This is a genomic window from Pelomonas aquatica (assembly GCF_026712205.1).
Classification (GTDB): Bacteria; Pseudomonadota; Gammaproteobacteria; order Burkholderiales; family Burkholderiaceae_C; genus Pelomonas; species Pelomonas aquatica.
Genome location: NZ_JAPPUW010000030.1, coordinates 1 through 52,749, shown reverse-complemented (window position 1 = coordinate 52,749; position 52,749 = coordinate 1). Strand labels below are relative to the sequence as shown.

Here is a 52,749-nt window from a genome sequence, read left to right as displayed (position 1 = left end):
GCCATGCTGGAACTGGATGAAGTTGAACGCCATGGTCTGCACTCCGGGGTGATTCGGAGGTCAGATTACGGGTCGGGTAGCTCATGGCGTGAGCCTGCTGAGGCAGCTTACCAATCAGGTCCGGACAAACGCGCGCGAGGGTTAACGATCTTGCACGGCTCTCGGAAATGTAAGTTGATTGACCCAAATCAACGATTGGACATTTTGTCCTACATGCAGACGGAGGCAAGCCACCATGGCACTCGCTAGCAGTACCCTTTCCGCCCCCCAGTCCGGCCCCGGCGCCGCCCGCTCCGACGAAGACCTGGCCCCCGGCGACATCGCCGTCGGCGTGGTCATCGGCCGGGCGTCGGAATACTTCGACTTCTTCGTCTTCGGCATCGCCTCGGTGCTGGTCTTCCCGCAGGTCTTCTTCCCCTTCGTCGACCGCCTGAGCGGCACGCTCTACGCCTTCCTGATCTTTGCGCTGGCCTTCGTCGTGCGCCCCGTCGGCACCTTGATCGGCATGTCCATCCAGCGCCACTTCGGCCGCTCGACCAAGCTGACCGCCGCCCTCTTCCTGCTCGGCTGCTCCACGGTCGGCATGGGCCTGCTGCCCGGCCATGCCGAGGCCGGCAGCACGGCCATCGTGCTGCTGGCGCTGTGCCGCGTCGGCCAGGGCCTGGCGCTGGGCGGCTCCTGGGACGGCCTGCCCTCGCTGCTGGCCCTGAACGCGCCGCCGCACCGCCGCGGCTGGTACGCGATGCTGGGCCAGCTCGGCGCGCCGCTGGGCTTCAGCGTCGCGTCGGGCGTGTTCCTCTACGTGTTCAGCAGCCTCGAAGCCAAGGACTTCCTGTCCTGGGGCTGGCGCTTCCCGTTCTACACGGCCTTCGCGATCAACGTCGTCGCGCTGTTCGCGCGGCTGCGCCTGGTCGTCACGCACGAGTACGAGAAGCGCATGGAGGAGCATGAGCTTGACCCGGCCTATCTGCGCGAGCTGCTGCCGGCCCAGGGCCAGCACATCGTCATCGGTGCCTTCGCGGCGCTGGCCAGCTACGCCCTCTTCCACCTCGTGACGGTGTTCCCGCTGTCGTGGATCGCACTCTACGGCGACCAGGGCATCGAGGACTTCATGAAGATGGAGCTGCTGGGCGCCTTCTTCGGCGCGGCCGCCATGCCCATGTCGGGCCTGATCGCCGACCAGATCGGCCGGCGCAGCTACCTCGGTGCGCTGGCCGTGGCCATCGGCGTGTTCGCGCTGTTCGCGCCGCTGATGCTGGGCGGCGGCAAGCCCGGCCAGGCGGCCTTCATCCTGGTCGGCTTCGTGCTGCTGGGCCTGTCCTATGGCCAGGCGGCGGGCTCGGTGACGTCCAACTTCCTGCCGCACTTCCGCTACACGGGCGCGGCGCTGACGGCCGACATGGCCTGGCTGCTGGGCGCGGCCTTCGCCCCCGTCGTCGCCCTCTTCCTGTCCTCGCGCTTCGGCCTCGTGTCGCTCAGCCTCTACCTGCTGTCCGGCGTGGTCGGCACGCTGGTGGCGCTGCGGGTCAACAAGAAGCTGCAGGCGGCAGCGGTCGTGCAAGACTGAGCTGACGCCCGCAAACAACAAGGCGGGCCGATGGCCCGTCTTTTCCATGGGCTGAACGACCTCCTCAGCCCAGCGCCTTGCGCGCGTTCTGGAACATCCGCAGCCAGGGGCTGTGCGCGCTCCTGTCGCCCGAGGTCCAGCTCATCAGCACGTTGCGGAACACGCGCTCCGGATGCGGCATCAGCGCGGTGAAGCGGCCGTCGGCCGTTGTCACCGAGGTCAGGCCGCCCGGGCTGCCGTTCGGGTTGAAGGGGTAGGCCTCGGTCGCCTGGCCGTGGTTGTCGACGTAGCGCATGGCCCGGATGACTTGGGCCGCATCGCCCTGGTGTGCGAAGTTCGCAAAACCCTCGCCGTGAGCGACAGCGATGGGCAGGCGGCTGCCGGCCATGCCCTGGAAGAACACGCTGGGCGAATCCAGCACCTCGACCAGCGCGAGGCGGGCCTCGTACTGCTCGCTCTGGTTGCGCGTGAAGCGCGGCCAGGCGTCGGCGCCGGGGATGATCGGCGCCAGCGCGGCCAGCATCTGGCAGCCGTTGCAGACGCCCAGGGCCAGCGTGTCGGGGCGCGAGAAGAAGGCGCGGAACTGTTCGGTCAGCACCGGGTTGAACATGATGCTGCGCGCCCAGCCCTCGCCGGCGCCCAGCGTGTCGCCATAGCTGAAGCCGCCGCAGGCGACGAAGGCCGCGAAGCCGTCCAGCTTGACCGCGCCGGACTGCAGGTCGCTCATGTGAACGTCGAAGCTGTCGAAGCCGCCCAGCGACATCGCATAGGCCATCTCGACATGCGAGTTGACGCCCTGCTCGCGCAGGATGGCGACCTTGGGCCGGGCGCCCGTCACGATCATCGGCGCCTGGGCGGGGTCGAACGTCAGGTGCACATGCAGGCCCGGGTCGTCGGCCTGGCCGGCGGCGGCATGCTCGGCATCGGCACCGGCCGGGTTGTCGCGCAGCCGGGCGATGCGCCAGCTGACCTCGTCCCAGGTCTGCTGCAGCGCCGTCAGGTCGGCGGCTAAGACCTTCTTCGCATCGCGCCAGACCTCCATCTGCCGCGCCGCGTTCGGCTTGCCGACGACATGCGAATGCCGGGACAGGCCGTGTGCGCGCAGCACCTGCATCACCGCATCCCGGTCGGCCGCGCGCACCTGGATCAGCGCGCCCAGCTCTTCGGCGAACAGCGCGCGCAGCGTCAACTCCTCGCGGCGGGCGCCGACCTGGGCGGCCCAGTTCTTGGAGTCGCCCATCTCGGCGCGGCTGTCGCTGATGCCGTCGCCTTCGGTGACCAGCATGTCCACGTTCAGGCTCAGGCCGGTCTGGCCGGCAAAGGCCATCTCGCAGGCCGCCGCCCACAGGCCGCCGTCGGACCGGTCGTGGTAGGCCAGCAGCTTGCCGGTGGTGCGCAGCTCGTTGATGGCATTGACCAGCGAGACCAGCAGTTGCGGGTCGTCCAGGTCCGGCACGTCGGCGCCGAACTGGTTCAGCGTCTGCGCCAGGATGGAGCCGCCCATGCGGTGCCGGCCCTGACCCAGGTCGACGAGGATGGCGCAGGAATCCTCGCGCTGCCATTCCGGCGTCAGCGTGCCGCGCACATCGGCGATGCTGGCGAAGGCGCTGACGATCAGCGACACCGGCGCGGTGACCTGCTTGTCATCCCACTTCGTGCGCATCGACAGGGAGTCCTTGCCCACCGGAATGGAGATGCCCAACGCCGGGCACAGCTCCATGCCGACGGCCTTGACGGTGTCGAACAGGGCTGCGTCCTCACCGGCCTCGCCGCAAGCCGCCATCCAGTTGGCGCTGAGCTTCACGCGCGGCAGCTCGATGGGCGCGGCGAGCAGGTTGGTGATGGCCTCGGCCACGGCCATGCGGCCCGAGGCCGGCGCGTTGACCGATGCCAGCGGCGTGCGCTCGCCCATGCTCATGGCCTCGCCGGCAAAGCCCTTGAAGTCGGCCAGCGTGACGGCACAGTCCGCCACCGGCACCTGCCAGGGGCCGACCATCTGGTCGCGATGGTTGAGGCCGCCCACGGTGCGGTCGCCGATGGTGACGAGGAAGCGCTTGCTGGCCACGGTCGGGTGGCGCAGCACGTCGAAGGCGGCCTGCTCCAGGCGCGCGCCGGTCAGCTCCAGCGTGCCGCCACTGCGGGCCACGCGCTTCACGTCGCGCGTCATCTTGGGCGGCTTGCCCAGCAGCACGTCCATCGGCATGTCGATGGGGTGGCCGGTCACTTCCGCGTCGCCGTCGACGAGCTTCAGCTCGCGCTCCGCGGTCGTCACGCCGACGACGGCGAAGGGGCAGCGCTCGCGCTCGCAGAAGGACTTGAAAAGCTCCAGGCTCTCGGGCGCGATGGCCAGCACATAGCGCTCCTGGCTCTCGTTGCACCAGATTTCCTTGGGCGCCAGGCCGGACTCCTCCAGCGGCACCTTGCGCAGGTCGAAGCGCGCGCCGCGGCCGGCGTCGTTGACCAGTTCGGGGAAGGCATTCGAGATGCCGCCGGCGCCGACGTCATGGATGGCCAGCACCGGGTTCTCGGTGCCGAGGCCCCAGCAGTGGTTGATGACCTCCTGCGCGCGGCGCTCGATCTCGGGGTTGCCGCGCTGCACCGAGTCGAAGTCCAGGTCGGCCGTGTTGGTGCCCGCCGCCATCGACGAGGCCGCGCCGCCGCCCATGCCGATGCGCATGCCGGGGCCGCCGAGCTGGATCAGCAGCGTGCCGGCCGGGAAGGCTATCTTCTCCGTCAGGTCCGAGCGGATGGTGCCCAGGCCGCCGGCGATCATGATGGGCTTGTGATAGCCGCGGCGCACGCCGTCCACGGTCTGCTCGAAGACGCGGAAATAGCCCGCCAGGTTGGGCCGGCCGAACTCGTTGTTGAAGGCCGCGCCGCCGAGCGGCCCGTCGATCATGATCTGCAGCGCACTGGCGATGTGGGCCGGCTTGCCGACCGGGTTGCGCTCCCAGGGCTCGGCGAGGCCCGGCAGATGCAGGTTGGACACCGAGAAGCCCGTCAGGCCCGCCTTGGGCTTGGAGCCGCGGCCGGTCGCGCCTTCGTCGCGGATCTCGCCGCCCGCGCCCGTGGAGGCGCCGGGATGCGGCGAGATGGCCGTCGGGTGGTTGTGGGTCTCCACCTTCATCAGCACCTGGGCCTGCTCGGCGCGCGCCGCATAGGCCGCGCCGGGCTGAGGTGCCGGCATCCAGCGCTCGATGGCATGGCCGTCCATCACGGCGGCGTTGTCCGAGTAGGCGATGACCGTGTGCTGCGGGTGCAGCTTCTCGGTGTTGCGGATCATGCCGAACAGCGAGAGCGGCTGGGCCTCGCCGTCGACGACGAAGCTCGCGTTGAAGATCTTGTGCCGGCAGTGCTCGCTGTTGGCCTGGGCGAACATCATCAGCTCGACGTCGCTGGGGTTGCGGCCGAGCTTCCTGAAATTGGTCTCGAGGTAGTCGATCTCGTCGGCCGACAGGGCCAGGCCGAACTCGACATTGGCCTTTTCCAGCGCGGCGCGGCCAGAGCCCAGCACGTCCACATGGGCCAGCGGCTCGGCCGTGCGCTCGTCGAAGAGATGGGCCGTGTCCTCGCGCCTGAAGCAGACCGACTCGGTCATGCGGTCGTGCAGCAGCACGGCGCAGGCGTTCAACTCGTCGGCGCTCAGCGGCTTGGCGCCGCCGAGCAGGCCGCTCCTGGTCGCGACGCGGTACTCGACGACGCGCTCGACGCGCTTCAGCACCAGGCCGCAGTTGCGCGCGATGTCGGTCGCCTTGGAGGCCCAGGGGCTGACCGTACCGAAGCGTGGCGTCACGATGACGAGGTCGCCCTCGGCGCCGGCGGCGGCCGGCTCGCCATAGGTCAGCAGCGCAGCGAAGCGCCCGCGTGCCTCGGCATCCAGTTCGCCTTCCGTCCACACCCAGTGCACCGCGCGGGCGCTGACGCCGGCGATACGGGCACTGACCTCTTGCAGCCTGGCCAGCAAGGCCTGGGCGCGGAAATCGGAAAGGGCGTTGCCGCCCTCGAAATGGGTCAGATGCGGGGTCGGGGCCATGGAATCCGAAAGAGGGCTGGGCGCGGCGCGAGGCACGCGGATCGCGAAGAAGAACCGCCCCGGCTGACGGGGCGGCGCGGACCGGCGGGATTCTACTGAGGCCCTCGCCGACGGGCCGTCCAGCACGGTCCGCGGGACGAATCCCCGGGTCGCAAAGCACGCGCCGTTCAAGACGGCAGTCCGGCCGCTTATCGGCCGGCTGGCGATGTCCGTGACTTTGCTCACGGCCCGAAGGGGGGTATTGATACAACTCGAAACGGCTCTTCATACGGCCGACCGAGTGGCTCGGCACACTGATTGCGCGACCCTTCCAGGGCCTGCGCAGTCGCCAGCCACGTGCCCCTTGGGCCACCAACATCAAAGGCAGTTCCGGATGAAACAACTCAAGCAACATTTGCAGTCGGGGCTGAGCGCCCTCGCCTGCGTGCTCAGCGCCGCCGTGCTCGTCGCCTGCGGTGGCGGCGGGAGCGGAGGGAACAATGCGTCCGCCACGCCGGCCACGCCGCCCGCGTCGGCGCCCGACGCCAGCATCGCCGCCGTCGTGGACGGCACCATCACCGGCTTCGGCAGCGTCGTCATCGACGGCCAGCGCTTCGACGACAGCGTCGCCAAGGTCGCGTTCGCGCACCACCCCGACGTGCAGACGCCGGGCACGCTCGGCGACCTGCACACCGGCATGCACGTGCAGGCCGAAGTCAAGAACGGCGTGCTGCAAAACGTCGTCGTGCACTTCGCGCTGGTCGGCAGCGTCGGCGCGGTGGACGCGACGGCCGGCACGCTGACCGTGTTCGGCCAGACCATCAAGACCAGCACGACGGCCCAGGTGCCGACCGTGTTCGAGGGCTTCACCAGCCTGTCGCAACTGGTCGCGGGCGACCTCGTCAGGGTCAGCGGCACGGTGGCCAGCGACGGCAGCATCACGGCCACGCGCATCGAGCGCAAGGCCGTGGACGGCACCGAGGTGTTCCGCCTCAGCGGCGCGGTGCAGAGCGTGGACGCGACGGCCAAGACCTTCACGCTGGCCGGCAACACGGCGGTCACCGTCGACTACGGCCAGGCCAAGCTGCTGCCGACCGGCGCGGTCATCGAGAAGGACAAGCTCGTCAGCATCGTCGCGACCAAGGCGCCGACCGCGAGCGGCGGCAAGACGGTGATGAACGCCAGCGTCGTCGAGGTCAAGGCGCGCAAGCTGCCGGACACGGTCAACGTCACGGTCGGCGGCCCGATCAGCCAGTTCAAGAGCCTGGCCTCGCTGCGCGTCGGCGACCTGCAGGTGGACGCGAGCGGCGCCACGCTGAAGGACGGCACGACGGTGGCCGACGTCGTCAACGGCGCCCATGCGCTGGTCCAGGGCAGCCTGAGCAACGGCGTGCTGAAGGCCGCCTCGCTGAAGGTCTTCAAGAACGACACCGCCGTCAAGGCGCTGCTGGTCGGCCAGATCACCGACTACGTGTCGCTCGCCAACTTCACGCTGCGGGGCACCATCGTCGACGGCAGCCAGGCCAAGTTCACGAAGGGCAGCGCGGCCGACCTCGCGACCGGCGCCTGGGTGCAGGTCACGGGCCAGCTGACGCCGACCGGCGTGCGCGCCGCCGAGATCGCCGTGCAGCCGCCGCCGGCCGACAAGCCGCAGCGCCTGGCCGGCGAGATCAGCGCCGTGGACGCCGCCGCCAAGACCTTCACGCTGCTCGGCACCAAGGTGCAGTGGAGCGCGACGACCAAGGTCAGCCCGGACGGCAAGTCGCTGGCCAGCCTGACGGCCGGCACCGCGGTCAGCGTCGAGGGCAGCTTCTCGACGGCGACCGGCGTCTTCACCGCCACGAAGGTGATGCTGAACTCCACCACGCCGGGTGCGACCAAGGTCATCGGCTTCTCCGGCATCGTGCATGACGTGACGACGCAGAGCCTGAAGATCGGCAGCTACGTCGTCCAGATCGGCCCCAACACGCAACTGCTGCCGGCCGGCACGAAGCTGACCGACGTGACGAACGGCTCGCGCGTGAGCATCAAGGCCTATGTGATGACGAACAGCGGCAGCACGACGCTGACCGCGGTCGCGATCGAGCTGCAGAGGCCTGAGAAGGATCCCAGCGGTGCCAACTACGTCTACCTGAGCGGCCTGATCGGCGACTTCGTCAGCAGCGCGGACTTCAAGGTCGGCAGCCAGAAGATCGACGCCTCCGGCACCGACGTGAAGTTCATCGACGGCGATGCGAGCAAGCTCGCCAGCGGCGCCAAGGTCGAGATCAAGGGCATCGTGAAGGACGGCGTGCTGATCGCCAAGGTCATCCACTTCATGCCCGGTTGACGGACATGCGGGACCGGCGTCGCCGGCCCGGGCGCTCCCGGCTGGCCGGCAAGGCCGGACCGGCGGGAGTCGCCGGACGACAGGCCCGCCTCTGCTTGCAGAGGCGGGCCTTTTTCCTAGGCGGACTGCATGCGGCCGACGACGTCGCGCACTTCCGCCAGCAGGGCCGGCACGTCGAGGGTCGTCGGCTGGCGCTCGCGCAGCACCTGGCGGCCGCCGATCCAGACGTTGCTGACATGCTCGCGGCCCGCCACGTAGACGAGCTGGGCGGCGGCGTTGTAGACCGGCTGGCATTCGAGGCTGTCCAGCGACACGGCCACGCAGTCGGCCAGCTTGCCAACCTCCAGCGAGCCGAGGTCATCGGCGCGGCCCATGGCCTTGGCGGCGCGGAGTGTGGCCATCTCCAGCGCGGTGCGCGCCGAGGCCACCGTCGGGTCGCCGCTGATGCCCTTGGCCAGCAGCGCGGCCGAGCGGATCTCGCCGAACATGTCCAGGCGGTTGTTGGACGCAGCGCCGTCCGTGCCGAGGAGGGTGTTGACGCCCGCGGCCGCCAGCGCCTTCAACGGCATCACGCCCGAGGCCAGCTTGAGGTTGGAGTTGGGGTTGTGCACCAGGTGCACGCCCTTGCTGGCCATCAGCTCGATCTCGGCCTCGTTCAGGTGGACCATGTGCACGGCGATCATGCGTTCGTTGAACAGGCCCAGCCGGTCCAGGCGCTCGATGGGGCGCACGCCATGGGCCTTGAGGCCGTCGCTGACCTCGCCCGCCGTCTCGTGGATGTGGCAGTGCATCTGGATGTCCAGCTTCTCGGCCAGATCGCGCAGCTTGACGAAGGTCTCGTCCGACACCGTGTAGGGCGCGTGCGGCGCGCTGGTCCAGTCCAGCAGCTTCTCGCCCTTGTACTGCTCGTATGCGGCCACGCCCTTGGCGATGTAGTCGTCCGGGCCCGAGGCATAGCCGGTGGGGAAGTCGATGACGTTCATCGACACGGCGGCACGCACGCCCGAGTCCACGGCGGCGCGGGCCATCGCGGTCGGGAAGAAGTACATGTCGTTGATATAGGTCGTGCCGCTGCGCAGGCCTTCGGCCGCCGCGAGCCTGGAGCCGAGATAGGTCCAGTCCTCGCTGACCCAGCGCTTCTCCAGCGGCCAGATGTGGTTCTGCAGCCAGTCCATCAGCGGCACGTCGTCGGCGACGCCGCGCAGCAGGGTCATGGCCGAGTGGGCATGGCCGTTGATGAGGCCGGGGATGAGGATCTGCTCGGGCAGCTCGACGCGCGCGGCTTGCGGGTGCTGAGCGATCAGCTCGTCGCGCGGGCCGATGGCGGCGATGCGCTCGCCGTCGATCAGCAGGGCGTGGTGCTCCAGCGTGTCTTCGCCGGGCTTCATCGTCAGCAGCCAGCGGGGCAGCAGCAGGGTCTGGGACATCTTGTCTTCTCCTTGTGGGATTCAGTTCTTGAGCAGTGACTCGACTTCTTCGCGGCGCGGCATCGCGTCCTGCACGCCGGGGCGCGACACCGCGAGGCTCGCGGCCGCCTGGGCAAAGGCGAGCGCGCCGGCGATGGGCCGGCCTTCCGCCAACGCCGTGACGAGGGCGCCGACCAGGGTGTCGCCGGCACCGACGGTGTCGACGGCCTTGACCATGCGGGCGGGCACGCGGCGGCTGCCCTCGGCGTCGACCCAGCACAGGCCCTCAGAACCCAGGGACACGAGGACGGCCGCCGGGCCTTGGGCGCGCAGCGCCCGGGCCAGGGATTCGGCATCGGCCGCGCCGCCGCCCAAGGTCGTCACCAGGGCCTGGGCCTCCAGCGCGTTGACGACGAGCAGGTCGACGTGGGGCAGCAGGGCCTCGCAGCCGGGCCGGAAGGGGGCGGCGTTCAGCAGCGTCTTCACGCCGGCCGCGTGGGCGCGCTCGAAGGCACGGGCGACGCTTTGCAGCGGCAGCTCCTGCTGGGCCACCAGCCAGCGCAGGCCGTCGAGTTGCAAGGCCTCGACCTGCTCCAGCGGCAGCGTGCCATTGGAGCCGGCCACGGTGACGATCTGGTTCTCGGCGTCCTCGGCGCCGACGACGATCAGCGCGACGCCCGGCACCTCGTCGGCCGGCTGGGCGATGGCGCGGGTGTCGACGCCCTCGCCTTTCAGCTGTTCCACCATCGTCGCGCCGTTCTCCAGCAGGCCCACGCGAGCCGCGAGCGCTACGCGCGCGCCGAGGCGCGCCGCCGCCACCGCCTGGTTGGCGCCCTTGCCGCCCAGGCAGGAGCCGAAGCGCTGGCCGCGCAGCGTCTCGCCCGGCAGGGGCAGGCGCGGCGCATGCACGATGAGGTCGCGGTTGACGCTGCCGAGGACGAGGATCTCTGGTGCAGGCATCGGGTCTCCAAATAAAAAACCCCTCGGCGTCGACCGAGGGGTTCGCGGTAAGGCGGTGAGCCGATCAGCCGTGCGTCAACGCTGGGCGATGGGCTTGACGTCGCGCGCGGTGGCGCCGACGAAGAGCTGGCGCGGGCGGCCGATCTTGTACTCGGGGTCGCCGATCATCTCATTGAGCTGGGCGATCCAGCCGACCGTGCGGGCCAGCGCGAAGATGGCGGTGAACAGCGGCACCGGGATGCCGATGGCGCGCTGCACGATGCCCGAGTAGAAGTCGACGTTCGGGTAGAGCTTGCGGGCGACGAAGTATTCGTCTTCCAGCGCGATCTTCTCGAGCTCCATGGCCAGCTTGAACAGCGGGTCGTCGTGCAGGCCGAGCTCGTTGAGCACCTCGTGGCAGGTCTCGCGCATCAGCTTGGCGCGCGGGTCGTAGTTCTTGTAGACGCGGTGGCCGAAGCCCATCAGCTTGACGCCGGAGTTCTTGTCCTTGACCTTGCCGATGAAGTCGCCGATGCGCGCCACGCCACCCTGCTTCTGGATGTCGTAGAGCATGTTCAGGCAGGCCTCGTTGGCGCCGCCGTGGGCGGGGCCCCACAGGCAGGCCACGCCGGCCGCGATGGCCGCGAACGGGTTGGTGCCCGACGAACCGCACAGGCGCACGGTCGAGGTCGACGCGTTCTGCTCGTGGTCGGCGTGCAGCGTGAAGATGCGGTCCATCGCGCGCACCAGCACGTCGTTGGGCTTGTAGTCCTCGCAGGGCGTGGCAAACATCATGCGCATGAAGTTGCCGGCGTAGCTGAGGTCGTTCTTCGGGTAGATGTAGGGCTGGCCGATCGTGTACTTGTAGGCCATGGCCACCAGCGTGGGCATCTTGGCGATCAGGCGGATCGCCGCGATCTCGCGGTGCTCGGGGTTATTGATGTCCGTGCTGTCGTGATAGAAGGCCGACATCGCACCCACCAGGCCCGTCATGACGGCCATCGGGTGGGCGTCGCGGCGGAAGCCGCGCAGGAAGAACTGCATCTGCTCGTTGACCATGGTGTGGTGCATCACACGGTCTTCGAAGCTGGCCTTCTGGGCCTCGTTGGGCAGCTCTCCGTACAGCAGCAGATAGCAGGTCTCGAGGTAGTCGCAGTTCACCGCGAGCTGCTCGATGGGGTAGCCGCGGTACAGCAGCTCGCCCTTGTCGCCATCGATGTAGGTGATGGTCGAGTTGCACGACGCCGTGCTCAGGAAGCCGGGGTCGTACGTGAACTTGCCGGTCTGGCCGTAGAGCTTGCGGATGTCGATGACATCGGGACCGATCGTGCCCTTGTACAGGGGCAGGTCCATCGAGGGGCTGCCGTCGGAGAACGACAGGGTGGCTTTCACGTCGGACGGGGTCATGGTGCGGTCCTTTGGGTTTTGAAAAGCTTTTCGGTCAGGTGCGCAGCTCGGCAAGAACCTCGCGCACCGCAGCGGTGTCGATTTCACCACTGGGCTCCTTGCGGCGCAGCAGGAGCTCGAGAAGGTCGTTGTCGGCCAGGTCCATCAGCGCGGTCAGGCCCTCGGCCTGCGTCACGCTGACATGCTCGCCCTTGCGATTGAAGTAGCGCTCGATGAACAGGTCGTTCTCGAGCAGGCCCCGACGGCAGCGCCAGCGCAGCTTGGACAGCGCGCGTTCGTCGATCATCGGGGCTGCCACTTCCGTCATCGCATCAGACCGCGCGGCGGACCATCAGTTCCTTGATCTTGCCGATCGCTTTGGTCGGATTGAGCCCCTTCGGGCAGACATCGACGCAGTTCATGATGGTGTGGCAGCGGAACAGGCGGTACGGGTCTTCGAGGTTGTCCAGGCGTTCGGCTGTCGCTTCGTCGCGGCTGTCGGCGATGAATCGATAAGCCTGCAGCAGGCCGGCCGGGCCGACGAACTTGTCGGGGTTCCACCAGAAGCTCGGGCAGCTCGTCGAGCAGCTCGCGCAGAGGATGCACTCGTACAGACCGTCCAGCTCCTCGCGCTCGACGGGCGACTGCAGGCGCTCCTTCTCGGGCGGCGGGTTGTCGTTGACGAGATAGGGCTTGATCGAGTGGTACTGCTTGAAGAACTGCGTCATGTCGACGATGAGGTCGCGCACGACGGGCAGGCCCGGCAGCGGCTTGAGCACGATGGTGCCCGGCAGGGTCCGCATGTTGGTCAGGCAGGCCAGGCCGTTCTTGCCGTTGATGTTCATCGCATCCGAGCCGCAGACGCCCTCGCGGCAGGAGCGGCGGAAGGACAGCGTCGGGTCGACCGCCTTCAGCTTGACCAGGGCGTCGAGCAGCATGCGCTCATGGCCGTCCAGCTCGACCTCGAGGGTCTGCATGTAGGGCTTGGCGTCCTTGTCGGGGTCGTAGCGGTAGATCTGGAAGGTGCGCTTCATGAATCAGTTCCTAGTCAGTTGGGGACAGAGCTACTCGCTTCGCTCGGGCGGTCTGTCCCGCAAATTCATCAGAATGTCCGGACCTTCGGCGGAACAGACTCAACCGTCAGCGGCTGGAGATTCACGGGCTTGTAGTCCAGGCGGTTGCCTTCGGAGTACCACAGCGTGTGCTTCATCCAGTTCGCGTCGTCGCGGTTGGGGTAGTCGTTGTGCGCATGGGCACCACGGCTCTCGGGGCGGGCGGCGGCCGAGATCATCGTGGCCTTGGCGGCCTCGATGAGGTTCTCGACTTCCAGCGCTTCGACACGCTCGGTGTTGAAGACCTTGGACTTGTCCTTCAGGCCGATGCCACCGACGCGTGCGGCGACTTCCTTGATCTTGGCAACGCCTTCGTCCAGCGACGCCTGCGTGCGGAACACGCCGGCATGCTTCTGCATCGTCGAGCGGATGTCGTTGGCGACGTTCTGCGCGTATTCGCCGTTGGTGGCCGACTCCAGGCGCGCGAGGCGGGCCAGGGTCTTGTCGGCGGCGTCCTTGGGTAGGTCCTTGTGGGACTTGTTCTTCAGGTTGAAGTCGACGATGTGGTTGCCCGCGGCGCGGCCGAAGACGACCAGGTCGAGCAGCGAGTTGGTGCCCAGGCGGTTGGCGCCGTGCACCGACACGCAGGAGCACTCGCCGACGGCGTAGAGGCCGTTGATGATGTCGTTGGGCTTGCCGTTCTTCGGCACGACCACCTGGCCGTGGACGTTCGTCGGGATGCCACCCATCTGGTAGTGGATGGTCGGCACAACGGGGATGGGTTCCTTCGTGATGTCGACGTTGGCAAAGTTGTGGCCGATCTCCAGCACCGACGGCAGGCGCTTGGCAATCGTCTCGGCGCCCAGGTGGGTCATGTCGAGCAGCACATAGTCCTTGTTGGGACCGCAGCCGCGACCTTCCTTGATCTCCTGGTCCATCGAGCGCGAGACGAAGTCGCGCGGCGCCAGGTCCTTCAGCGTCGGCGCATAGCGCTCCATGAAGCGCTCGCCGTTGCTGTTGCGCAGGATGGCGCCTTCGCCGCGGCAGCCTTCGGTCAGCAGCACGCCCGCGCCGGCCACGCCGGTGGGGTGGAACTGCCAGAACTCCATGTCTTCCAGCGGGATGCCGGCGCGCGCCGCCATGCCCAGGCCGTCGCCGGTGTTGATGAAGGCATTGGTGCTGGCCGCGAAGATGCGGCCGGCGCCGCCGGTGGCCAGCAGCACGGTCTTGGCGTGCAGGATGTGGACCTCGCCGGTCTCCATCTCCAGCGCGGTCACGCCGACGGCATCGCCCTCGGCGTCGCGGATGATGTCCAGCGCCATCCACTCGACGAAGAAGTTCGTGCGCGCCTTGACGTTCTGCTGGTAGAGCGTGTGCAGCAGTGCGTGGCCGGTGCGGTCGGCCGCGGCGCAGGCGCGCTGCACGGGCTTCTCGCCGTAGTTGGCCGTGTGGCCGCCGAAGGGGCGCTGGTAGATGGTGCCGTCGGCATTGCGGTCGAAGGGCATGCCGAAATGCTCAAGCTCGTAGACGACCTTGGGCGCCTCGCGGCACATGAACTCGATGGCATCCTGGTCGCCCAGCCAGTCCGAGCCCTTGACGGTGTCGAAGAAGTGGTAGTGCCAGTTGTCCTCGCTCATATTGCCGAGCGAGGCGCCGATGCCGCCCTGGGCGGCCACGGTGTGCGAGCGGGTCGGGAAGACCTTGGACAGCACGGCCACGTTCAGGCCGGCCAGGGCCAGCTGCAGCGAGGCGCGCATGCCGGAGCCGCCGGCCCCGACGATGACCACGTCGAACTTGCGGGTCGAAATCTTTGCCGTCATCACAGTCTCCACAGCACCTGGATTGCCCAGCCGGCACAGCCAAGCAGCCACACGATCGAAAACACTTGCAGGGCCAGCCGCAGGCCGACGGGCTTGACGTAGTCCATCCAGATGTCGCGCACGCCGACCCAGGCGTGGTAGGCCAGCGACAGGATGGCCACGAAGGTCAGGAGCTTCATCCACTGCGGCGCGAACACGCCGGCCCAGTGGTCGTAGCCCAGCTCGCCGGGCATCAGGAAGCGGGCCAGCACGGCGATGGTGAACAGGGCCATCAGCACGGCGGTGACGCGCTGGGCGAGCCAGTCACGCAGGCCATAGTGCGCGCCGACGACGAGGCGCTTGGAGCCGAATGTGCTCATTGTTGTTGTCCTTGCAGGTTTGCTCAGTACAGGCCGAACAGCTTGGCGCCCAGCACCACGGTCAGAGCAAGGCTCAGGCCCAGCGTCAGCAGCGCCGAGCTGTGGCCCTGGGCCTTGCTGACGCTGTGCGTCGCGTCCATCCACAGATGGCGCAGGCCGGCGATGAAGTGGTGCAGATAGGCCCACAGCAGGCCCAGCACGACGAGCTTCACAAGCCAGGCCGGCAGCCCGGCCACGCCGGCCACGAAGACATTGGTGAAGCCGTCGTAGGAGATCTCGGAGCTGAGGCCGGCATCCAGCATCCAGACCACGAAGGGCAGCAGCACGAACATCAGCAGGCCGCTGATGCGATGCAGGATGGAGACGATGCCGGCGGGGGGCAGACGGTAGCTGACGATCTGCGTGACGTGAATATTTCGGTATACGGGTCTTGTCTTGGCGCTGTCCGTCATGGTCGAGCCTGCGTAATCGGGGTGAAACCAAACGATTCTAGGGCCAAGTGTTAACCCCATCGGTCACCATGCTGCACTGCGCCATCGTCAGCTTCAGTTCAACTCGTTGCGGTAGTGATCGGCGCTGGTGTGGTAGAGGCCCCGCCGCAGCTCGACCGGGCGGTCGCCATAGGTGTAGGCCAGGCGCTCCACGCTGAGCAGCGGCTCGCCCTCGGGCACCTGCAGCAGCCGCGCGGCCTCCGGCGCGGCCGCCAGGGCACGCAGTTTTTCCTCCGCCCTGACCATGTGCACGCCGAAGCGCGCCTCGAAGAGCGCATAGAGCGCGCCGGGGTGGTTGCGGATCACGTCCGCCGTCAGGCCTTCGAAATGCCGTTCGGGAAGCCAGAGTTCATCAAGCACGACGGGTCGGTCCCGCCGATGCAACAACCGGCGCACCTCGATGACAGGCTCGGCCGTGCGCAGGCCCAGCGCCCTCGCGACCTCGGCCGTGGCGCGCATGCGCCGGCAGCCCAGCAGTTCGCGCGTGAAGCTGCCGGCCGCGTCGTCCGCCACGAGGCGCAGGAAGCGGAACTGCTGGCGCGGCGCGGCATGCGTGGACACGAAGGTGCCGCTGCCCTGGCGGCGCTCGACGAGATGCTCGGCGGTCAGCTCGTCCAGCGCCCGGCGCACCGTGCCGGGGCTGGCGCCAAAGCGCTCGGCCAGGGCCGCTTCGCTGGGCAGCGCATCGCCGGGACGCCACTCGCCGGCCGCCAGTGCGGCGACGATGAGCTGGCGGATCTGCTCGTAGAGCGGTGCGAGAGGCCTGGGCTTGGTTGAAGGCATGGGCGCATTGCAGCACAGGGTATGCCCGTACACTCGACGGGATACGCCCGACTTTTTAACTGCCCCTCGGAGACTTCCATGAGCAAGAAACCCGTTCGCGTCGCCGTCACCGGCGCAGCCGGCCAGATCGGCTACGCCCTGCTGTTCCGCATTGCCTCCGGCGAGATGCTGGGCAAGGACCAGCCCGTCATCCTGCAGCTGCTGGAGATCCCCGACGAGAAGGCCCAGAACGCGCTGAAGGGCGTGATCATGGAACTGGAAGACTGCGCCTTCCCGCTGCTGGCCGGCGTCGAAGCCCACAGCGACCCGATGACCGCCTTCAAGGACACCGACTACGCACTGCTGGTCGGCTCGCGTCCGCGCGGCCCCGGCATGGAGCGGGCCGAACTGCTGGCCGTCAACGGCGCCATCTTCACGACGCAAGGCAAGGCGCTCAACGCCGTCGCCTCGCGCAACGTCAAGGTGCTGGTGGTCGGCAACCCGGCCAACACCAATGCCTACATCGCGATGAAATCGGCCCCGGACCTGCCGGCCAAGAACTTCACCGCCATGCTGCGCCTGGACCACAACCGCGCCGCCAGCCAACTGGCCGCCAAGACCGGCAAGGCCGTCGCCTCCATCGAGAAGCTGGCCGTGTGGGGCAACCACTCGCCGACCATGTACGCCGACTACCGCAACGCCACCATCGACGGCCAGTCGGTCAAGGGCATGATCAACGATGAGCAGTGGAACCGCGAGGTCTTCCTGCCCACCGTCGGCAAGCGCGGCGCGGCCATCATCGCGGCCCGCGGCCTGTCGTCGGCCGCCTCGGCCGCCAACGCCGCCATCGACCACATGCGCGACTGGGCCCTGGGCACCCATGGCAAGTGGGTCACGATGGGCATCCCGTCCAACGGCGAATACGGCATCCCCAAGGAAGTCATGTTCGGCTACCCGGTCACCTGCGAAGGCGGCGAGTACAAGATCGTGCAAGGCATCGAGATCGACGCCTTCTCGCAGGAGTGCATCAACAAGACGCTGAAGGAACTGACGGACGAGCAGGAGGGCGTCAAGCACCTGCTGTAAATACCGCCTCGGCGAAACGAAGGCCTCCCTCGGGAGGTCTTTTTGCTGGCCTTTCGCCGCTCAGCCGCGTGTCGTCGGCAGCCTGAAGGTCGCGACCGTCTGCACCAGTTGCTGAGCCTGAGAGCGCAGGCCGTCCGCCGCGGCAGCCATCTGCTCGACCATGGCGGCGTTCTGCTGCGTGGCCTGGTCCATCTGCGTGACGGCTGCGCCGACCTGGCTGACGCCCGAGCTCTGCTCGGCGCTGGACGAGCTGATCTCGCCCATGATGTCGGCCACGCGCCGGATGCTGGTGACGACCTTGTCCATCGTGTCGCCGGCCTGGTCGACCAGCGTGTTGCCGCGGTCGACGCGCTCCATGCTCTGCGTGATGAGCTGCTTGATCTCGCGTGCAGCCTCGGCGCTGCGGCCGGCCAGCGAGCGCACCTCGCCGGCCACGACGGCAAAGCCCCTGCCCTGCTCGCCCGCCCGCGCCGCCTCGACTGCGGCGTTCAACGCGAGGATGTTGGTCTGGAAGGCGATGCCGTCGATGACCGCAATGATGTCGCCGATGCGGCGCGAGCTGTCGTTGATGCCCTTCATCGTGTCGACGACCTGCTTGACGACCTGCCCGCCCTCGGCCGCCACATGCGAGGCGCTCTGCGCGAGCTGGTTGGCCTGCTGGGCGTTGTCGACGTTGTTGCGCACCGTCGCACCCAGCTCGTCCATGGAGGCCGCGGTCTGCTGCAGCGCACTGGCCTGGCTCTCGGTGCGCGCGCTGAGATCCTGGTTGCCCGCGGCGATCTCGGAACTGGCGTTGGCCACCGACTCCGAGCCGTCGCGCACCTGCCGGACGATGCCGGCCATGCTGTCGCGCATGGCCTTCACGCCCTGCATGACGCTGGCATGGTCGCCGGCGCGCAGGTCGATGTCGACGGTCAGGTCGCCCTGGGCGATCTTCCGCATGATCGCGTTGACCTGGGCCGGCTCGCCGCCGAGCTGGCGCGTGATGCTGCGCGTGATCGCCAGGCCCAGCGCCAGCAGCACCCCGGCGAGCACGAGCACGCCCAGCCCCGCCTGCCAGACGCGCTGCCAGATGGCCTGGTTCACCGTGTCGACATAGACGCCCGAGCCGATGATCCATCCCCAGGGCGCAAAGCCCTTCACATAGGACACCTTGGGCACCGGACGGTCGCTGCCGGGCTTGGGCCAGAGATAGGGCACGAAGCCCGCGCCGCTGGCCTTCACGATATCCACCATCTCGACGAAGAGCGGCTTGCCGGTCGGATCCTTGCTGCCCGTCAGCGTCTTGCCCTCCAATTCCGGCTTCATGGGGTGCATGACCATGACCGGCGTGCTGTCGTTGATCCAGAAATACTCGTTGCCGCTGTAGCGCAGCGTGCGCACGGCGGCGAGGGCCGCCTTCTTCGCGTCCTCCTCCGGCATGCCCTGCGCGACCCGGGCATGGAAATGCGCGACGATGCCGTATGCCACCTCGACCGCCTGGCGCACGGCCTGCTGGCGCTCATCCAGGATCAGCGTCCGCTCGGAAAACAGCAGGAAGGCGGCGACGAACAGCACGCCGAGGACGGCACCCAGCGTCTGCAGACCCAGGCGGCGGGAACAACTGAGAGACTCGAGTCGAATCATGAATGTCTCCGGGTGTTGTCTTGTGGGGCCATACTGGCACGCCTGACCGCGATGCGACAGTGCGGATTGCCAACAACCGGGCATCGAGCGACGCCAATTCGCGACCCGCTCACCGCCACCGGCCTGGGTACAGTGGCGCCATGAGCGCCCCCCTCCATCCCCGCCGGGCCCTGTTCGGCCACGAAGCCGCACGGCCCTCGCTGCCCGTCGTCGACCACTACTGCGGCGTCGAGGCCCGCATGCGCAAGAGCCTGGCGCTGCAGGCCGAGCTCGGCCCTGTCTTCGACATCACGCTGGACGCCGAGGACGGCGCCCCGGTTGGCGGCGAGGCCGAGCACGCGCTGCTGATCGCCGAGCTGGCCACGAGCCCGGCCAACCGCTTCGGCCGCGTCGGCGCGCGCGTCCATCCCTGGGGCCACGCGGCCTTCGAGGCCGATGTCGACACCCTCGTCGCCAGGGCCGGCCGGCGCCTGGCCTATCTGATGATCCCCAAGCCCGACAGCGCCGAAGACGTGGACCGCGCCGCCGCCGCCATCGACGCGGCCTGCGAGCGCCACGGCGCACCCAGGCTGCCTCTGCAGGTTCTCATCGAGACCCACGGCGCGCTGCGCGAGGTCTTCCGCATCGCGGCCCACCCGCGCATCGAGTCCCTGTCCTTCGGGCTGATGGACTTCGTCTCCGCCCACGGCGGCGCGATCCCGAAGACCGCGATGGAACTGCCCGGCCAGTTCGAGCACCCCCTGGTCTTGCGCGCCAAGCTCGAGATCGCCGCGGCGGCCCACGCCTTCGGCAAGACGCCTTCGCACTGCGTCGTCACCGAGTTCCGCGATGGCGCCGCCGTCGCCGCCGCCGCGCAGCGGGCTGCCCGCGAGCTCGGCTACACGCGCATGTGGAGCATCCACCCGGACCAGATCCGCCCCATCGTCGAGGCCTTCGCGCCGGCCGCCGACGAGGTGGCCGAGGCCGCCGAGCTGCTGCTCGCGGCCCAGGCCGCGCAGTGGGCGCCCATCTCCTTCCACGACCGCCTGCACGACCGCGCCAGCTACCGCTACTTCTGGACCGTGCTGGAACGCGCCGAGCGCACCGGCCGCACGCTGCCGGCCGAGGCCCGCCAGGCCTTCTTTGCCGCGGCCATCGGGTAAAGCACGGCCTGGATGCAGCGCCGCGCGCAGGACAATCCCTCACATCTGCTCACCGACCCGCGGCCGCATTGCGGCCATGATGCGGCCCCTTCCCCTCCCTTCACGCCCCCTCCAAATGCAGTCCCTCTCGCTCCGCGGCAGCGCCGCCGCCCTGATCCTTTGCGCCGCCCTGCCCGTGCTGGCCCAGACCGGACCTGCCAAGCCCGCCGTCGCCAAGCCCGCCGCCAAGGCGGCCAAGGCCGCGCCGGCCAAGAAGGCGCCGCCGGCCGAGCCCGTGCTGGCCGAGGCCGGCGAAGAGCAACTGGCCGCCGCCGACCGGGCCTATCTGGGCGAATACCACTGCGAGTTCAAGCAGGTCGTCGACATCGAAAAGCACACCAAGGTGCCCGGCTACATCACCGTGGCCTGGCAGAAGCAGCACATCACGATGAAGCCCGTGCTGTCCTCCACCGGCGCGCTGCGCCTGGAAGACGTGACCGGCCGCACGCTGATGATCCAGATCGCCAACAAGTCCATGCTGCTGGACACCAAGCTCGGCCAGCGCCTGCTGGACGACTGCGTCCACCCCGAGCAGGCCCGGCTGATGGCCGAGGCCAGGGCCGCCGCGGCCGCCCACCCCGAAACGGCCGCCGCCGATTCCATCGGCATCACGCCCATGAAGTGAGGCCGCCGGCCGGCTTGAAACCGGCCGCCTCAGGTATGTAGAATGAATGCATACTTTTTGATGCATACCTGAGCCTCCCCGCCTCCAACGCGGCGGCTCAGCCGCTGGAGGCGCCATGGAAGCCACCGTTGCCGAACGCGGGCAGATCACGCTGCCCAAAGCCGTCCGAGACGCCCTCGGCCTGACCAAGGGCACGACGCTCAAGGTCGAGCTGGACGGTGGCCGCATCATCCTGCGCAAGAACGTCGACGACGCGATCTCGCGCCTGCGCGGCAAATTCAAGCTCGACGGCTTCGCCAGCACCGACGAGGCCATGCGCGCCATCCGCGGCCATGCGCCCGGAGACCCCTACCTGCCCCCTGAGCCCGATCCGGAGTCCCAGGGCGGAGAACCCAAGCCTTGATCGCCGCCGATTCGTCCGTGCTGATTGACCTGATCGCCGGCGACGATGACGCCTGCGCCAGCGCCGCCGAAGCGATCCGCCAGGCGCTGCACGTCGGCCCCGTCGTGCTGTGCGAGGTGGCACTGGCCGAGGTGTGCACCGCCTTCAAGGGCGGCGCCGAAATGCTGCAGTTCCTCGAGGAACTGGGCATCCGCTTCGACGCGATGGAGGCCAAGTCGGCCCTTCGCGCGGGCGAGATGCAGCGGCGCTACCGCCAGCGCGGTGGCAACCGCACCCGCACCGTGGCGGACTTCCTGATCGGCTCCCACGCCATGATGCAGTGCGATGGCCTCATCACGCGCGACGCCGGCTTCTACAGAGACTATTTCAAAGGGCTAAGGATCGTCGTCCCGACCTCGGCCTGACCTGCTGCTTCAACGGAGAAACACCATGCTTATTGCCTACCGCCAACATGCCGCCGAGCGCGCCGCCCTGGGCATCCCGCCCCTGCCGCTGGATGCCAAGCAGGTCGCCGAGCTGATCGAGCTGATCAAGAACCCGCAAGGATCTGAAGCTCAGGGTGAAGACGCCTTCCTGCTGGACCTGCTGACCCACCGCGTGCCCCCGGGCGTGGACGACGCCGCCAAGGTCAAGGCTTCGTTCCTGGCCGCCGTCGCCCATGGCGACATCAAGGTCGGCCTGATCTCCAAGGCCAAGGCCACCGAGCTGCTGGGCACCATGGTGGGCGGCTACAACGTGCATCCGCTGATCGAGCTGCTGGACGACGCCGAAGTCGCCGGCGTCGCCGCCGAGGGCCTGAAAAAGACCCTGCTGATGTTCGACTACTTCAACGACGTCGCCGCCAAGGCCAAGGCCGGCAACGCCAAGGCCAAGGAAGTGATGCAGTCCTGGGCCGACGCCGAGTGGTTCACTTCGCGCCCCGAAGTCGAGAAGAAGATCACCGTCACCGTCTTCAAGGTGCCCGGCGAGACCAACACCGACGACCTGTCGCCCGCCCCCGACGCCTGGAGCCGCCCGGACATCCCGCTGCACTACCTGGCCATGCTGAAGAACACCCGCTCCGACGCGGCCTTCAAGCCCGAGGAAGACGGCAAGCGCGGCCCCATGCAGTTCATCGAGGACCTGAAGAAGAAGGGCCACGTCGTGGCCTATGTCGGCGACGTCGTCGGCACGGGTTCGTCGCGCAAGTCCGCCACCAACTCCGTCATCTGGGCCACCGGCGAAGACATCCCCTTCGTGCCCAACAAGCGCTTCGGCGGCGTCACGCTGGGCGGCAAGATCGCGCCGATCTTCTTCAACACGCAGGAAGACTCTGGCTCGCTGCCCATCGAAGTCGACGTCAGCAAGCTGGAGATGGGCGACGTCATCGACGTGCTGCCCTATGACGGCAAGCTGGTGAAGAACGGCGAGACCGTCGCCGAGTTCAAGCTCAAGAGCGATGTGCTGTTCGACGAAGTGCGCGCCGGCGGCCGCATCAACCTCATCATCGGCCGCTCGCTGACCGCCAAGGCGCGCGAATTCCTGGGTCTGGCCGCCTCGACGCAGTTCCGCCTGCCGCAGGCGCCGGCCGCTTCGACCGCCGGCTTCACGCTGGCCCAGAAGATGGTCGGCCGCGCCGTCGGCCTGCCGGAAGGCCAGGGCGTTCGCCCCGGCACCTATTGCGAGCCCAAGATGACGACGGTCGGTTCGCAGGACACCACCGGCCCGATGACCCGCGACGAGCTGAAGGACCTGGCCTGCCTGGGCTTCTCGGCCGACCTCGTCATGCAGTCCTTCTGCCACACGGCCGCCTACCCCAAGCCCGTGGATGTGAAGACCCACCGCGAGCTGCCCGCCTTCATCAGCAACCGCGGCGGCGTGGCCCTGCGCCCGGGCGACGGCGTCATCCACAGCTGGCTGAACCGCCTGCTGCTGCCCGACACGGTGGGCACCGGCGGCGACTCGCACACCCGCTTCCCGATCGGCATCAGCTTCCCCGCCGGCTCCGGCCTGGTCGCCTTCGGCGCCGCCACCGGCGTGATGCCGCTGGACATGCCCGAGTCGGTGCTCGTGCGCTTCAAGGGCGAGATGCAGCCCGGCGTGACGCTGCGCGACCTCGTGCACGCCATCCCGCTGTACGCGATCAAGGCCGGTCTGCTGACCGTCGCGAAGGCCGGCAAGAAGAACGTGTTCTCGGGCCGCATCCTCGAGATCGAAGGCCTGCCGGACCTGAAGGTCGAGCAAGCCTTCGAGCTGTCCGACGCCTCCGCCGAGCGCTCGGCCGCCGGCTGCACGATCAAGCTCAACCCCGCGCCGATCAAGGAATACCTCACCAGCAACATCGTGCTGATGAAGAACATGATCGCCGACGGCTATGCCGACGCGAAGACGCTGCAGCGCCGCATCGAGAAGGTCGAAGCCTGGCTGGCCAAGCCCGACCTGCTCGAAGCCGACCGGGACGCCGAATACGCCGCCGTCATCGAGATCGACCTGGCCGACATCAAGGAGCCCATCCTCTGCTGCCCCAACGACCCGGACGACGCCAAGACCCTGTCCGACGTGGCCGGCACCCAGATCGACGAGGCCTTCATCGGCTCGTGCATGACCAACATCGGCCACTTCCGCGCCGCGGCCAAGTTGCTGGGCGGCCAGCGCGACATCCCGGTCAAGCTGTGGGTCGCCCCGCCGACCAAGATGGACCAGAGCGAGCTGATCAAGGAAGGCCACTACGCCGCCTTCGGCACCGCCGGCGCGCGCACCGAAATGCCGGGCTGCAGCCTGTGCATGGGCAACCAGGCCCAGGTGCGCGAAGGCGCGACCGTCGTGTCCACGTCCACGCGCAACTTCCCCAACCGCCTGGGCAAGAACACCAATGTGTTCCTAGCCTCCGCCGAGCTGGCCGCCATCGCGTCCAAGCTGGGCAAGATCCCGACGGTGGGCGAGTACCACGAGGCGATGGGCATCATCAACAAGGACACCGCCAGCGTCTACAAGTACCTGAACTTCGACCAGATCGAGGAATACGCGGAGACCGCCAGGTCCGCTGCCGCGACCTGCTGAGCCTGACAGCTCTGCCCAAGCCCGCCGCGCGCAAGTCCGGTGGGCTTTTCATAGTGCGCCCTGCCACGGGGCGCACCATGAAAAAAGCGGCCCATGGGCCGCTTGCGCGTTGGTGGCGGCTGCTCAGGCCTTGATGTCCAGCAGCGCGCCGGTCGTGTTCAGCTGCGTCTGCAGCACCTTCAGGTTCGCGACGAAGGCATAGGCCGCGGACTGCTGCTCGACGACCTCGTTGGCCGGGTTGATCTCGCGCCCGGGCACCTTGTCGACCTGGTTCGGCTCGACGCTCGGCCGGTCCAGGTTGCCGGCCGCCAGATTGGCGATGTTGGCCGCAGACGCGCGCAGGCGCTCGTTCGCGGCGGAGATGCCGGACAGGGCGGAGGACAGCGGGACGTTCATCGGGGTTCAGCCTCGGGCGTGATGGCCGCTACATCGACCAAGCCAGACTGAACTTTAGAACATCCGGCGGAAAACCGCGCATTTCCGGGGATCGCCGCGCCGGCAAACGTGAAATCAGCCCGCCAGTTCCTCGTAGCCGCCCGCGGACACGAAGATGCGCACGCTGTCGCCGCCGGCCGCCTTGGCCTCGGTGCAGGCCAGCGCGGCGCCGCCCAGCACGGCGTCCACCGTCGTCAGCGAGGGCTGCAGCTGCACGACGCCCAGCGAGGCCTTGACCCGCGTGCGGTGCAGGCCCCAGCGCAGCCGGTAGCCGGCCACGGCGGAGCGCACCTTCTCGGCAATGATCTGCGCGTAGTGCTGGTCGCAGTCGGGCAGCAGGATGGCGAAATGGTCTTCCTCCAGCCGCGCGACGAGGTCGGAGGCGCGCACCTTGCCGATCAGCATCTGGCCCAGGCCGTACAGGAAATGGTCGCCCACCTCGGCGCCCATGTCCTTGATGACCTCGGCGAACTTGTCCACGTCCAGCCACAGCACCGAGACCGGCTCGCCGCGGCGGCTGCCCACATGCTCGGCCAGGCGGCGCTCGAACTCGCGGCGGTTGGCCAGTTCGGTGACGCTGTCGTGCTTGGCCGTCCAGGTGGGCTGCAGGCGCTGGGCGCGCGCGGCAGTCACGTCCTCGACGATCCACAGCGCCTCGCCGGCCGGGGCGTCCCAGTGCACCGGCGTGGCCTGCAGACGGCCCCAGAAGCGGTGGCCGTCGCGCTTGACGTATTCGATCTCCTCGTCCAGCGGCCGGCCGGCGGCGAAGGCCGCGGCGGTGCGCTCCAGCAGCGCCGTGTGAGCGAGGTCGGTGGTGTGCACGACGCGCGTGCCCTGGCCGCTGAGGTCGCTGTCGTCGCCGAAGCCGAACAGGTGGTTGAACTCCTCGCTGACCACCTCGAAGCGCTGGCCGGAGACGAAGGCGACCGCCGTCGGCGCCCTGACCAGCAGCGCGCGCAGGCGGGCGGCGGTGGGGTCTTCGGCGTGGGCGGGGGCGGCGCTGCTCATGGGGTCTCCTGGGGGCTTCTTGCAGTCCCGACTATCGCAGGACTCATGGGTTTCGACCATGCTGCCCGTCACGGGAAAACCGCCTACGGCGCGATCTGCTCCGCGTAGTCGTACAGCGCCGACAGGATGGCCTCGCCGCGCTCGTCGGCCGCCTCGCCGAGCCGGTCGATGCGTTCCATGAAGGCGGCCAGCGTCTGCGCCCCGCCCTCGCCTTCGTGCAGGCGCGCGCCGCAGTGGGCCTGCCAGCGTCCGGCCTCGTCGGGCGACAGGCTGGCGGGGAAGTTGCGCGCGCGCCAGCGGAAGACGAGCTCCTCCAGCCGCCCGTCCTGGAAGACCAGCTTGCCCTGCGCCGCACGCTCGGCGAGCTGCTCGGGCGCCGTCGTGCGCACGCGGTTCAGCGCGCGGCGGTCCTCGTTGGCTATGAAGCCACCGTAAAGGTCCTCGTCCACGTCCGCCGGCGCGAAGGGCTCGCGCTGGAAGACATCGCCCCACAGGCCGTCAAGCAGGCGCCCCTTGTCGGCCAGCAGCCTGGCGTTGGCGAGCTGGGCCTCGAGGTCCAGGCCCCAGCGCTCGGCCATCACCGGGCTGAGCGTCTTCAGGTTCGCGATGACGACCGGCGACTTGTTGACGTGGATGGTCTTGAGCGGCAGCCGCGTGACGCCCTCGGGCAGCGCCTCCTGCTTCGTGAACATGCGCGTGCGGATGGCCTCGGCGTTCAGCGTCAGCAGCTCGTCGGGCGACACCGAGCAGTCCCACACGATGAGCTCGTTCTTGTTCGTCGGGTGCGGCGCCAGCGGCCAGACCAGCGCGATGCAGCCGCGCTCGGGGCCGTACATGCCCGACACATGCAGAAAGGGCTTGCCGACGCCAATCTCGTCCCATACGGCCTGCTTGCTGCGCAGCTTCAGGCAGAAGTCCCACAGCTTGGGCTGGGCCTGGCGCAGCTTGCGGGCCAGCGCCACGGTGGCACGCACATCGGACAGCGCGTCGTGGGCCGCCTCGTGGGCCAGGCCGTTGGCGGCGGTCAGGTGTTCGAGCTTGAAGCTGGGGCGACCGTCCTCGTGACTGGGCCATTCGAGCCCGTCGGGCCGTAGCGCGTAGGCGCAGCGCACGACGTCCAGCAGGTCCCAGCGGCCGCAGCCGTTCTGCCATTCGCGGGCATAGGGTTCGATGAGATTGCGCCAGAACAGGTGGCGCGTCACCTCGTCGTCGAAGCGGATGCTGTTGTAGCCCACGCCCACGGTGCCCGGCAGGGCCAGCACGGTCTCGATGGCGGCGGCGAACTCGTGCTCGGGCACGCCGCGCTGCAGGCAGTGCTGGGGCAGGATGCCGGTCAGCAGGCAGGACTCGGGGTCGGGCAGGTAGTCGGGCGCCGGCTGGCAGTACAGCATCAGCGGCTCGCCGATCTCGTTCAGTTCGGCGTCGGTGCGCAGGCCGGCGAACTGGGCGGGGCGGTCGCGCTTGGGCACGCGGCCGAAGGTCTCGTAGTCGTGCCAGAAGAAGCTCAGGTCGGTCATGCCGGCACCATACCCCATGCCCTGACCGGAACCTGACCTCGCCGACACCGCATCGACAGCCTCATGAGTTAACTTCTCCCGATGCGCATCCTCCTCGTCGAAGACGACGCCACGCTCAATCAGGTCGTCAGCCGCAGCCTCGCCGACCAGGGCCACCATGTGGACCTCGCCGCCACGGCCGAGCAGGCGCGCTGGCTGTGGCGGGTGCAGGGCTTCGACGCCGTGCTGCTGGACCTGACCCTGCCCGACGGCAGCGGCCTGCAGCTGCTGCTCGACGCACGCGGCCGCGGCGACCGCACGCCGGTGCTGATCCTGACGGCGCGCAACCGCACCGAGGAACGCATCGCCGGCCTGGACGCCGGCGCCGACGACTACCTCGGCAAGCCTTTCGACCTGGCCGAGGTCGAGGCGCGGCTGCGCGCGCTGGTGCGCCGCCGGCTGGACCTGGACGACCGCGTCCGCATCGGCCGCCTCAGCCTGGACCGCCGCAGCCAGCGCCTCTTCATCGGGCCTGAGCCGCTGCAGCTGCCGGCGCGCGAGTTCGCCGTGCTCTGCGAGCTGCTGACGCCGCCCGGGCGGGTCGTCAGCAAGGCGGCGCTGGCCGACAAGCTGTCGGGCTTCGACGACCTGCTGGCCGCGAATGCGCTGGAGGCCTTCATCTCGCGGCTGCGCAAGAAGCTGCAGGGCAGCGGCGCGGAGATCCGCACGCTGCGCGGCCTGGGCTATCTGATCGAGGCGGCGACTTGACCACGACGCGCGCCTCGCTGCGGCGCCGGCTGGTCCGCCACGTCACGCTGCCGCTGCTGCTGACCTGGGGCCTGGGCTCGGCGCTGGCGCTGGGCATCGCGTCCTACTTCACGCAGCGCGCCTTCGACCGCACGATGCAGGACGACGCCTATCTGCTGTCCGCCCACCTCGCCGGGCAGGACGGCCGCTGGGTGCTGAACATGAGCGCCGACGACATCCGCACGGTGCTCTTCGACCAGAGCGAGAGGGTCTATTTCGCCGTGCAGGGCCGGGACGGCCGGCTCATTGCGGGCCATGCCGGGCTGCACGCACCGCCGGCGGACGACGACGGCGCCGAGGTGCGCTACACCGACCTGGTCTTCCAGGGGCAGAAGCTGCGCGCCGTCGTGCTGGAGCGCCGCGAGCCGGCGGTGCAGATCATCGTCGCGCTGACCACCACCAGCCGCAGCGCGCTACTGCGCCAGCTGGTGACCTACTCGATCGCGCCGCAGGTGCTGCTGCTGCTGGGCCTGCTCGCCTGGCTGCGCCGCGCCGTCAACCGCGACCTGCGGCCGCTGTCGCAGCTGCAGGAGCTGGTGGAGACTCGCGATGCCGCCGACCTATCGCCGCTGCCGCGCGAGCTGCTGGACGGCAGCGCCTCGCGCGACGTGCACGGCCTGGCCAGCGCCATCGACGCGCTGCTGGGCCGCGTGGCCCAGGGCGTGGGCGCGCAGCGCGAGTTCGCCGGCAACGTGGCCCACGAGCTGCGCACGCCGCTGGCCGGCATCCGCGCGCTGGCCGAGTACGGCCTCGCGCAGCGCGACCCCGCGCGCTGGCGCGAGCAGCTGCAGGCGGTGCTGGAGAGCCAGCAGCGTGCCAGCCGCCTCGTCGACCAGCTGCTGGCGGTGGCCCTGGCCAGCGAGGCGGAAGCCGTCGTCCAGCTGCGCCGCCTGGACCTGGCCGCCGGCGCGCGCGACCGCCTGCTGCAACTGCTGCCGCTGGCCGACAAGGCCGGCGTCGAGCTGGAGGCCGGCGGCCTGGACGAGCCCGCCTGGGTGATGGCCGACCCCGCCCTCGTCGACGGCCTGCTGGCCAACCTGCTCGACAACGCGCTGCGCTACGGCCACCGTCCCGGCAAAGCCGGCCGCATCCGGCTCGACATCGGCCACGCCGATGGCCGGGTGGTGCTGTCGGTCACCGACCAGGGCCCCGGCATCGGCGCCGAGCAGCGCGAGGCCCTGAAGGCCCGCTGGCGCCAGGGCAGCGACGGCGCGCGCCTGGGCCAGGGCGCCGGCCTGGGCCTGTCCATCGTGCAGCGCTATGCCGAACTGATGCAGGCCGAGTTCCGGCTGGACGAGGGCGACGGCGGTGCGGGCCTGAAGGCCAGCATGGCCTTCAGGCCGGCAGCTAGCCTCTGAGGGGCTTCAGCGGCCCTTCGGCATGGTCGTGCACCCGGTGGTGCACGGCGGCCACGCACTCGATCTCGACCCGGTACTCCGACGAGATCAGCCGCGCGCCGATGGTGCTGCGCGCCGGCGTGTGGCCCTGGGGCACCCAGTCGTCCCAGACCGAGTTCATCGCGACATAGTCGCCCACCGAGGCCAGGTAGACGCGGGCCTGCACGATGTGCCGCTTGTCGGCCCCGGCGCGGGCCAGCAGCCTGTCGATGAAGTTCAGCACCTGGCGGGTCTGGCCGGTGATGTCCAGGCCCGTGTCCTCCGCCACCTGGCCGGCGATGTAGATCAGCTTGCCGTGGCCGAGGTCCACCACGGTCATCTCGCTGAAGCGCTCCCCCATGTCGAAGCGCGAAATCTCCATCTCGTGATGGGCACGGCCTTCATCGTGGCATTCGGTGCTGCTCATGGTGTCTCCTGAACCCAGGTTCCCGCGATGGCCTGGCAGAGGGCCACCGCGTCGGACAGCTCGGCGCTGCGGGCCTGCGCAAGCGCGAGACCGGCCTGCCACTGCGATTGTTCGGCCGCCAGCGCCGCCAGCGGGCTGAGGTCGCCCAGCCTGACCTGATCGCGGGCGATGCGCGCGGCCCGCTCGGCGGCGCGCAGGGCCTCGGCCTGGCGCTCCACGAGCCGCCGGTCGCCGTCCGCGGCGGCCAGGCTGTCGGCCACCGACTGGATGGCCTGCAGCACCGTCTGGCGGTAGAGGGCCGCCGCCGCGTCGCGCTGCGCCCAGGCGGCCCGCTCGCGCGCGGCCAGCGTGCCGCCGTCGAAGACGGGCTGGGTCAGCCCGCCGACCAGGCTCCAGAAGCGGTTGCCGGACTGGAACAGCTGCGACAGGCTGGACGAGGCCTGCCCGATGCCGGACGCGGTGATGCTGAGCGCCGGCAGGCGATTCGCCCGCGCCACGCCCACCAGTGCATTGGCCGAGCGCAGGCCGGCCTCGGCGGCGCGCACGTCGGGCCGCGTCTCGACCAGGCGGGCCGGCACGGCGGCCGGCAGCGCCGCGGGCAGGCGCAGCTCCGCGAGGCTGAAGCGGGTCTCCAGCGGGTCGGCCGGGTAGCGCCCGAGCAGGGCCTTGAGCTGGTGGTCCTGCTGCACGAGCTGGCGCTCCAGCGGCGGCAGGCCGGCCTCCAGCGTCGCCAGCTGCAGCTGCTGGGCGCTCTCGTCGGCCTCGGCCACGGCGCCCAGGCGGCGCAGGCGCTGCGTGATCTCGAGCGCGCGCCGCTGGGTCTGGATCTGCCCGCGCAGCAGTTGCAGCTGTTCGCTCAGGCCGGCGCCGTTGACGGCCGCCTGCACGACATTGGCGGCCAGCGTCAGCCGCGTGGCCGACAGGTTCTCGGCCGCCACGTCGCGCTGCGCCGCCAGCGCTTCGACGCTGCGCCGGTTCAGGCCGAACACGTCGGGGCTGTAGCCGACGCTGAGCTGGGCCGTGTGCACTGTGTAGATATAGGCATTGCTGGCCAGCGGCGAGGCATAGACCGAGGCGGTCTTCTGCCGGCTGGACGACAGGCCCACGCCGACCTGCGGCAGGGCCACGCCTTCCTGGGCCGCCACGGCCTCTTCGGCCGCCTTCAGATTGGCCTGGCCGGCCTCGACGGTCGGGCTGGCGCGCAGCGCCTCGTCGACGAGGCGGTTCAGCCTTTCGGAGCCGAAGCGCCGCCACCAGTCGCGCTCCAGGTCGGCGGCCGTCGCGGCCGCGTCGGCTGCCGTCACGCGCGGCGGCAGGGCCAGCTCGGGACGGCGGTAGTCGGGCCCCACCGCGCAGGCCGCGAGCAGCAGGGGCAGGCAGAACGCCAGGCGGTTCATCGCGTCCTCCGGTCCTGCTGGTCCCAGCCCTTGCGCTCGCACAGATGCTCGATCGAGTAGAACAGGCTGGGCAGCACGAACAGGGTCAGCAGCGTCGACACGATCAGGCCGCCCACCACCACGGTGGCCAGGCCGCGCTGCACGTCCGTGCCCACGCCGGTGGCGAGGGCCGCCGGCAGCATGCCGATGGAGGCCACCGTCGCCGTCATCAGCACCGGCCGCAGCCGCTCCGCGGCGGCCTGCGTGACGGTCTGGTCCAGCGGCAGGCCCTGGCCGCGCACGCGCCGGAAGTTGGACACCATGATGATGGCGTTCTGCACCGACACGCCGAACAGCGCGATGAAGCCCACCGCGGTCGCCACGTTGAGCGTCTCGCCGGTGGCGTGGATGGCGATCAGCCCGCCCAGCGTCGCCAGCGGCACGACGCCGAGGATGAGCAGGGTCTGGCGCAGCTTGCCGAACTGCAGGAAGAGCACGGTGCCCATGGCCAGCAGCACGACGCCGAGGATGACGGTGAGGCGCTCCTGGGCGCGCCGCTGGTTCTCGAACTGCCCGGCCCATTCGAGGCGGTGCTTCTGGGCGTCGAACTTCACCTCCTTGTCGATGCGGGCCTGGGCCTCGTCGAGATAAGAGGCCAGGTCGCGGTCGCGGTTGTCGATGCGCACCGTGATCTGGCGTTCGTTGAGCTCGTGGGAGATGGTGCTCTGGCCGCTCTGCAGCTTGATCTCGGCCACCAGCGACAGCGGCACCGTCGCGCCGGTGCTGGAGCGCAGCACCAGCCGCCCCAGCACCTCGGGGTTGGCCTTGTAGTCGTTGGGGAAGCGCACGCCGACGCTGTAGGCCCGGTCCTCCACATAGACCGAAATCACCGGGGCGCCGCCCACGCCCGTCTGCACGAGGTTGGCGATGTCGGCCACGTTGATGCCGTAGCGCGCGGCGGCCTCGCGGTTGACCTTGACGACCAACTGCGGGATGGGCGGAGCCTGGAAGACCGAGGCCGAGGCCGTGCCGCGGATCTGCTTGAGCAGGTCCACCACCTGGTCGGCGATGCGGCGGTCCTCGGCCAGGTCGAAGCCGTAGACGCGCAGCACCAGCGGGCTGTGCGCGCCGCCGACGGCGTCGTTGACGCCGTCGATGATGGGCTGGCTGATGCCGAAGGAGATGCCGGGGATCTTGTCCAGCCGCGCGCTGACGCGCCGCACGAACTCGCCCTTGGACTCGCGGTCGGGCCAGGTCTCGTAGGGCTGCAGGCCGACGGGCGCCTCGATGTGCGAGGGCGTCCAGGGGTCCGTGCCGCTGTCGTTGCGGCCCAGCTGCGTGACGACGTGCTTGACCTCGGGGAACTCCAGCATCGCGCGCCGCACCTCGGCCGCCAGCTCGTTGGCCTTGTCCAGCGAAATGCCGCTGGGCATGTCCACCTGCAGCCACAGCGAGCCTTCGTCCAGCTCCGGCAGGAACTCGCGCCCGGCGCTCGCGCCCAGGCCCACCACGGCGGCCAGCACCAGGCCGCTGGCGGCGATGGCGATCCAGGGCCGCGCGATCAGCAGCTCCAGCGCGGCCCGGTAGCGCTCGGTCAGCCAGATCAGCGGCTTGTTGTGGAAGACCTTGCGCGGCTTGCGCAGCGCGACATAGGCCAGGCCGGGAATGAGGGTCAGCGAGCACAGCAGCGCGCCGAAGAGCGCATAGCCCACGGTCCAGGCCATCGGCGTGAAGAGCTTGCCCTCGGCGCGCTGGAAGGCGAACAGAGGGCAGTAGGCCAGGATGATGATCAGCGTCGCGAAGAACATCGGCTGGGCCACATGGCTGGTCATCTCCAGCACATCGGTGCGGGTCAGGGCCTCGGTGGGCTGCTCCTCGCGCCGGCGCAGGATGGTCTCCATGACGACGATGGCGCCGTCCACGATGATGCCGAAGTCGATGGCCCCCAGCGACAGCAGGTTGGCCGGCATGCCGGTCCAGGTCATGAAGATGAAGGTCGAGACCAGCGCGATCGGGATGGCCACCGCCGCGACGATGGCGCTGCGCGGGCTGCCCAGGAACAGGATCAGCACGATGCACACCAGGCCGATGCCTTCCAGCACCGTGTGCGTCACCTTGTCCACCGTCAGCTTCACGAGGTCGTCGCGGTCGATGTAGGGCACCAGCTTGACGTCCATCGCGGCCAGGCGCTTCTGGAGCTTGTCCAGCTTCTGGTGCACGCCCTCCAGCACGCGCGAGGGGTTCTGGTACTTCAGCATCAGCACGATGCCCTGCACCGTGTCGGGGTTCAGGTTCTTGCCGACGATGCCCTCGCGCTCCTGGTGGCCGATCTGCAGCCGCCCCAGGTCGCGCACCAGCACCGGATTGCCCTCCTTCTGGGTCACGACGACGGTGCCGAGGTCGTTCAGCTCGTGGATCTGGCCGATGGCGCGCACCACATAGCCCTGCTCGCCGCGCACGATGCGCCCGCCGCCGGCGTTGACGCTGTTGGCGTTGATGGCGCTGACGACGTCCTGCAGCGTCAGGTTGAACTGCTCCAGCTTGACGGGGTCGACCTCGAGCTGGAATTCCTTCGTGAAGCCGCCGAAGTTGGTCACGTCGACGACGCCCGAGACCTCCTTGAGCGCCGGCACGACGATCCAGCGCTGGATCTCCGACAGCTCCATCAGGTTGCGGCTGTCCGACTCCAGCGTGTAGCGCAGGATCTCGCCGCCGGGCCCGGTCACCGGGCCTAGGCCAGGCGTGATGCCGGGCGGCAGCGTCACCGTGCCGATGCGCTCCAGCACGCGCTGGTTGGCGAAGTAGTCCTCCGTGCCGTCCTTGAAGACCAGCGTGATGAGGGACAGCGCGAAGGTGGAGCTGGAGCGGATCGTGACCAGGCCCGGCGTGTTGCGCAGCGCGCGCTCCAGCGGGATGGTGATCTGCTGCTCGACCTCCTCGGCCGCGAGCCCGGGCACCTGCGTGGTCACCACCGTCGTCACGTCGCCGATCTCGGGGTAGGCCTCCACGGTCATGTTGACCCAGCAGAAATAGCCATAGGCCGTCAGCAGCACGGCCACGACCCAGATCAGCTGGCGCCGCTTGAAGCAGAGCTGGATGAGGAGATTAATCATTCAGCAGCACACCGCCACGCACCACGACGCGCTCGCCGCCGTTCAGGCCGCTGCGCACGCGCACCTGGCTGCCGTCCTCGCTGCCCAGCAGCACGACGCGCGGCTTGAAGGTCCAGGGCGACGACTCGACGAACACCAGCACCTGGTCGTTGTTCATGACCAGGGCGGACTGGGGCACGACGGGCTGCACGGGCTGCGTCACCGCGAACTTCACCGTCGCGAACATGTTCGGGCGCAGGCGGCCGTCGGCGTTCGGCACCCGGGTCCGCACGCGGGTGCGCCGCGTGTCGGCCTCGACCACGCTGGCGATGGACTGCACCGCCGCCTTGATGGGCTGGTCGGGATAGGCGTTCACCGTGGCCTGCAGCGACGCGCCCACCTTGATCTGGGCCAGCCAGGCCTCGGGCACCAGGGCCGTGAGGTAGACCGATTCGAGGTTCACCATCGTCAGCAGCGGCGCGGTCAGGTCGTTCACGACACTGCCGACGCCGACCGACAGGCTGTTCACCGAGCCCGAGGTCGGCGCCTGCACGACGAGCCGCGCATGCCCGGGTTCGGCATCGGGCGCGAGGCCCAGCGCCTTGAGCCGGCCCTCGGCGCGGTCCAGCTCGGCCTGGGCCTGGGTCAGCTGGCTCTGCGCGGCCTCCACGTCCTTCTCGGCACTGCCGCCGGCGAGCTGCACCTGGCGCGCACGCTCCAGCGCCTTTTTCGCCAGGCTGCGCTGGTCGCGCGCCTTGGCCGCATCGCTGGCGGCCTGCAGCAGGTCCGACGACTGCAGCAGAGCCAGCACCTGGCCCTTGCGCACCGTGTCGCCGACCTTGACCTTGAGCTCCACCACCTTGCCGGACAGCGGCGCCAGCACCTGGAAGGAGCTCGCCGGGTCGGCCTCGACGACGGCGGGCACGCTGAGCTCGTGCGGCAGGCCGGCCGTCCGGACCGTGTCCACGGCGATGCGCGCGCGCAGCGGCGAACCTTCGGGAACGAAAAGCGCGTCGCCCTTGCGCACCAGCAGCCCCGGCCCGGCGACGGCCATCGCGGCGCCCAGCAGCAGCCCGGCGGCGGCGGCCCCCGCCAGGCATCGGCGCCAGGCCCGCCACGCCGGCCGATGAGTCAATCTCTTCACTGTGGGAATTCGCAAACGGTGGGATGGGATGGGGGCCGAACCCCGCGCCCGACCTGGCCGCGCACTGTAATCAAGCCGCGTGACAGAGCTGCCATGCGATCACCGCGCCGCGGCGGATGGACAGGCGTGTGAAGGCTTGGCGGGGCGGGCCCGGCCGCCGCGGCCACCGTCGGCCTGCTTCCTGGTCGTCGGGCCGGCGCCTTGCCATCGGACTTCCCCCAGACCCGCAGCCGTCCACGAAACCCTTGCCTTTGGCCACCATTCCCCTTGCCGGGCGGGTGGAGAACCTTCGCCTCCGAGTCGCTGCGCCGTGCCGGGCGCGCCATAAAAAAGACCCGCCGAGGCGGGCCGTAAAAGTCAGGAGTTGAAGCTGACTCTGATCAATCGGACTTGTCGCTCATCGCGCCGGACGGCAGCAGGCGCCGTCCTCCGTCGCGCTCAGCCGTCCTGCAGGCCACGCCAGCGATGCGGGACATCGCCGGCCCTTGAGCACGCGTCGGACAGCACGCAGGTGCTGTCCTCGGTCGCACCCAGCCTTGCAGGCCGCGCCAGCGATGCGAGACATCGCCGGCCCTTGAGCGCGCGTCGGACAGCACGCAGGTGCTGTCCTCGGTCGCGCTCAAGCATGCTTGGCGTCGAAGAACTGTTCGTCTTCGGTCGAACCCTTCAGCGCGGCCGTCGAGGCCTGGGCTTCGATGGTGGTCGTCACCGCATCGAAGTAGCCGGTGCCGACCTCGCGCTGGTGCTTGACCGCGGTGAAGCCCTTCTCGGCGGCGGCGAACTCGGCCTCCTGCAGCTCGACGAAGGCGCTCATCTGGTTGCGGGCATAGCCGTGGGCCAGGTTGAACATCGAGTAGTTCAGGCTGTGGAAGCCGGCCAGCGTGATGAACTGGAACTTGTAGCCCATGGCGCCCAGCTCGCGCTGGAACTTGGCGATGGTGGCGTCGTCCAGGTTCTTCTTCCAGTTGAACGACGGCGAGCAGTTGTAGGCCAGCAGCTTGCCAGGGAACTTGGCGTGGATGGCATCGGCGAAGGCCTTGGCGAAGGCCAGGTCGGGCTTGCCGGTCTCGCACCAGATCAGGTCGGCATAGGGCGCGTAGGCCAGGCCGCGGCTGATGGCCTGGTCGAGGCCGTTCTTCGTGCGATAGAAGCCTTCGACGGTGCGCTCGCCGGTGCAGAAGGGCTTGTCGTTGTCGTCGATGTCGCTGGTGACGAGGTCGCCGGCTTCGGCGTCGGTGCGGGCCACGAGCAGCGTCGGCACGCCCATGGTGTCGGCCGCCAGGCGGGCCGCAACGAGCTTGGCGACGGCTTCGCGCGTCGGCACCAGCACCTTGCCGCCCATGTGGCCGCACTTCTTGGCGCTGGCCAGCTGGTCTTCGAAGTGCACGCCCGAAGCACCGGCCTCGATCATGGCCTTCATCAGCTCGAAGGCGTTCAGCACGCCGCCGAAGCCGGCTTCCGCGTCGGCCACGATGGGGGCGAAGAAGTCGATGTCGTCCTTGCCCTCGCTCCACTGGATCTCGTCGGCGCGCTTGAAGGTGGCGTTGATCTTCTTGACGACCTTGGGCACCGAATCCACCGAGTACAGCGATTGGTCGGGGTACATCTCGCCGTTGCTGTTGGCGTCGCCGGCGACCTGCCAGCCCGACAGGTAGATGGCCTTCAGGCCGGCCTTGACCTGCTGCATGGCCTGGTTGCCGGTCAGCGCGCCCAGCGCGTTGACGAAGGGCTCGGTGTTCACCAGGCCCCAGAGCTTCTCGGCGCCGCGCTTGGCCAGCGTGTGCTCGATCTCGACGGAGCCGCGCAGGCGCACCACGTCGGCGGCGGTGTAGCCGCGGGTGATGCCCTTCCAGCGCGGGTTCTCGGCCCAGTCCTTTTCGAGGGCGGCGATCTGTTGTTCACGGGTGAGGCGGGTCATGGAAGCTCCTTGCAAAACATCGAAAACCGATGGCTCAAGCCTAAGCCTCTCCTCTGCCTCGCGGAAGGCCCAAGTCTTATATAAGACAAAAAACTTTCATGTTTAAAAACAATGATTTGACTTCAGTTTTTCAAATCACAAAATGCAATTCACCATAATGAGAAATATTGCGGCGGCGCAGCATGAGACAACTCCCATGATGTGGAAGATGACTTTCGAATCGTGAGAGTCAACCCGACCAGAATCGCCGGCATCGGCCCGGACCACCCATGACACTGCTGACCACGCCCCGCCTGCGCCTCGAACCGCTGCAAGACCGCCATTTCGACGGCCTGCACCGCCTGAACCGCGACCCGGTCGTCATGCGCTACATCACCGGCCGGCCCGACACGCCGGAGGACACGCAGTCCATGATCGACCGCGTGAAGGCGCGCTGGGCCGAGTTCGGCTATTCCTGGTGGGCCTTCGTCCGCCGCGACGACGGCGAGCTGATCGGCTGCGGCTGCATCCAGCACCTGAACCGCGACCCTCAGGGCCCGCTGGAAACCGGATGGCGGCTGCGCCAGGATGCCTGGGGCCAGGGCTATGCCAGCGAGGCGGCCCGCCATATGGTGGGCTGGGCCTTCAGCAGCCTGAAGCCCGACCGGGTCTGCGCCGTCTGCCAGCCCGGGAACACGCCCTCCTCCACCGTCATGGAGCGCCTGGGCATGCGCTTCACCGGCCTGGGCCGCTGGTACGACATGGACTGCAGGCGCTACGACGTCACGGCCGCGCAATGGGCCGCGAGCCCGGCCAAGGCGAAGTACGACGCTGAGGCATAGTCCGGTCTACTTCAATCCCTTTGCACGGAGGACTCATGGCCAACCACGAACAGCGCAGCAACAAGATGACGAAGAAGCCCAAGAAGGATGCCGCCCCCGGCAAGACGGCCGGCTCCGACCGCCCGGTGGCGCCGATGACCTCGGTGATGCCCAAGGGCAAGGAAGCCAAGCTGAAGAACAAGTAAGCCCGACCGGCCGCTTGCCGGCCGGCGGGAACTCACAACCCGCCGATGAAGTAGCGTTTCAGGCCGGCCAGCACCATCTCGACCGCGATCGCCGTCAGCACCAGGCCCATCAGCTTCTCGATGGCCGACACGACGGAATCGCCCAGCAGCTTGCGGATGCGGTCGGCCATCACCAGCGTCAGGCCCGAGATCAGCATCGCGGCGCTGAGCGCGCCTATCCATTCGTAGATGCGGTCCGGCTGGCGCGAGGCCAGCAGCAGCACGGTGGCCATCGCCGACGGGCCGGCCAGCAGCGGCACGGCCAGCGGGAAGATCAGCGGCTCCTTGCCCGCCTCCAGGCCGTAGGCCGACTCGCCCGAGCTGCCGAAGATCATGCGAATGGCGATGATCATCAGGATCACGCCGCCGGCCACCTCCAGCGAGCGCTCCGACAGGTGCATGACCTGCAGGAAGCTGTCGCCGACGAACATGAAGGCGAACAGCACGCAGAAGGCGATGCCCACCTCGCGCACGGCCACGCGCGTGCGGCGCTCCTTGGGCACCGCGCGCATGATGGGGATGAAGATGGGCAGGCTGCCGAGCGGGTCGAGCACCAGCAGCAGCAGGATCAGGGCGGAGAGGAAGCTGTGGTCCATGGCCGCATTGTCGTCGGCCCCGGACGAGGGCCCGCCTCCCGGCGGGCCCGCTGCGCGTCAGAACTTGTAGTAGGCCCGCGCGAAGTAGGAGGCGCCGTTCAGGCCGAACTGCACGGCTTCGTAGATGAAGCTGTTGTCGGTCTCGTTGGGGTCCTGCTTCGTCGGCTTAACGTTGAAGACATTGTTGCCGCCCACGCTGAGCTTGAGCGCCGGCGTGGCCTGCCAGGACAGGCCCAGGTCCATCGAGGCCTTGGGCTTGTAGACCTGGTTGGGCACCGGCGGGCCATCGAAGGTGCCCAGGGTCTGGCCGCCGAAGTAGATGAGCTTGGCCTCGCCCGTCCAGGCGCCCTCGGTGTACTCGAAGCCGAGCGTGGCCTTGGCCCGCGGGCCGCCCTGCTCGATGTAGAGCCTCTCCTTGTCCGACAGCAGCACGTCCTTGAAGTTCTGCAGCTTGGGCGGCGCGTTGACGTCGGTCACGCGGGTCTGGCTCACGTTGAGCGCCAGGAAGGTGTTGAGCTGGCCCTGGCCGAACTTGTTGCGGTAGGCCGCCGTCAGGTCCAGCCCGCGGGTGCGCGTGTTGACCGAGTTCACGAAGAAGGCCGTCTGCTCGACGCCCAGGCTGTTCAGCAGTGGCGCGATGTCGGGGAAGTTGTCGGCAGTGAAGCGGCCCGACAGCACGACGCGGTCGCGGATGTTGATCTGGTAGGCATCCACGGTCAGGTCGAAGTCGCGGCCGGCCTTGAAGGTCGTGCCCAGCGAGAAGTTCTTGGACTTCTCCTGCTTCAGCGCCGGCACGCCGGCCGCGTTGGTGATGGCGCTGCCATTGGGCGCAAGCTGCACCGGCACCGGGCGGCCGCCGATGAAGTCGGTGAAGGTGGACGAGAAGTAGAGCTGCTGCAGGCTGGGCGCCCGGAAGCCCGTGCTGGCCGCGGCGCGCAGCAGCCACGACGGCGTGAGCTTGTAGCTGCCCGACAGCTTGCCCGTCGTGCTGGAGCCGAAGTCGCTGTAATGCTCGGCGCGCACGGCGGCGTCCACCGTCAGGTTCGGCGTGAAGCTGACCTCCCAGTCGCCATAGGCGGCATAGCTGGAACGGCGGCGGCTGGTCACGTCGGCCGGCTGGAAGCCCGGGAAGCCCTGGCTGCCCGCATTGCCACCGAAGTTCAGGCCGTCGGCGTCGATGTAGGAGCCCGGCTCGCCGGCGAAGATGCTGTAGCGCTCGCTGCGGTACTCGGCGCCGAAGGCCACGTTGCTGCCGCCCAGCAGCTCGGGGAAGTAGCGGCTGACGTCGAAGTTGGTGGTGGCCTGGCTGAACTCGAAGCCGCCGGCGTCGAAATGATCCGGGCTGATGCCCTTGCCGCCGGCCAGCAGGTCCTTGTTCGCGATGGACGCGTTCAATGTGTGGGAGATGTTGTAGTGCAGGCGATTGGAGCCATAGGTCTGCGACAGGTCGGTGTCCCAGCCCGCGAACTGCGAGCGCCAGCCGGCGATCAGCGCGCGGTCCTCGATCTTGCCGTTGATGAAGGGCACGAAGCCGTTCGGGTACATCGCGGCCGAGTTGCGCACCGGGATGTCGTCCGACCCGATACCACCCCGCCCATAGGCCGCCGACGAGGCATCGCGGTCCTGCGCGCCGAGCGTGACGTAGAGCTTGTCGACCCCGCTCACCGGGAACTCGCCGTTCAGGTAGATCGTCTGGTTCTTGACCTTGGTGTCGCCGATGATGCGCGGGAAGTCCTCGGGCCGGGCGCGGTTGGAGCGGCCGCGGTCCTGCCACTCGCCGGTGATGCCCAGCGTGCCGCCGCCGAGCCTGACGCCGCAGTAGGCCGAGGCGAGGTAGTTCTTGCCGTCGCCCGCCGAATACTGGCCGTAGCCAGCCACGGCCTCGCAGCCCTGCTTCTTCTTCAGCTGGATGTTGATGACGCCGGCGATGGCGTCGGAGCCGTACTGGGCCGCCGCGCCGTCGCGCAGCACCTGCACGTTGTCGATGGCCAGCAGCGGGATGGAATTCATGTCCGTGCCCGTCGCGCCGCGGTTGCGCGCACCGAACAGGTTCACCAGCGCCACCGTGTGGCGGCGCTTGCCGTTGACGAGCACCAGGGTCTGGTCCGAGCCCAGGCCGCGCAGCGCGGCGGAGTCGATCAGGTCGGCGCCGTCCGCGCCGGTCTGGCGTGTGGAGTTGAACGACGGCGACAGGTACTGCAGCGTCTGCGCCAGGTCGAACTGGCCGCCGCCTTCGGCGGTCTTGCTCATCGAGTAGATGTCGACCGGCACCAGGGTGTCGGTCGACGAGGCCGCCGACAGGCTCTTGCGCGAGCCGACGACGGTCACGCGTTCCAGGCTGTTGGCGTCCTCGGCAATCGCGGCGGCGGCATTGAAGAGGCTGAAGGCGGCCAGTGCGGTCGGCAGCAGGCGGTGGGCGCGCATGGCAACTCCGTGAAGCATTTTGATGGCGGCCGAGTTTGCCCCCGGAGCAGGCCGCCGCGCGCCCCGGTGTTGTGGGCCGCCGACAGGTTTGATACCAATCGACGAAGGCGGCCTTGGCTGAACCCGCGGCCCTGACGCGCAGGCGACAGCTTTCTAGCCGCGCGGATGGTGCTCGGCGTGCAGCGCCTTGAGGCGCTCGCGCGCCACATGGGTGTAGATCTGCGTCGTCGACAGGTCGGCATGCCCCAGCAGCAGCTGCACGGCGCGCAGGTCCGCACCATGGTTGAGCAGATGGGTCGCGAAGGCGTGGCGCAGCGTGTGCGGCGACAGCGGCACCGAGATGCCGGCCGCCAGCGCATGGCGCTTGATCAGCGTCCAGAACATCTGCCGCGTCATGCCGGCGCCGCGGGCGGTGACGAAAAGGTCGTCGCTGCTCTGCCCGGCCAGGATCGCGGCGCGCGCCTCGCGCAGATAGCGCGCCAGCCAGTCGCTCGCATGCTCGCCGAAGGGCACGATGCGGCTCTTGCTGCCCTTGCCGGTGATGTGCAGCACGGCGTCCTTGAAGGCGACATGGGCACTCTTCAGCGTGACGAGTTCGCTGACGCGCAGGCCGCTGGCATACATCAGCTCCAGCATCGCGCGGTCGCGCAGGCCCAGCGGCGTGTCCACGTCCGGCGCCGCGAGCAGCGCCGAAACCTGTACTTCGCTGAGCAGCTTGGGAACGCGCAGTGGCTGCTTGGCCGCCGTGAGCTTGAGCGTCGGGTCAACGGCGATGCGGCCCTCGCGCAGCGCCCAGCGGAAATAGCGCTTGAAGACCGACAGCCGCCGGTTCGCACTGGTCGCCTTGCCGGCGGGCCGGGCGACGGCGTATTCGAACAGCCGCTGCTCGGTGCAGGCATCCAGCGGCGCCGGTGCCAGAAAGGCGGCCAGCGCGTTCAGGTCGCGCCGGTAGGCCGCCTGCGTGTTGGCGCTCAGGCCGTCTTCCAGCCAGAGCGACTCGATGAAGGACTCGATGCCGGGGTCAATCAAGCTTGAGCTTCTGCTGGGCGACAACTTTCTTGTACACGTCCAGCTCGGCCGCGATCTGCGCGGCGAACTGCTCGGGCGTGTTGGCGATGATGATGGAGCCCGTGTCCTCGATGCGCTTCTTCACGTCGGGCATCTCCACGGCCTTCCTGACCGCGGCGTTGACCTTGTCGACGACCTCCCGCGGCAGGCCCTTGGGCCCGTGGATGCCGTAGTAGGCCATGCGGTTGACCGGCTCCAGCCCGATCTCCCTGAAGGTCGGCACATTGGGCAGGGCAGCCACGCGCTGCGGCGCCGCGACGACGATGGGGATCAGCCGGCCATCGCGGATGAAGGGCAGCGCCGAGGGCAGGTTGTCGAAGATCATCGGCACCTGGCCGGCCACCGTGTCGTTCAGCGCCGGGCCGGCGCCGCGGTAGGGGATGTGCAGCACGAAGACGCCGGCCAGCGTCTTGTAGAGCTCCATCTGTAGATGGCCGATGCCGCCGGTGCCCGAGGTCGCGTAGCTGTGCTTGGCGGGGTTCTTCCTGAGTTCCGCGACGAAGCCCTTGTAGTCGCGCGCCGGGAAGCTCGGATGCACGGCGATCACGTTGGGCGTAGCCGCGATGTTGATGATGGGCGTGAAGTCCGTCAGCGGGTTGTAGCTGATGCGCGGGTTGATGGCGGGGTTGGCGGCCGTCGTCGAGACGGTCGCCACGCCCAGCGTGTAGCCGTCGGGCGCGGCGCGGGCGATCTCGGTGGCGCCGACGATGCCGCCACCGCCGGCCCGGTTGTCCACCACCATGGTCTGGCCCAGCAGGCCCTGCATGCGCTCCGACACGATGCGGGCAATGATGTCCGTCGTGCCGCCCGGCGCGAAGGGCACGATGAGGCGCACCGTCCTGCTCGGGTAGGCATCGGCCCGGGCGAGCGGGCTCAGCCCGGCGAGGGCTGCGGCTTGGAGGACGGAACGGCGTTGCATGGGGTCGGTCTCCTGGTTTTTTATACGGCCATGCTAGCCCGGCTGGCCCAGCAGCCGGGTGCGCAGCCGGGAGTCGCTGCTGTGATCGCCGATGAAGACCTTCAGGAATGCCGTGTAGAAGTCCTGCCCCTCGATGGGCTTGCCCCAGACCTTGCCGTTGACCGAAAGAACCGTGCCGCCCTGGGCGGGCAGGTAGTCGATGGCCAGCACGTCGCCCTTCTTCACCCGGCCCACATCGCCGATGGTGGCGTTGAACTGCTTCACGCGCTCGGCCACGGCGGCCTGCTCGGCCTCGGTGCAGTTGCGCTCCACGCCCTTGTTGATGGCCTTCACGAACTCCTGGGTCGACACGTCCTTGACGAAGGGGATGGTGATGCGCAACTCCATGCGCTTGGGGCCGGCCTGTGCGTAGATCGCATCGGGCGTGCCGGCCTTGTGGGGCAGATAGAGCGCGCCCAGATAGGCCGAATAGCGCATGACGAACACCTTGGCGCCGACGCCGTTGAGTTGCAGCGTGGCGCCGGACAGCTGCAACGTGTCCGGAAACTCCTGCCCCTCGTACTGCGCGGCCTGGGCCGGCAGCGAGGCCGCCGCGGCCAGGGCGAGGGCGGCGGCGTGACGACGACGGATGGACAGGGTCATTCAATAGCTCCAACGGACTGCGGGCCGGACGATAACGCCGCTGGGGCCGCCGGCGCGGACAAGGCCCAGGCGATGTGCTCCGCAACGACCGCGCCGGCGCCCTGCCCCGCCCGCTGCAGCGCCGCGCGCAGCGGGGCGTCGTCGCGCGCGCGCAGCGCGTTGCCGGCCGCCACCGCGAGGTTGCGCTGCCAGCGCTCGAAGCCGATGCGGCGGATGGCCGAGCCCTCGGTGCGGCGCAGGAACTCGGCTTCGCTCCAGGCCAGCAGCTCGGCGATGGTCGCGCCCGCCATGCCCGGGCGCACGTCGAAGTCGGCCAGCACGGCGGGCTGCGCGAATTTGTTCCACGGGCAGGCCAGTTGGCAGTCGTCGCAGCCGTAGACGCGGTTGCCCAGCAACGGGCGCAGTTCCACGGGGATGGGACCGTCGTGCTCGATGGTCAGGTAGGAGATGCAGCGCCGCGCATCGACGCGGTAGGGCGCGGTGATGGCCGCCGTCGGGCAGACGTCGATGCAGGCGCGGCACTCGCCGCAGTGTGCGCTGACGGCCTCCGTGAGCGGCAGGGCCAGGTCGATGAAGATCTCGCCGAGGAAGAACATCGAGCCGGCCTCGCGGTGCAGCGTCAGCGTGTGCTTGCCGCGCCAGCCCAGGCCCGAGCGCGCGGCCAGCTCCACCTCCAGCACCGGCGCCGAGTCGGTGAACACGCGGTGGCCGCAGGGCCCCACGTCCGCCTGCAGCAGGTCGGCGAGCTTCTGCAGCCGCTGGCGCATGACCTTGTGATAGTCCCGGCCGCGGGCATAGATGGAGATTTGCGCCTGCTCCGGTCGCGCCAGGCCGACCCATTCGACGGCCTGCCAGCCCGGCCCGGTGCCCTGCGGCAGATAGTCCATGCGCGCCGTGACGACGCGCAGCGTGCCCGGCACCAGCTCGGCCGGGCGTGCGCGCTTCAGGCCATGCGCGGCCATGTAGTGCATGCGGCCGTGGTGGCCGGCGTCCAGCCAGGCCTGCAGGCCGGGCTCGGCGCTGCTGAGGTCCACATCGGCCACCGCGATCTGTGAGAATCCCAGCCCATGCGCCCAGCCGCGCAGACGCTCCAGTAGCGCGCCAGCATCGACAGTGGACGGGACCTCTTGCATTTGTCGCCGATTTTAGAAACCCAGCCTCAGTTCGGTGACCAGACGTGCCCGAGAGGGCTGCGCTGCCGCAGCCTGGCAAGGCGCGACAACGCTGCGGGCTCGCGCCCGCAAGGCGGAGCAACGCCGCCAGGGTGTGGCAGGGCGGCCCAATCGGGTGTGTAGCGCTACAGGAGTCAACCGGATGTTCGACGTGGGATGCGTTGATTGATGAGTGAGAGTGTTGCTAGCGGTGGCGAGCGCTTGGTCACCGAACTGAGGCTGTCGTGGCCCGACGAGGCCACGGCCCAGGCCACCGCCGAAAAGCTCGCGGCGGCCCTGCTCCCCGCCCCCAACGCCCTCATCGAGCTGCATGGCCCGCTCGGCGCCGGCAAGACCACCTTCGTGCGCCTGCTGCTGCGGGCGCTCGGCGTCGAGGGCCGCATCAAGAGCCCGAGCTATGCCGTCATGGAAAGCTACGAACTGCCCGGCGGCGCGGGCACGGCGAACCATTTCGACTTCTACCGCTTCGGCGACCCGCGCGAGTGGGAGGACGCGGGCTTCCGCGACGTGTTCGCCGCGCCCGGCCTCAAGCTCTGCGAATGGCCCGAGAAGGCCGGCCAACTGCCGCCCGCCGACCTGCAGCTCTTCATCGAGCTGATGCCCGACGACAGCCGCCGCGTGCGGGCCGTGGGTGATGCGCGCCTCGTCGGAGCCGTTGAATGAGGCGCCGCGACTCCGTCGGCCTGCTCGCGCTGCTGCTGAAGGCCCCCGACACGCTGGCCGCGACCAGCCAGGCCAGCATCGTCGCCGTGCGCGTCTGGCCCGCGCAGGACTACACGCGCGTGACGCTGGAGTCCGACCGGCCGCTGCTGGCCCGGCACTTCCTCGTCGAGTCGCCGCACCGCCTCGTCATCGACATCGAAGGCCTGGACCTGAGCCCGGGGCTGCGCGAGCTGATCGGCAAGGTCAGGCCCGACGACCCCTACATCGCCGGCGTGCGCGTCGGCCAGAACACGCCCACCGTCGTGCGCATCGTGCTGGACCTGCGCCAGCCCGTGGCGCCGCAGATCTTCACGCTGACGCCGGTGGCCGCCTACAGGCACCGCCTCGTCTTCGACCTCTACCCCCAGTCCCAGCCCGACCCGCTGCTGGCCCTGGTGCAGGACCGCGAGAAGGCGCCCGCCGCCCCCACCTCTCCGGCCCATCGCGCCGAGGCCGCGGCCAGCGCCGTCAACGACGCGCTCGGCGAGCTGATCCAGAAGATCGAGCGCCCGCCGGCACCGCCCGCATCGGCGCCCCTGCCCGCACCGCTGCCGCCGGTCGCCGCGGCGTCCAAGCCCGTGCCGGCACCGTTCCCCGCCCCGGCCGCCGAGCCGCGCATCGACAGCCTCATCATCATCGCGCTCGACCCCGGCCATGGCGGCGAAGACCCCGGCGCCATCGGCCCCTCGGGCCTGCGCGAGAAGGACGTGGTGCTGGCCGTCGCCCACAAGCTGCGCGAGCGCCTGACCGCCAACCCCAACATCCGCGTGCTGATGACGCGCGACGCCGACTTCTTCGTGCCGCTGCAGGAGCGCGTGCGCAAGGCCAGGCGCGTGCAGGCCGACCTCTTCGTGTCCATCCACGCCGACGCCTTCATCACGCCGCAGGCGCGCGGCGCATCGGTCTTCGTGCTCAGCGACGGCGCCGCGACCAGCGCCGCCGCGCGCTGGATGGCCGACCGCGAGAACGCGGCCGACATGGTCGGCGGCGTCAACGTCGGCGCGGCCACCAAGGACGCCAACGTGCTGCGCGCGCTGCTCGACATGAGCACCACGGCCCAGATCAAGGACAGCCTCAAGCTCGGCGGCGAGGTGCTGAGCCAGATCGGCAAGGTCGGCAAGCTGCACAAGGCCCGCGTCGAGCAGGCCGGCTTCGCGGTGCTGAAGGCGCCCGACATTCCCAGCATCCTGGTCGAGACGGCCTTCATCTCCAACCCCGACGAGGAGAAGAAGCTGCGCGACCCGGACTACCAGGACCAGCTCGTCGACGCGCTGGCCTCGGGCATCGCGAAATACTTCGGCAAGAACCCGCCGATGGCGAGGCGGCGCAGTACGACGCTGTGAATCATTGCGAGCGTCTTTGCCGGCCGTCTTTCGGTCCTTTGCAAGGACGGCCAATACCACTCAGCAGCACTTGCCGACGCGCGCGCTGTAGCGCGCCGCCTGGCGCTCCCTGAAGAACTCCTCGTAGCTCATCGCCGGCCGCTCCGGGTGCGTGGCCTGGTGGTGGGCCAGATAGCTGCCGTAGTCCGGCACGCCCACCATCAGGCGCAGGCTCCGCGTCAGGTAGCGGCCGGCCTGGGCCAGCTCGCGCAGCTCAAGCATGCTGGCCGGCCGGCAGCGGCACGAAGGCGGCTTCCTGCGTCGTCGGCCGGCCGTTGCGGCGCGCGGCCAGCACGGCCTTCACGCTGTAGACCAGCACGCTCAGCACCACGCCCATGAAGAGGGCGCACAGCGCCGCGTCGAGCCTGTCGTTGAAGACGACGCGCGACATCGCGGCCAGCGTCTTGGCCGGCGCCAGCACCTTGCCTTCGGCGATGGCCGCGGCGTATTTGTCGGCATGGGCCAGGAAGCCGAGCTTGGGGTCGGCCGAGAAGATCTTCAGCCAGCCGGCCGTCATCGTGCAGGCCAGCAGCCAGGCGGCCGGCACGGCCGTGACCCAGGCGTAGCGGTCCTTCTTCATCTTGAAGATGACGACGGTGCCGAGCAGCAGCGCGACGGCGGCCAGCATCTGGTTGGCGATGCCGAACAGCGGCCACAGCGTGTTGATGCCGCCCAGCGGGTCGACGACGCCCTGGTAGAGGAAGTAGCCCCAGGCCGCCACGCACAGGCCGGTGGCGATCAGGTTGGCGACCCAGTTCTCGGTACGCTTGAGCGAGGGCACGAAGCTGCCCAGCAGGTCCTGCAGCATGAAGCGGCCGGCGCGCGTGCCGGCATCCACGGCCGTCAGGATGAACAGCGCCTCGAACAGGATGGCGAAGTGGTACCAGAAGGCCATCAGCGCCTTGCCGCCCACCACCTGGTGCAGGATCTCGGCCATGCCGACGGCCAGCGTCGGCGCGCCGCCGGCGCGGGCCAGGATGGTCTTCTCGCCGACATCGGCCGCCGCCTGCGTCAGCATGTCGGGCGTGATGACGAAGCCCCAGGTGGACAGCGTCTGCGCGACGGTGGCCGCGTCCTTGCCGACGACGGCGGCCGGGCTGTTCATCGCGAAGTAGACGCCGGGCTCGATGCAGGAGGCCGCGACCAGCGCCATCACCGCGACGAAGCTCTCGGCCAGCATGCCGCCGTAGCCGATGTAGCGGGCATGGGTCTCGTTCTCGAGCAGCTTGGGCGACGTGCCCGACGAGATCAGCGCGTGGAAGCCCGACACCGCACCGCAGGCGATGGTGACGAACAGGAAGGGGAAGAGGTTGCCCGCCCAGACCGGGCCGCCGCCGGTGGCGAACTGCGTCAGCGCCGGCATCTTCAGCGGCGGCGCGACGATGACGATGCCGATGGCCAGCGCGACGATGGTGCCGATCTTCAGGAAGGTGCTGAGGTAGTCGCGCGGCGCGAGCAGCAGCCACACCGGGATGCAGGCGGCGACGAAGCCGTAGCCGATCAGCGCCCACACCAGTTGCACCGGCGTGAACGTGAACAGCGGCGCCAGCGTGGCGCTCTCGCTCACGGCCTGGCCGCCGAAGATGGCCGCCATCAGCAGCACGAAGCCGATGACCGACACCTCGCCGATGCGGCCCGGCCGGATGAAGCGCAGGTAGACGCCCATGAAGAGCGCGACCGGGATGGTGGCCGCCACCGTGAACGTGCCCCACGGCGAATCGGCCAGCGCCTTCACGACGATCAGCGCCAGCACCGCGAGGATGATGATCATGATCATGAAGGCGCCGAACAACGCGATCAGGCCGGGCACCGTGCCCATCTCCTGCTTGACGAGGTCGCCCAGCGACCGGCCGTCGCGGCGCGTGGAGATGAACAGCACGATGAAGTCCTGCACCGCGCCGGCGAAGACGACGCCGGCCAGGATCCACAGCAGGCCGGGCAGATAGCCCATCTGCGCCGCCAGCACGGGGCCGACCAGCGGGCCGGCGCCGGCAATCGCCGCGAAGTGGTGGCCGTAGAGCACGTGCTTGTTGGTGGGCACGTAGTCCAGGCCGTCGTTGTACTTCCAGGCCGGCGTCTGGCGCCTGGCGTCCAGCCCCAGCACCTTGTCGGCGATGAAGAGGCTGTAGTAGCGGTAGGCGATCAGGTAGGTGCACAGGGCGGCGGCCACGACCCACAGCGCGCTGATCGCCTCGCCGCGGCTCAGGGCCACGGTGGCGAGGGAAGCGGCGCCGAGGATGGCAACGCCCGCCCACATGAGATGGCGGCGCAGGTTCTGCATGAGGCTTGTCTCCGATGCGGTGCACGCATCGAAGGTGGCGCGCGACCGTGGTGCAAGTCTCGAAAATTGCGCACCAACTCGCATCGTGCATGCCACGCGGGACACGCGCGCGGGATCACCTAAGGGTCAACCCGGAATCAGCCCCCCACCAAATCGTCGTAGGGCGGCATGTTGAGAACGGTCCGCGCCTCCGCGTCATAGGCACGCTCGAGATCCTCTGCTGCCTCGACGGCCTGCTCAAGCAACACATAGTCCTCAGCGTCGGCATCGCCATCGGCGAGTTCCTCCCGCATGGCACGGATGTGCGCAGCAACGGCCTGGATGGCGATGAGCATCGTGCGGTTCTTGATTTCAGGCATGGTGTTGCGGTCTGCTCGTTCAGCGTGGATCAACCTTTGGCCAGTTCAACCTGGCGCGCCACGGCAGCCCGCGCCATGTTGTTGAGATAGCCTTGAAATGTCAGCACCGTCATCTGGATTCACGCGCAGCCCAGGCAAACTCCCGCTTCTCGCCTCGGGCCCGGCGCGCCGCGGCGCTCAGTCGCCGGACTTGCCGATGAAGCGATAGACGCCGGCGCCCAGCAGCGCGCCGGCGATGGGCGCGACCCAGAACAGCCACAGCTGCTCGACGGCCCAGCCGCCGACATACAGCGCCACGCCGGTGCTGCGCGCCGGGTTCACCGAGGTGTTGGTGACGGGGATGCTGATCAGGTGGATCAGCGTCAGCCCCAGGCCGATGGCGATGGGCGCGAAGCCCGCCGGCGCGCGCACGTCGGTGGCGCCCAGGATGATGACGAGGAACATCGCCGTCATGACGACCTCGCAGGCGAACGCGGCCTGCATGCTGTAGCCGCCGGGCGAATGCGCGCCGAAGCCGTTGGACGCGAAGCCGCCGGCCACCTCGAAGCCGGGCTTGCCCGATGCGATCAGGAACAGCACGCCGCCCGCGACGACGCCGCCCAGCACCTGGGCCACGATATAGGGCAGCAGGTCCTTGGTCGCGAAGCGGCCGCCCGCCCACAGCCCGACCGACACGGCCGGGTTGAGATGGCAACCCGAGATGTGGCCGATGGCGAAGGCCATCGTCAGCACGGTCAGGCCGAAAGCCAGTGCCACGCCGGCGAAGCCGATGCCCAGCTGCGGGAATGCCGCCGCCAGCACGGCGCTGCCGCAGCCGCCCAGAACCAGCCAGAACGTGCCGACAAACTCTGCTGCATACCTTTTCATGAGTTCCCTCTTGCGTGAATCAATGGGCCCCTCGTGGGGGCTGGACGTCCCGCGCCCGCGGCATACCGCCGGCCGGGACGGGCGCATGCTGCCATCGTTTGCCGGCGCACGCCACGCGGTTCACCCGCCCCGCAGGTGCTCCACGGCATGGCGGATCAGCGAGGCCGCCCCCGCGGCCGACCCACCCCTGCCGCACATCACACCCGCTAACAACTGCGCGCGGCGGCCCGTCAACGCTCGGAGGAATCCTCCGTTGTTCGGTCAAGACCTGCTGTTTTGGCTCTACCGGAGGCTCCATCATGCGTCGTCCTTTCCTTGCCGCCGCGCTCGTCGGCGCCGCGCTTTTCGGTGCCAGCGCCGCCCAGGCCGGCACGCACTGGTCCATCGGCATCAGCCTGCCGGTCAGCGGCGTCGTGGTGTCTGATGGCAGCTATGTGGAGCCCGTGCCGGTCTACTACGCGCCGCCACCGGTGGCGTACATACCGGCACCCCGCTATGTGGAACGCGAGGTCTACTACGCACCCGCGCCCCGGGTGGTGTACGAACCCGCCTACGGTGAACGCCGCTGGGAGCGGAGCCGCGAGCGCTGGGAAGAGCGTTGGGAAGAGCGTTGGGAAGAGCGCCGCGAGCACGAGCGCCACGAGCATTGGGAACGGGATCACGACGACGGCCCGCGCCGCTGGCGCTGAGCGCCGCCAAGGGCAGCGGCGCGGTCGATAGCGTCGTCGCACGCCAGGTTTTCCGCCGCTTGCCGGGGCGCGTACCATCCGCCGATGCGGCCTTCGCCCGGCGATGGCTGCGGATGGGAGGACTTGCGCGATGCCCAGGATCTATGTCGCCGTCGACCCGCAACTCGGACGCGTCGAGTACCGGGACCGCAAACGCGCCTGGTGGCTGCTTTCGGTCGCCTACCCCCTGTTGCCCTTCGTGGGCATGGCCGCCCATGCCGCGACAGGGCGCGAGATCGCGCTCGGCCTGCCCCTGCTCATCAGCTACGGCCTGATGCCGCTGCTGGACGCGCTGATCGGCGAAGACCCGAGCAATCCGCCCGAGGCTGTCGTCCCGCAGCTCGAAGCAGATCGCTACTACCGCTGGCTGACCTGGATCACCGTCCCGCTGCATCTGGTCGCGCTGATGGGTTGCGCCTGGTGGGTCGGCACGCATGCGCTGTCGTGGTGGGCGCTGCTGATGTTCGCCTACGTCGCCGGCACCGACTCGGGCCTGGGCATCAACACCGGACACGAACTGGGGCACAAGCACAACCCCTGGGAGCAGTGGCTCGCGCGCCTGGTGCTGGCGGTGCCCGCCTATGGGCACTTCACCGTCGAACATGGCCGCGGCCACCACCGCAGCGTGTGCACGCCGCAAGACCATGCGAGCGCCCGCATGGGCGAGAGCATCTACCGCTTCGCCCTGCGCGAGCTGCCGGGCGGCGTGAGCCGGGCCTGGCGGCTGGAGCGCGAGCGGCTGGCGCAGCTGGGCCGGCCCGCCTGGAGCGCCGGCAATACCATCCTGCAGAGCTATGCCATCACCATCGCGCTGCAGCTCGGCCTGGTCATCGCCTTCGGCTGGGTGATGCTGCCCTTCCTGGCCGTGCACAACCTGGTCGCCTGGTGGCAGCTCACCTCGGCCAACTATGTCGAGCACTACGGCCTGCTGCGCGCCCGCGAGCCGGGCGGCGGCTACGAGACGCCGAAGCCGCACCACTCCTGGAACACCAACCACCTCGTCACGAATCTCGCGCTATTCCATCTGCAGCGGCATTCCGACCACCACGCCAGGCCCTCGCGGCGCTATCAGTCGCTGCGCGATTTCGCCGACCTGCCCCGGCTGCCCAGCGGCTATTTCGGCATGTTCCCGCTGTCCTACCTGCCCTGGCTGTGGTTCAAGGTGATGGACCCGCGGCTGCTGGCCCTGCCGCACGTCGCAGGCGACCTCGACCGGGTCAATCTCGATCCACGCCGGCAGCAGGCGCTGCGCGAACGCTACGGCGACACCCGCGTCGAGGCCTGATACTAACTCGCGTTCAAACGTATAGAAGTTATCCATTTGAATCCAGTCATGGACTGGGTTCGGATGGGATCCGCTTCCAGTTGGACGAGCCCGGCAGCGAGGGTGTCCTGGACGGCG

Annotated in this window: 45 protein-coding genes; 16 read left to right on the top strand and 29 right to left on the bottom strand. The window is 69.1% G+C overall.

The features are described 5' to 3' along the window. The first annotated feature begins 235 nt into the window (after positions 1–235). Positions 236–1,567, top strand: a complete 1,332-nt coding sequence (locus tag NYP07_RS22160; RefSeq protein WP_268154063.1) for an MFS transporter — start codon at positions 236–238, stop codon at positions 1,565–1,567. Between the two features lie 64 nt (positions 1,568–1,631). On the opposite strand, the gene purL is transcribed toward NYP07_RS22160, so the two are convergent. Next, positions 1,632–5,600: a phosphoribosylformylglycinamidine synthase gene (gene purL / locus NYP07_RS22155; protein ID WP_268154061.1), complete on the bottom strand. Its 3,969-nt coding sequence runs from the start codon at positions 5,598–5,600 to the stop codon at positions 1,632–1,634. Positions 5,601–5,973: 373 nt separating this feature from the next. Between purL and NYP07_RS22150 the strand changes: the two genes are divergently transcribed. After that, positions 5,974–7,908 carry a DUF5666 domain-containing protein gene (locus NYP07_RS22150; protein ID WP_268154059.1) on the top strand — a complete coding sequence of 645 codons (1,935 nt, stop codon included), beginning with the start codon at positions 5,974–5,976 and terminating at the stop codon, positions 7,906–7,908. A 116-nt stretch (positions 7,909–8,024) separates the two neighbouring features. Here NYP07_RS22150 and NYP07_RS22145 read toward each other — a convergent pair whose 3' ends face one another. The 9 genes from NYP07_RS22145 to NYP07_RS22105 all read right to left on the bottom strand — a co-directional run bounded on the left by NYP07_RS22145 (position 8,025) and on the right by NYP07_RS22105 (position 16,144). Then, positions 8,025–9,335 carry a TRZ/ATZ family hydrolase gene (locus tag NYP07_RS22145; protein WP_268154057.1) on the bottom strand — a complete coding sequence of 437 codons (1,311 nt, stop codon included), beginning with the start codon at positions 9,333–9,335 and terminating at the stop codon, positions 8,025–8,027. Positions 9,336–9,356: 21 nt separating this feature from the next. After that, the gene (locus NYP07_RS22140; protein ID WP_268154055.1) at positions 9,357–10,274 is read right to left on the bottom strand and encodes a ribokinase; all 918 of its coding nucleotides are present in this window, start codon (positions 10,272–10,274) and stop codon (positions 9,357–9,359) included. 75 nt (positions 10,275–10,349) lie between these two features. Continuing rightward, positions 10,350–11,660 (bottom strand): citrate synthase, encoded by a 1,311-nt coding sequence (gene gltA, locus NYP07_RS22135; RefSeq protein ID WP_268154053.1) that lies wholly within the window; start codon positions 11,658–11,660, stop codon positions 10,350–10,352. 34 nt (positions 11,661–11,694) lie between these two features. After that, on the bottom strand, positions 11,695–11,946 hold the full coding sequence (locus NYP07_RS22130) for an FAD assembly factor SdhE (protein WP_378989635.1): 252 nt from the start codon (positions 11,944–11,946) through the stop codon (positions 11,695–11,697). Positions 11,947–11,971: 25 nt separating this feature from the next. Continuing rightward, the gene (locus NYP07_RS22125; protein ID WP_268154049.1) at positions 11,972–12,673 is read right to left on the bottom strand and encodes a succinate dehydrogenase iron-sulfur subunit; all 702 of its coding nucleotides are present in this window, start codon (positions 12,671–12,673) and stop codon (positions 11,972–11,974) included. Positions 12,674–12,741: 68 nt separating this feature from the next. Continuing rightward, on the bottom strand, positions 12,742–14,511 hold the full coding sequence (sdhA, locus tag NYP07_RS22120) for a succinate dehydrogenase flavoprotein subunit (protein WP_268154047.1): 1,770 nt from the start codon (positions 14,509–14,511) through the stop codon (positions 12,742–12,744). Next, a complete protein-coding gene (sdhD, locus tag NYP07_RS22115; RefSeq protein ID WP_268154045.1) occupies positions 14,511–14,870 on the bottom strand; it encodes a succinate dehydrogenase, hydrophobic membrane anchor protein in 360 nt (119 codons plus the stop codon). The genes sdhA and sdhD overlap by 1 nt, the downstream gene beginning before the upstream one ends. A gap of 23 nt (positions 14,871–14,893) precedes the next feature. Continuing rightward, positions 14,894–15,322 carry a succinate dehydrogenase, cytochrome b556 subunit gene (sdhC, locus tag NYP07_RS22110; RefSeq protein ID WP_268154043.1) on the bottom strand — a complete coding sequence of 143 codons (429 nt, stop codon included), beginning with the start codon at positions 15,320–15,322 and terminating at the stop codon, positions 14,894–14,896. 93 nt (positions 15,323–15,415) lie between these two features. Next, positions 15,416–16,144: a GntR family transcriptional regulator gene (locus NYP07_RS22105; RefSeq protein WP_268154041.1), complete on the bottom strand. Its 729-nt coding sequence runs from the start codon at positions 16,142–16,144 to the stop codon at positions 15,416–15,418. A 78-nt stretch (positions 16,145–16,222) separates the two neighbouring features. On the opposite strand from NYP07_RS22105, the gene NYP07_RS22100 reads away from it, so the two are divergent. Next, on the top strand, positions 16,223–17,209 hold the full coding sequence (locus tag NYP07_RS22100) for a malate dehydrogenase (RefSeq protein WP_268154039.1): 987 nt from the start codon (positions 16,223–16,225) through the stop codon (positions 17,207–17,209). 60 nt (positions 17,210–17,269) lie between these two features. Here the strand turns inward: NYP07_RS22100 and NYP07_RS22095 are convergent, their stop codons facing one another. After that, entirely contained in the window at positions 17,270–18,835 is a 1,566-nt protein-coding gene (locus NYP07_RS22095) for a methyl-accepting chemotaxis protein (RefSeq protein WP_268154037.1), read from the bottom strand. A gap of 140 nt (positions 18,836–18,975) precedes the next feature. On the opposite strand from NYP07_RS22095, the gene NYP07_RS22090 reads away from it, so the two are divergent. From NYP07_RS22090 to acnB, 5 genes are all read left to right on the top strand, one after another. Next, positions 18,976–19,977 (top strand): HpcH/HpaI aldolase/citrate lyase family protein, encoded by a 1,002-nt coding sequence (locus tag NYP07_RS22090; RefSeq protein ID WP_268154035.1) that lies wholly within the window; start codon positions 18,976–18,978, stop codon positions 19,975–19,977. A gap of 115 nt (positions 19,978–20,092) precedes the next feature. Continuing rightward, positions 20,093–20,641: a hypothetical protein gene (locus NYP07_RS22085; RefSeq protein WP_268154034.1), complete on the top strand. Its 549-nt coding sequence runs from the start codon at positions 20,093–20,095 to the stop codon at positions 20,639–20,641. A gap of 115 nt (positions 20,642–20,756) precedes the next feature. Then, a complete protein-coding gene (locus NYP07_RS22080; RefSeq protein WP_268154033.1) occupies positions 20,757–21,044 on the top strand; it encodes an AbrB/MazE/SpoVT family DNA-binding domain-containing protein in 288 nt (95 codons plus the stop codon). Continuing rightward, positions 21,041–21,448 carry a type II toxin-antitoxin system VapC family toxin gene (locus NYP07_RS22075; RefSeq protein ID WP_268154032.1) on the top strand — a complete coding sequence of 136 codons (408 nt, stop codon included), beginning with the start codon at positions 21,041–21,043 and terminating at the stop codon, positions 21,446–21,448. The genes NYP07_RS22080 and NYP07_RS22075 overlap by 4 nt, the downstream gene beginning before the upstream one ends. A 25-nt stretch (positions 21,449–21,473) precedes the next feature. Continuing rightward, positions 21,474–24,083, top strand: coding sequence for a bifunctional aconitate hydratase 2/2-methylisocitrate dehydratase (gene acnB, locus NYP07_RS22070; protein WP_268154031.1), 2,610 nt, complete (start codon positions 21,474–21,476; stop codon positions 24,081–24,083). A gap of 123 nt (positions 24,084–24,206) precedes the next feature. Here acnB and NYP07_RS22065 read toward each other — a convergent pair whose 3' ends face one another. The 3 genes from NYP07_RS22065 to sbcB all read right to left on the bottom strand — a co-directional run bounded on the left by NYP07_RS22065 (position 24,207) and on the right by sbcB (position 27,043). Next, on the bottom strand, positions 24,207–24,479 hold the full coding sequence (locus tag NYP07_RS22065) for a flagellar basal body rod protein (RefSeq protein ID WP_268154030.1): 273 nt from the start codon (positions 24,477–24,479) through the stop codon (positions 24,207–24,209). A gap of 114 nt (positions 24,480–24,593) precedes the next feature. Continuing rightward, positions 24,594–25,526, bottom strand: a complete 933-nt coding sequence (locus tag NYP07_RS22060; protein ID WP_268154027.1) for a GGDEF domain-containing protein — start codon at positions 25,524–25,526, stop codon at positions 24,594–24,596. Positions 25,527–25,609: 83 nt separating this feature from the next. After that, complete coding sequence (gene sbcB, locus NYP07_RS22055; protein WP_268154025.1) at positions 25,610–27,043, bottom strand: exodeoxyribonuclease I; 1,434 nt, start codon at positions 27,041–27,043, stop codon at positions 25,610–25,612. An 81-nt stretch (positions 27,044–27,124) separates the two neighbouring features. Here sbcB and NYP07_RS22050 point away from each other — a divergent pair, with 81 nt between their 5' ends. Together NYP07_RS22050 and NYP07_RS22045 are read left to right on the top strand one after the other, a co-directional pair. Continuing rightward, a complete protein-coding gene (locus NYP07_RS22050; RefSeq protein ID WP_268154023.1) occupies positions 27,125–27,790 on the top strand; it encodes a response regulator transcription factor in 666 nt (221 codons plus the stop codon). Further along, positions 27,787–29,187: a sensor histidine kinase gene (locus tag NYP07_RS22045; RefSeq protein WP_268154021.1), complete on the top strand. Its 1,401-nt coding sequence runs from the start codon at positions 27,787–27,789 to the stop codon at positions 29,185–29,187. Before NYP07_RS22050 ends, NYP07_RS22045 begins: the two co-directional genes overlap by 4 nt. Here NYP07_RS22045 and NYP07_RS22040 read toward each other — a convergent pair. The 5 genes from NYP07_RS22040 to aceA all read right to left on the bottom strand — a co-directional run bounded on the left by NYP07_RS22040 (position 29,177) and on the right by aceA (position 37,162). Further along, positions 29,177–29,632, bottom strand: a complete 456-nt coding sequence (locus NYP07_RS22040; protein ID WP_268154019.1) for a RidA family protein — start codon at positions 29,630–29,632, stop codon at positions 29,177–29,179. The two genes, NYP07_RS22045 and NYP07_RS22040, sit on opposite strands and share 11 nt — an antisense overlap. Next, positions 29,629–31,029: an efflux transporter outer membrane subunit gene (locus NYP07_RS22035; protein ID WP_268154017.1), complete on the bottom strand. Its 1,401-nt coding sequence runs from the start codon at positions 31,027–31,029 to the stop codon at positions 29,629–29,631. The genes NYP07_RS22040 and NYP07_RS22035 overlap by 4 nt, the downstream gene beginning before the upstream one ends. Then, positions 31,026–34,121 carry an efflux RND transporter permease subunit gene (locus NYP07_RS22030; RefSeq protein ID WP_268154015.1) on the bottom strand — a complete coding sequence of 1,032 codons (3,096 nt, stop codon included), beginning with the start codon at positions 34,119–34,121 and terminating at the stop codon, positions 31,026–31,028. The genes NYP07_RS22035 and NYP07_RS22030 overlap by 4 nt, the downstream gene beginning before the upstream one ends. Beyond that, positions 34,114–35,244: an efflux RND transporter periplasmic adaptor subunit gene (locus NYP07_RS22025; protein ID WP_268154013.1), complete on the bottom strand. Its 1,131-nt coding sequence runs from the start codon at positions 35,242–35,244 to the stop codon at positions 34,114–34,116. Before NYP07_RS22025 ends, NYP07_RS22030 begins: the two co-directional genes overlap by 8 nt. 619 nt (positions 35,245–35,863) lie before the next feature. Continuing rightward, positions 35,864–37,162, bottom strand: coding sequence for an isocitrate lyase (aceA, locus tag NYP07_RS22020; protein WP_268154011.1), 1,299 nt, complete (start codon positions 37,160–37,162; stop codon positions 35,864–35,866). Between the two features lie 269 nt (positions 37,163–37,431). Between aceA and NYP07_RS22015 the strand changes: the two genes are divergently transcribed. Both NYP07_RS22015 and NYP07_RS22010 read left to right on the top strand, forming a co-directional pair. Continuing rightward, entirely contained in the window at positions 37,432–37,983 is a 552-nt protein-coding gene (locus NYP07_RS22015) for a GNAT family N-acetyltransferase (protein ID WP_268154010.1), read from the top strand. 35 nt (positions 37,984–38,018) lie between these two features. Beyond that, positions 38,019–38,168, top strand: coding sequence for a hypothetical protein (locus tag NYP07_RS22010; RefSeq protein ID WP_268154008.1), 150 nt, complete (start codon positions 38,019–38,021; stop codon positions 38,166–38,168). A gap of 32 nt (positions 38,169–38,200) precedes the next feature. Here the strand turns inward: NYP07_RS22010 and NYP07_RS22005 are convergent, their stop codons facing one another. From NYP07_RS22005 to queG, 6 genes are all read right to left on the bottom strand, one after another. Then, entirely contained in the window at positions 38,201–38,803 is a 603-nt protein-coding gene (locus NYP07_RS22005; protein WP_268154006.1) for a MarC family protein, read from the bottom strand. A gap of 57 nt (positions 38,804–38,860) precedes the next feature. Next, positions 38,861–41,227 carry a TonB-dependent receptor plug domain-containing protein gene (locus NYP07_RS22000; RefSeq protein WP_268154004.1) on the bottom strand — a complete coding sequence of 789 codons (2,367 nt, stop codon included), beginning with the start codon at positions 41,225–41,227 and terminating at the stop codon, positions 38,861–38,863. A 153-nt stretch (positions 41,228–41,380) separates the two neighbouring features. Further along, the gene (gene xerD / locus NYP07_RS21995; protein WP_378989645.1) at positions 41,381–42,280 is read right to left on the bottom strand and encodes a site-specific tyrosine recombinase XerD; all 900 of its coding nucleotides are present in this window, start codon (positions 42,278–42,280) and stop codon (positions 41,381–41,383) included. Continuing rightward, positions 42,249–43,214 (bottom strand): tripartite tricarboxylate transporter substrate binding protein BugE, encoded by a 966-nt coding sequence (locus tag NYP07_RS21990; protein WP_268154000.1) that lies wholly within the window; start codon positions 43,212–43,214, stop codon positions 42,249–42,251. The genes xerD and NYP07_RS21990 overlap by 32 nt, the downstream gene beginning before the upstream one ends. Before the next feature lie 33 nt (positions 43,215–43,247). Continuing rightward, positions 43,248–43,856 (bottom strand): chalcone isomerase family protein, encoded by a 609-nt coding sequence (locus tag NYP07_RS21985; RefSeq protein WP_268153998.1) that lies wholly within the window; start codon positions 43,854–43,856, stop codon positions 43,248–43,250. Next, a complete protein-coding gene (gene queG, locus NYP07_RS21980) occupies positions 43,853–44,989 on the bottom strand; it encodes a tRNA epoxyqueuosine(34) reductase QueG (protein ID WP_268153996.1) in 1,137 nt (378 codons plus the stop codon). Before queG ends, NYP07_RS21985 begins: the two co-directional genes overlap by 4 nt. 207 nt (positions 44,990–45,196) lie before the next feature. Here queG and tsaE point away from each other — a divergent pair, with 207 nt between their 5' ends. Beyond that, positions 45,197–45,691 (top strand): tRNA (adenosine(37)-N6)-threonylcarbamoyltransferase complex ATPase subunit type 1 TsaE, encoded by a 495-nt coding sequence (gene tsaE, locus NYP07_RS21975; RefSeq protein WP_268153994.1) that lies wholly within the window; start codon positions 45,197–45,199, stop codon positions 45,689–45,691. Then, a complete protein-coding gene (locus tag NYP07_RS21970; protein ID WP_268153992.1) occupies positions 45,688–47,073 on the top strand; it encodes an N-acetylmuramoyl-L-alanine amidase in 1,386 nt (461 codons plus the stop codon). The genes tsaE and NYP07_RS21970 overlap by 4 nt, the downstream gene beginning before the upstream one ends. Before the next feature lie 60 nt (positions 47,074–47,133). Here NYP07_RS21970 and NYP07_RS21965 read toward each other — a convergent pair whose 3' ends face one another. The 4 genes from NYP07_RS21965 to aqpZ all read right to left on the bottom strand — a co-directional run bounded on the left by NYP07_RS21965 (position 47,134) and on the right by aqpZ (position 50,619). Then, entirely contained in the window at positions 47,134–47,334 is a 201-nt protein-coding gene (locus tag NYP07_RS21965; RefSeq protein ID WP_268153989.1) for a YbdD/YjiX family protein, read from the bottom strand. Continuing rightward, positions 47,327–49,393, bottom strand: coding sequence for a carbon starvation CstA family protein (locus NYP07_RS21960; RefSeq protein ID WP_268153987.1), 2,067 nt, complete (start codon positions 49,391–49,393; stop codon positions 47,327–47,329). Before NYP07_RS21960 ends, NYP07_RS21965 begins: the two co-directional genes overlap by 8 nt. 137 nt (positions 49,394–49,530) lie before the next feature. Continuing rightward, complete coding sequence (locus NYP07_RS21955) at positions 49,531–49,752, bottom strand: Tsi2 family anti-toxin (protein WP_268153985.1); 222 nt, start codon at positions 49,750–49,752, stop codon at positions 49,531–49,533. Between the two features lie 177 nt (positions 49,753–49,929). Beyond that, positions 49,930–50,619, bottom strand: a complete 690-nt coding sequence (aqpZ, locus tag NYP07_RS21950) for an aquaporin Z (RefSeq protein WP_378989649.1) — start codon at positions 50,617–50,619, stop codon at positions 49,930–49,932. A gap of 299 nt (positions 50,620–50,918) precedes the next feature. Here aqpZ and NYP07_RS21945 point away from each other — a divergent pair, with 299 nt between their 5' ends. Both NYP07_RS21945 and NYP07_RS21940 read left to right on the top strand, forming a co-directional pair. Beyond that, positions 50,919–51,308, top strand: a complete 390-nt coding sequence (locus NYP07_RS21945) for a hypothetical protein (RefSeq protein ID WP_268153982.1) — start codon at positions 50,919–50,921, stop codon at positions 51,306–51,308. A 130-nt stretch (positions 51,309–51,438) separates the two neighbouring features. Continuing rightward, positions 51,439–52,632, top strand: a complete 1,194-nt coding sequence (locus tag NYP07_RS21940; RefSeq protein ID WP_268153980.1) for an alkane 1-monooxygenase — start codon at positions 51,439–51,441, stop codon at positions 52,630–52,632. Positions 52,633–52,749: the final 117 nt, after the last annotated feature.

Bases quoted from the DNA above. Each gene is read 5' to 3' on its own strand.
- NYP07_RS22160 (WP_268154063.1), top strand. From the start codon at position 236: ATGGCACTCGCTAGCAGTACCCTTTCCGCCCCCCAGTCCGGCCCCGGC.
- sbcB (WP_268154025.1), bottom strand. From the start codon at position 27,043: ATGACCGACCTGAGCTTCTTCTGGCACGACTACGAGACCTTCGGCCGC.
- NYP07_RS21985 (WP_268153998.1), bottom strand. From the start codon at position 43,856: ATGACCCTGTCCATCCGTCGTCGTCACGCCGCCGCCCTCGCCCTGGCC.
- queG (WP_268153996.1), bottom strand. From the start codon at position 44,989: ATGCAAGAGGTCCCGTCCACTGTCGATGCTGGCGCGCTACTGGAGCGT.
- NYP07_RS22015 (WP_268154010.1), top strand. From the start codon at position 37,432: ATGACACTGCTGACCACGCCCCGCCTGCGCCTCGAACCGCTGCAAGAC.
- NYP07_RS22145 (WP_268154057.1), bottom strand. From the start codon at position 9,335: ATGTCCCAGACCCTGCTGCTGCCCCGCTGGCTGCTGACGATGAAGCCC.
- NYP07_RS22035 (WP_268154017.1), bottom strand. From the start codon at position 31,029: ATGAACCGCCTGGCGTTCTGCCTGCCCCTGCTGCTCGCGGCCTGCGCG.
- sdhD (WP_268154045.1), bottom strand. From the start codon at position 14,870: ATGAGCACATTCGGCTCCAAGCGCCTCGTCGTCGGCGCGCACTATGGC.
- NYP07_RS21940 (WP_268153980.1), top strand. From the start codon at position 51,439: ATGCCCAGGATCTATGTCGCCGTCGACCCGCAACTCGGACGCGTCGAG.
- NYP07_RS22060 (WP_268154027.1), bottom strand. From the start codon at position 25,526: ATGAGCAGCGCCGCCCCCGCCCACGCCGAAGACCCCACCGCCGCCCGC.
- NYP07_RS22090 (WP_268154035.1), top strand. From the start codon at position 18,976: ATGAGCGCCCCCCTCCATCCCCGCCGGGCCCTGTTCGGCCACGAAGCC.
- NYP07_RS22140 (WP_268154055.1), bottom strand. From the start codon at position 10,274: ATGCCTGCACCAGAGATCCTCGTCCTCGGCAGCGTCAACCGCGACCTC.
- purL (WP_268154061.1), bottom strand. From the start codon at position 5,600: ATGGCCCCGACCCCGCATCTGACCCATTTCGAGGGCGGCAACGCCCTT.
- NYP07_RS22080 (WP_268154033.1), top strand. From the start codon at position 20,757: ATGGAAGCCACCGTTGCCGAACGCGGGCAGATCACGCTGCCCAAAGCC.
- NYP07_RS22100 (WP_268154039.1), top strand. From the start codon at position 16,223: ATGAGCAAGAAACCCGTTCGCGTCGCCGTCACCGGCGCAGCCGGCCAG.
- NYP07_RS21955 (WP_268153985.1), bottom strand. From the start codon at position 49,752: ATGCCTGAAATCAAGAACCGCACGATGCTCATCGCCATCCAGGCCGTT.
- NYP07_RS22005 (WP_268154006.1), bottom strand. From the start codon at position 38,803: ATGGACCACAGCTTCCTCTCCGCCCTGATCCTGCTGCTGCTGGTGCTC.
- NYP07_RS22050 (WP_268154023.1), top strand. From the start codon at position 27,125: ATGCGCATCCTCCTCGTCGAAGACGACGCCACGCTCAATCAGGTCGTC.
- NYP07_RS21990 (WP_268154000.1), bottom strand. From the start codon at position 43,214: ATGCAACGCCGTTCCGTCCTCCAAGCCGCAGCCCTCGCCGGGCTGAGC.
- NYP07_RS22150 (WP_268154059.1), top strand. From the start codon at position 5,974: ATGAAACAACTCAAGCAACATTTGCAGTCGGGGCTGAGCGCCCTCGCC.
- aceA (WP_268154011.1), bottom strand. From the start codon at position 37,162: ATGACCCGCCTCACCCGTGAACAACAGATCGCCGCCCTCGAAAAGGAC.
- NYP07_RS21970 (WP_268153992.1), top strand. From the start codon at position 45,688: ATGAGGCGCCGCGACTCCGTCGGCCTGCTCGCGCTGCTGCTGAAGGCC.
- NYP07_RS22010 (WP_268154008.1), top strand. From the start codon at position 38,019: ATGGCCAACCACGAACAGCGCAGCAACAAGATGACGAAGAAGCCCAAG.
- NYP07_RS22030 (WP_268154015.1), bottom strand. From the start codon at position 34,121: ATGATTAATCTCCTCATCCAGCTCTGCTTCAAGCGGCGCCAGCTGATC.
- sdhA (WP_268154047.1), bottom strand. From the start codon at position 14,511: ATGACGGCAAAGATTTCGACCCGCAAGTTCGACGTGGTCATCGTCGGG.
- NYP07_RS21960 (WP_268153987.1), bottom strand. From the start codon at position 49,393: ATGCAGAACCTGCGCCGCCATCTCATGTGGGCGGGCGTTGCCATCCTC.
- NYP07_RS22095 (WP_268154037.1), bottom strand. From the start codon at position 18,835: ATGATTCGACTCGAGTCTCTCAGTTGTTCCCGCCGCCTGGGTCTGCAG.
- NYP07_RS22000 (WP_268154004.1), bottom strand. From the start codon at position 41,227: ATGCGCGCCCACCGCCTGCTGCCGACCGCACTGGCCGCCTTCAGCCTC.
- NYP07_RS22105 (WP_268154041.1), bottom strand. From the start codon at position 16,144: ATGCCTTCAACCAAGCCCAGGCCTCTCGCACCGCTCTACGAGCAGATC.
- gltA (WP_268154053.1), bottom strand. From the start codon at position 11,660: ATGACCCCGTCCGACGTGAAAGCCACCCTGTCGTTCTCCGACGGCAGC.
- tsaE (WP_268153994.1), top strand. From the start codon at position 45,197: ATGAGTGAGAGTGTTGCTAGCGGTGGCGAGCGCTTGGTCACCGAACTG.
- NYP07_RS21965 (WP_268153989.1), bottom strand. From the start codon at position 47,334: ATGCTTGAGCTGCGCGAGCTGGCCCAGGCCGGCCGCTACCTGACGCGG.
- NYP07_RS22125 (WP_268154049.1), bottom strand. From the start codon at position 12,673: ATGAAGCGCACCTTCCAGATCTACCGCTACGACCCCGACAAGGACGCC.
- sdhC (WP_268154043.1), bottom strand. From the start codon at position 15,322: ATGACGGACAGCGCCAAGACAAGACCCGTATACCGAAATATTCACGTC.
- NYP07_RS22040 (WP_268154019.1), bottom strand. From the start codon at position 29,632: ATGAGCAGCACCGAATGCCACGATGAAGGCCGTGCCCATCACGAGATG.
- acnB (WP_268154031.1), top strand. From the start codon at position 21,474: ATGCTTATTGCCTACCGCCAACATGCCGCCGAGCGCGCCGCCCTGGGC.
- aqpZ (WP_378989649.1), bottom strand. From the start codon at position 50,619: ATGAAAAGGTATGCAGCAGAGTTTGTCGGCACGTTCTGGCTGGTTCTG.
- NYP07_RS22130 (WP_378989635.1), bottom strand. From the start codon at position 11,946: ATGATCGACGAACGCGCGCTGTCCAAGCTGCGCTGGCGCTGCCGTCGG.
- NYP07_RS22065 (WP_268154030.1), bottom strand. From the start codon at position 24,479: ATGAACGTCCCGCTGTCCTCCGCCCTGTCCGGCATCTCCGCCGCGAAC.
- NYP07_RS21945 (WP_268153982.1), top strand. From the start codon at position 50,919: ATGCGTCGTCCTTTCCTTGCCGCCGCGCTCGTCGGCGCCGCGCTTTTC.
- NYP07_RS22085 (WP_268154034.1), top strand. From the start codon at position 20,093: ATGCAGTCCCTCTCGCTCCGCGGCAGCGCCGCCGCCCTGATCCTTTGC.